This is a genomic window from Nocardia sp. NPDC052112 (assembly GCF_040680135.1).
GTDB lineage: Bacteria > Actinomycetota > Actinomycetes > Mycobacteriales > Mycobacteriaceae > Nocardia.
This window is the reverse complement of record NZ_JBFAWD010000030.1, coordinates 56214-100494: the sequence shown is the minus strand read 5'-3', so window position 1 is coordinate 100494 and position 44281 is coordinate 56214. Positions and strand designations below refer to the sequence as shown.

Below are 44281 nucleotides of genomic sequence, written 5' to 3'. Positions count from 1 at the left end.
CCAGTACCGCCATCGGAGAAAGCTCGATATCATGCCGCAACACACCACTATCCGGCACCGTCAATGTGGTTGCGGTGGGACGCATATGCTCGGCGGCGGCCACCAGGGTGTAGGTGCCCGAACCCAGGCCCTGGTACACATAGGTGCCGTCGTCGGCGGCCATGGCCGCCCCGACGACTTCGCCGCGCAAATCGGTCAACGTGATGGTCGCACCCGGCAACGGCGCACCATGGCCGGCCGTGCGGACCACACCCGACAGCTCGCCGCCGCCCGTCAGCGTCAGGTCCAGTGGCTGCGGTCGTTGACCGATGGCCACATTGACGGCTGCGGGCAGGTGTCCTGTCGCCGACACGATCAATACGTAGTTGCCTGTCTCGGGTGCACTGATCGTATAGCCGCCGTCGGCGGCTCCGGTTGCTCGCGCGACCTGATGGCCATGATGGTCGATCAGGGTCAGCGCCGCATCGGGCACCGGACGGCCGTCTTCGCGGTGAACGCGGCCACCGAGCGACCCACCGCCGGTGAACACGGCGGCCGGCGGCGTGGTCTGCGACAAGGCCGGGACTTCGTACGGACCGTGACCGTTCTGTTGGATCGACGTGTGCTCGGCGACCGGCGTAGCCAGGGCTGGTTCGGGCTCAGACTCGGATGAGGTCTGGATTGCCGCCTTGCGCATGGGAATACAGAGGGACAGCGCGAGTGCTACCAGGGCGGCTGCCATGGCGATCAGGAAGGTGGAGTGGAACCCGTCGCGTGAGGGCAGCAGATGCGGACCGAACTGCATGGTCATGTGCGCGAGCACGACACTCATCACGGCCGCTGAGGTCGAGGTTCCGATCGAGCGCATCAGCGAGTTGAGGCCGTTGGCCGCGGCGGTCTCGGTGATCGGCACCGCGCCCATGATCAGCGCGGGCATCGCCGCGTACGCCAGTCCGACGCCGGCGGCCACGATCACCGATGCGAGCAGGATCTCCCAGACGCTGTTCATCAGAACCACCGCGCACAGGTAGCCGAGGGCGATCACCGCCGCGCCGAGCGCGAGGGTGACCTTCGGACCCCGGCTGGCCGACAGCCGCGCTGACACCGGCGAGAGCAGCATCATCACGAAACCTGTTGGCGCTAGTACCAATCCGGCGCTGACCATCGATAACCCGAGGCCATACCCGGTCCGCTCCGGCGCCATCAGCAATTGGGGGAAGGTCAGCGACATGCCGTAGAGCGAGAACCCCACGGCGATGGAGGTCACGTTGGTGAGCAGCACTCGCGGCCGCGCCGAGACGCGCAGGTCCACCAGCGGTGAGCGCTGCCGCAGTTCGTAAGCGCACCAGCCGAGGAACACCACCACCGACACCGCGAAGAGGATCAGGATCCGAGTGCTGGCCCAACCCCAGTCGGCGCCCTTGGTGATGGCGATCAGCAGTGCGAGCAACGCGACCGACAGCCCGACCGCGCCGCCCAGGTCGAACCGCGCGGGCGTGCGCACCGGCGATTCCGGCACGAACACGAAAACCGCTGCGGCACAGAGAACACCGAGCCCCGCCGAGGTCCAGAACAGTGCGTGCCAGTCCGCATTCTGCGCGATCAGCGCCGCGGCCGGCAGACCGATCGCGCCGCCGACGCCGAGCGTGGCGCTCATGATCGCCATCGCGGAACCCACACGCTCGGTGGGCAATTCGTCGCGCATGATGCTGATCCCCAGCGGAATGGCACCGACCGCGACGCCCTGCAGCGAGCGACCGATGATCTCGGGTACCAGCGTGGAGAAGGACCCGCAGACCGCCGAACCTGCAACCAGCAGAAGCAGATTGGCGAACAGAATCCGGCGCTTGCCGAACATGTCGCCGAGGCGGCCGCTGATCGGAGTCGATACCGCACCGGCGAGCAGGCTGGCCGTCACGACCCAGGAGGCATCGGATGCCGAGGTGCTCAGCAGCGCTGGTAGCGATGGAATGATCGGAATGACCAGGGTCTGCATGAGCGAGACCACGATACCGACCATGCCGAGTGTGGAGATAAGCAAAGCCGGCGTGGGGTGGTGCGGGTCATCGGAATTCGGGATGGTCGAGGGCGCCGTGGTGGCAGCAGTCACGCGTGTACGATACATTCCATATGTATCATGCACAAGATCGAGTCGAACATCTTCGAGCCATCGACGCCACCACCGCCATGCAGGCTCGCCGCACGTATCGGCCGATCGACTCCCATGGTCGCCAGATCGAGCTGTTGGCAACGCTTCCCGGCGTAGGGTCGACCTGATCGTGCCGAGATCGACGCGGACACAGCACAGTTCGACGCTCGCATGTCCCCAGAGTGTGATGCATCGCACAGGAACGTCTCCTATTTCGGTACGCAGCCATCCTCGGGTCGAGCCGACCGCGCGCCACATTGCCGCCGGATCGGGCACAGCCTGCAAGCGGCCACCGCGACAAAGCCGACCGCTGCCCATCCTTCCCGGTTCGATCCCACCGCTCGGCGTCGAATCGAACCGCTGGGACCGCGCTGCGTAGTGCTGCTCAGGTCGCGGGCGCGTTGGGTGGCGGCTATGCTCAGTCCCCGACATTCGAAACCGGTTATCGGTCTGTGTGTTTGGATGCGGCTGATCGCGGGGGCGGGGGTGTCAGGGGAATAGCTGTTTCCCCCGTCGGTGAGCGCGCGAGGGTGGTAGCACGGACTTGTCACAGTCACTGAGTCAGCCCGATAGTCAACTCCCTGTGCCCACCGATCGTCGTCCCCGGCTACCGCTTCGCACGTGGTGGGGATGCCTGATGGTCACCGCCGCCATCGTCGCCGTGGCGGTCTGCTACGCCCCCAACGACTTCCGTATTCCATTGGCTATCGGCGCCGGTGTCAACGCGGTCGTTTTGTCGACCGCGGTGGCAGCCGCTGTCTACTACCGGCGCGCCAGCCTTGACGCCCGTCATGCCGCGATCGCGGTGCGTGCCGCCGCCGGAGCGCAGCTCACCTCGGTGACAGCGGAATCGCACGCCCAACTGCGGGCAGCGCAAGACGCCGCGACCACGCACGCCGCCGATGCCAGAACCAGCGAGAATCGCCGCGCCGCCGCCACATCCGCATTCGCGGCCGCCGCCGGGCGCATGCAGGCGATGTCGACGAGCATGCTGGCCGAACTGCGCGAAATGGAGGACCGCCACGCTGATCCCACCGTCCTCGCGGACCTGTTCACCTTGGATCATCGCACGGGACAGCTGAGCCGTCTGGCCGACAGCATCGCGGTGCTCAGCGGCGGCCGGACCGGCCGCCGATGGGCCAAACCCATTGCCATGCAATCGATCCTGCGCGGTGCCCAAGGTCGAGTCGCGGGCTATCAGCGGGTGCGCCAACGCGCGGTCGCCAACGTCGCGGTTGTCGGTTACGCCGCCGAGGGCATCATGCATGCCTTGGCCGAACTGATCGACAATGCCTGCAACTTCTCCCCACCCACCACCGAGGTGCACCTCTACGCCGCCGAAGTCCCGGCCGGGGTGGTGATCACCATCGAGGACAGCGGACTGGTGATGAGCCAGTCGGCGCTGGCGCGCGCGGAAGTGGCCGTGTCCGGCACGGCGGGCGATATCCGCGGTGCGGGGGCGCCGGATCTGTCGTCGCTGTCGGGCACCCGGCTGGGGCTCGCCGTCGTGGGCCTGCTGGCACGCAAACACGGACTGACAGTCTCCTACCGCCCCTCCGCGATCGGCGGCACCGCCGTGGTGGTGGTTGTTCCCCGCGAGCTGATCACCCGGGTGGACCAGACCGCACACACCCCGCTCACCACCCCCACATCGCGACCGATCGCTGCACCAGGCCCCTCCGAGCCGTTGACGGTCGGCGGCAGTGAACTGCCCAAACGACGCCGCGGCAGCACCTTGGCCGCCGTCCACCCTGATGGCGTGACCACCCCGAAACAGGACGCACCAGTTACGCCGAAGGTGAATCCCGCACAGCTGAGCGCGTTCCAGCGTGTGTTCACCGGCCGCGACCAGGCCGTGCCCCCCGCCCCTTCTGTAGCCGTGGAGAACGAATGACCTCGTCTGTATCAGAGCTGCGTTTCCTTCTGGAAGGACTCGTTTCTCGCACGCCCGGCGCGATCCATGCGTTGCTGCTGTCCAGCGACGGACTGAAGATGGACAACACCAGCGGCCTGACCGTCGACAGCGCCGATCAACTCGCCGCCATCGCCGCGGGAATGCAGAGCCTGTCGATCGGCGCGTCCGCCGAATTCGGTGACGGCAGTGGCGGCGGGGTGCTCCAGTCGATGACCCAGTTTCCCGGTGGGATCTTGTTCATCGTCGCCGCCGGGATGGGCGCGCACCTCGCGGTCATCGCACAAGAGAACGCCGACGCGGGCCTGATCGGGCACAACATGCAGGAACTGGTGGAACAGATGAGCCACCACCTCATGGCCGCGCCGCGCTTCGGGGGAGCGAGCGTGTCGTGACCAGACCCGGCCGCGACGAAGACCCCGACCGGCTGTACACAGTCACCGGCGGCCGCAGCAAACCCGCCACCGACGACTTCGACCTGGTCACCCTGGTGGTCAGCGAGTGCGATCCGGCCCAGGGTATGCAACCCGAGCACACGAAGATCCTGCTCATGTGCCGCGCCCCCACCGCGGTTGTCGAAATCGCCGCCGAACTGCGGGTCCCTGTCGGCGTCGCCACGATCCTGCTGTCGGACCTGCTGCTCACCGGCAAGATCACCGTGCGCCACCCCCAGTTCGGCACCACATCTCATGGTGCGTCGTGGAATACGCGGCCCACCCTTTCCACCCTCGAGAAGGTACTAGGTGGACTTCGCAGCCTCTGATCAGCGACCCGTTCGGGCAGACGCACCCCTGCACGCCAGCACGAGTCAAGGCCTGAAAATCGTCATCATCGGCGGCTTCGGCGTCGGCAAAACGACCTTCGTGCGCTCGGTCAGCGAGATCCGGCCCCTCGACACCGAAGCGACCATGACCCAGCAGGGAAGAACTGTCGACGACCTCACCGGTGTGGGCGGCAAGTCGACCACGACGGTTGCCTTCGACTTCGGGCGCATCACCATCGACACCGAGCATGTGCTGTACCTGTTCGGCGCACCGGGACAGGAGCGGTTCTGGTTCTTGTGGGACCGGCTGTTCACCGGCGCGCTCGGTGCGATCGTCCTGGTCGACCAATGTCGAATCGCCGACTCCTGGTACGCCATCGACCGGCTCGAACACCAGGGCGTGCCATTCATCGTGGCGTGCAATAACTTCGGTGGAAACCACCATTCCGACCAGATTCGCGACGCCCTGGATCTCGATCTTCACGTGCCGCTGCTGGACTGCGACGCCCGCTCCCGCGAATCCGCCAAAGCCGTGCTGATCACGTTGGTCGAATACCTGGTCTCCATTGCCCCGTACGCAAACCAGCGCCACGTCGCGCTCAGCACATCGGAAGGGGCTTCATGACCACTCCCAGCGCCACCCCTGGCGCCCGCAGCGCAGAGTGCCCTGTGCACACCGGGCCCGCGGCAGTGCCGCTGAGCGGACCGCGTTTCCACACCGACCCGCAACGGCTCTACAACGACATGCGTCGAGAACACGGCTCCGTCGCCACTGTCGAACTGCCCGGCGGATTTCCCGCGTGGCTGGTCATCGGCTACAGCGAAATGCATCAGGTCACCAGCGATCCGGAGCTGTTTCCCCGGGATGTGAGCCTGTGGAACCAGTGGCCCAACATCCCCGAGGACTGGCCGCTGCTGCCGATGGTCGGAACGCCGGTCCCGTCGATCTACTTCACCGCGGGCGCCGAACACCGCAGGCATGTGGCGATGGTCGAGCCCGCGCTGGACGCGGTCGATCCGTTCGAATTGCGACGCACCTGTGAGGATTTGGCCGACCGGCTCATCGACGGGTTCTGCGGCAAAGGTGAAGCAGACCTCGTCGCCGACTTCGCGGTGCCGATGCCGGTGCTCGCGCTCGCCGCGATCCTCGGTTTCCCCGACGAGGACGCATCGGACCTGGCGTGGGTGATGAAGGTCCTTGCCGACGGCGGTGCCGACGCGCAAGCCGGGCATCAGCGGTTCACCGAACACATGCAGCGGCTGCTTGCGATGAAGCAGGCGTGGCGCGGAAACGACGTTGTCTCGCGCATGCTGGACGATCCAGCACCGTTCACCGATGAAGAGTATGTGCTGGACCTGATGGCCGTCCTCGCCGCGGGGTATCTGCCCACCTCGGACTGGATCGGCAACTCGGTGCGGTTGATGCTGACCGACGACCGCTTCGCCGCCGCCTTCGGCGGTGGCCGCCACAGCGTCGCGCAGGCGATGAACGAAGTGCTGTGGGAAGACACCCCGACCCAGATCCTCGCCGGCCGATGGGCGGCCCGCGATACCCGCCTGGGCGACAAAGCGATCCGAGCCGGGGACATGCTGCTACTCGGGCTGGCCGCCGCCAACACCGACCCGCATGTGCGCCAGCACGCCGCCGACGGCGTCGAACCCGCCTACAGCGGCAACAGCGCGCACTTCGCGTTCTCCCACGGCGAATACCGCTGCCCGTTCCCCGCGCAGCAGATCGCCGAGATCATCGCCCGCACCAGCATCGAAGTACTGCTGGATCGGCTACCCGACATCGACCTCGCTGTCCCCATCGAAACGCTGGTACGGCGCCCGTCACCGTTTCTGCGCGGCATGATCGCGCTGCCGGTTCGGTTCACCCCGGTTCGTGCCGTCGGAGGTACCCCATGACCCAGGTCTGCCCACACGCCCAGCCCCTTGTCATCGACCCGATGGTCGCCGACCTAGCGGGGGAGACCGCCACCCTGGTCGCTGGCGACTCGATCACCCGCATCGAGCTGCTCGGGGTACCTGCCTGGACCATCACCCGCCACGCCCTGGCCCGGCAGCTGCTCACCGACTCGCGGCTGGTGAAAGACATCAACGCCTGGTCGCTGTGGCAAACCGGTGTCGTCACCAGGCAGTGGCCACTGATCGGCATGATCGACGCAGGCCGGTCCATGTTCACCGTCGACGGCCCCGAGCATCGGCGGCTGCGAATCAAAACCACCCAGGCACTGACCAAGCGGCGGTTGGACGCACTGCGCCCGGTGATCGAACGCCTCACCGCCGAGCTGCTCGACGATCTCGCCGCCGCCGGCCGCGACGGGGCGGTGGTGGACCTGAAATCGGTGTTCGCCTACCCGCTGCCGATGCGTGTCGTCAGTGAGCTGATGGGGGTGGATCGGGCCGACCACCCGATGCTGCTCACCTGGTATAAGGCGTTCTTCTCGCTGCTGACCCCGCAGGACGAACGCCTGCAGGTGATCGACGAGCTGGATGCCTACTTCACCGAGATGGTGCGTCGCAAGACCGCCCACCCGGGTGACGATCTCACCACCGCGCTCATCCAGGCCAGCGACGGCGGTGCACCGCTGACCGAGGAAGAGGTCGTCGGCAACCTCAAAGCGCTAGTCGCCGCGGGCCACGAAACCACCATCGGACTCATCCTCAACAGCGTGCGTGCGCTGCTGGCCAACCCGGACCAGCTGGCCGCCATCCGGTGCGGGGATGTCGAATGGGACGCGGCGGTGGAAGAAACACTGCGTTGGGACAGTCCCGTCACGCACCTGTTGATGCGCTTCGCTACCGAACCCATCATCCTCGACGGGGTCACGATCGAAAAAGGGGACGGTGTTGTGATGTCTTACCGGGCGATCGGCCGCGACCGTGCCCAACACGGTCCCAGCGCAGACGACTTCGACATCACACGTCCCACCGCCAACCGCCACCTGGCCTTCGGGTACGGCCCGCATGTCTGCCCGGGTGCTGCCCTGGCCCGCCTCGAGGGTGGCATCGCTTTGCCCGCTTTGTTCACCCGCTTCCCCGGTCTGCGCCTGGCCGCGCCGAACGAGGTCATCCGGAACCTGCCTGTGCTGACCCAAAACGATCTCGAGGCGTTCCCCGTCCTGCTCGGCCGCTGACACCGTCGAAGTCACCGCCAGGAAACGGCGTGGGCCTGTTCACGCCTGATCGAATGGCCGTCAACTACGAATGATGTAGCGACGGGGCCATCGACGAAATCGGCTGTCAACCGACCGGTACAGCTCAACGGCTGTTTACCGTGTGGCGCGGTTGCCTCGACAACGTCGACGTCGAGTCCGTTTCGTGAACGCCCGGGATCAGGGGACCGCCCAAGCAGCGTGTGCCACCAGAGGTTTCGTGGGCTCCTGCGAAGTGCAGGCAGCGTTATGGCTATGGCGTTCGGCGCACCGGAAGCGTGATCGCTGAGGGGTGGGCCCGGTCGTGGTGGACGGCTTGGTCGGCAGCGCGGAGGGTGGTCGCGGTGGCGTGCGGTTCGCCGGTGCCGGGGTTGCGGGCGAATCGTGGAAAGGCGCCGCTGGACACTTGGACCCGGATGCGGTGGGTGCTTTTGAAACGATGCGCGGTCGGCCACAGCGTAACGCTGGCGGCGCAGATCTCGTCCGCGCCGGCCAGGCTTGTCAGTCCATCGCAGACGTTGTGCGATCGGCCATGCGGGTCGACGTCGCAGAGCCGGACGAAGACATCGGCGTAGGGCAGGCTGGAGCGGAACCAGATCTCGGCACTGATCTCGCCGATGACTTCCACGTCCTGCTCGAGCGGCGGTGTGGTGTAGATGAGTACGTCCGGTCGCGCCTCCAGCTCGGTGTTGTCGACTCGACCACTGTCGCGGACCATCCGGACGCCACCGGCTGCCGGCGTCGGGTCCGCCGGGTCGTAACGGTATGTATCTGGCGCGGACTCATCAGGAACCTGGTTCGACAGCACTCCGCCGGCATGTAGGTGGAAGCGTTCGGGCACATAATCGCGCGGTGGCCAGCAGTCGAAGTCGCGCCAGGCTTCCTGCCCCATGACGTATAACCGCACCGGCCCGCGCTGTGGTAGTTGCTCGCCGCGCGCGTGGGCGAGCCCGAACTCGAGGGTCTCTCGTATCGGCATGCTGTCGCGCGCGATGTGTGTCCACGGCCCGACCGTCAGCCGGGCCGAGCGTCCGGCCTCTTGCAGGATCTTGAAATCCCGGAGCTGGCCGGGCAGGAAGATGTCGTACCAGCCGCCGATCGAGCTGACCGGCACCGTTACTTCAGCTACTCGGTGCCGGTGGTCGACACCGGCCCAGCGTTGGGCGTCGCTGGTATGGACGAGGATGTCTTGGATGTAGTCGTCGCGATGCCCGATCGCGGCAACGTCGGCGCGATCGAGCGGAAGTGTCGTCAACGCCCGCCGGGCTTTGCGGCCCTGGACGACCCTCCGCAGGATGGGGAAGGAAAGTTCCTGCTCCGCGACCATGACTCCCCACCCGAACGGCGTCTCCAGCGACAAGCCGTCCGTGCGCAGGAATTCGAGCGTCAGTGCCGACTCGGCCACATGCGGGATCATCGCCTTGACCTCGGGCGGCAGGCGATCGGCCACTGCCCATTGCGCGTACCCGAGATAGCTGGCGCCGACCAGCACGATCGAGTCGCCGAACCACGGTTGCCGCACCACCCAGTCCAGGGTCGCCAGGCCGTCCTCGCGCTCATGGCGGAGGGGATCGAACACCCCACCCGAGCCGAATGTGCCGCGGGTGCTCTGCATCAGCACCTGGAACCCGCGTTCGGCCAGCGGTCGTGCCATGCTGATTCCGATCAAACCCGCTCGACCGTAGGGGAGCCGCAGCAACGCTGTCGGCAACGATTCACCCCCGACCCGCGGCGCCCACCGGTCCGCCAGCAGTTCGACGCCGTCGGGCATGGGGACCCGGAGATCACGCTGGACGAGCACGTCCCGGGTTGCCGGGGCATCCAGTCCGATCGCGCGTTGCAAGAGATGACTGACCAGGTTCACCGACGGTGCTCCTTAAGCTGAGTGACGATCATTCGCCCGTGGCACAACGCATTTGGTGCCTAGACGCACGCCGGTCGGTATGACGTCCAGGCCAGCCGCCATTGCGCCTCCTCTCGTCTAGTGAGAATATCGTTCTCATGTTGAAAAATGCAATTCTGAATCTGGCTCCAACGTGCCAGGGGCGATGTCGTGCCGACCGAAGGCCAGTTCCTTTGCGGTATCGCCACTGCGGATTTCGGAGGTGACCATGGCCGCGCACTCCGCGCTGGTCAGGTATGAACCGGACCGGTTTCCGAGCAGCCCCAACGGCTTTCGGATCGACCCTGCCCGCCGAACCGTGCCGCCAGGTCTGCAGCGCTGCTGGATCGCATCCCCATGGAGGAATGTATGACGACTGTCGGAATAGCGACCGGTGCCGGTCGCGGGATGGGCCTGGCATGTGCGCAGCGGCTGGCCGACGTGGTGGATGTACTGCTGCTCGTCGACCGCGACGGCGTGACCGCGGCTGCCGAGGCCGCCCGCATTTCCGGCGAAAAGCACAGGGCCACAGCAGAATCGATGGTCCTCGACATCACCGATGTCGACGGTTTGGCGCGGCTCACCGACCGGGTCGGCGAGCTCGGCACACTGCGCGCTGTCGCGCACGCCGCGGGCATCTCGCCGACGATGGCCGATTGGCGTCGGATCCTCACCGTCGACCTCGTGGGCACCGCATTGCTGGTGCGGGCCCTGCGTCCCTTGGCGACCGCTGGCACCGCCACGGTGTGTTTCGCCTCGATGGCCCCGTTATTCGATTCCGCCGCCCCCGATCCGGCCGCGCTGGCAGTGCTGGACGACCCGCTGGATGAGAACTTCCTCGAACACCTGCATGACGTGCTCGGCTCGGCGGTCGAAAACGCCGGGGTTGCCTATTCCTGGGCCAAACGGGGCGTCCACCGCTTCGTCCAGCGAGAGGCGGTGCGGCTCGGTGGGGTAGGTGCGCGCATCTGTTCGGTCTCGCCCGGCATCATCGATACACCGCAGGGCAGGCAGGAGGCGGAAAAACATCCTTCGATGGAACGTCTGGTGCAGGGTACTCCTTTGGGACGCAAGGGGGAGTCGAAGGATGTGGCCGCTGCTGTCGCCTTCCTCCTTTCGGATGAGGCCGCGTTCGTCAACGGTATCGATTTACTGGTCGACGGTGGTGTGGTGGCAGCTGTGCGTTCAGCGTCGTCGAGCGCTGTCTAGGTGCTCTTTCGCGCGGCGCCGTACCCGATCCTGGGGCCATGTGTGCACCAGCCGGTGGTCGGCGCGGATCGCGAGCAGGTCTGCTGCGCATGTTTCGGTGGCTGGGGTGGGGTACTCGCGTCGCAGGAGGTGATGGACATGCCGAGGGCATGGTCGGACAAGCGGGAGCGGCAGTTCGAGCACATCAAGGAATCGGCGAAAGAGCAGGGTGCGTCCAGCCGGCGGGCGGAGGAGATCGCGGCGCGCACGGTGAACAAGAACCGTGCCCGGTCCGGGGAAGCCGAGACCGCCAGTCGGTCCTCGGTGCGGGACGTGTCGCCGCAGCGGCGTGGTGGTCTGCGGTCGGGAACCAATCGGCCGAAGGGACCAACCCGCGATCAGCTGTACAACGAGGCGAAAAGGCGCAAGATCGAGGGTCGCTCGAAGATGACCAAGGGTCAACTGGCGCGAGTGCTCGGCCGCGACTGATCGGATATCGGCACGCTGCCGAAGTTGCCTCGGGGTCCACCAGCGATGGACATAGCGGCGGAACTCGGGAACCGGCGCGGGCGAATGGTTACGCGCTGATACCGGCGGTGAGGATGGCAGCCAGTTCGCGATACGCGGCCGCGTCGTCGAGACCGGTGTGTTCGCGGACTCCGCCCTGCTGGATGCGGACCATCATGGTGGCCGCGAGGTCACCGGCGAAGGCCGCGTGCACATCCCGGAATTCGCCGGTCGTGACACCGGCGTCGATCAGTTCCCGGACTCGGCGGGCCGCGATGCGAGTGTTGCGCTCATAGATCTCGCGTGCGGGGGCGAAAGCGTGCAGGTCGGCCATGAACTGGGGTGAGGCGGCCGATAGGGCGGCTCCGACGGCGGAGAGATAGTCGGTGATGCGTTGGCGGGCCTCGGTGACAGCGGTGATGTGGGACTCCACGTCGTCGGTGGCGCGTCGGAAGAAATACACCGTCGCCGCCCGGACCAGCTGCTCCTTACTTCCGGCGAGGGTGTACAGCGTCGACTTGGAGCAGCGCAGGCGGGCAGCGATCTCATCGAGGGTCAGATGTGCGAACCCCTCGGTCAGGAACAGCTCGACCAGCGCGTCGAAGAGTTCGGTGCGTCGACGGGTGGCGAATCCACCCCGGGTGAGCTGGTCCATGTGACCAGATAGTACTGCGGTGAGGCTTGCAGTACTCTGTGATGTAACAGTACTGTACGTCGCAATTCAGTACTGCTACCCATAGCCGAGGAGTCTCGTGGCCGTCGAACGCCTGCTGCCCACCGATGAGGCCCGTGATCTGATCCAGCTCACCCGGGAGATCGCCGACAAGGTGCTCACCCCGATCGTCGACGAGCACGAGCGAGCCGAGACCTATCCCGAAGGCGTCTTCGCCACGTTGGGTGCGGCCGGATTGTTGAGCCTGCCGTACCCGGTCGAATGGGGCGGCGGCGGGCAGCCGTACGAGGTGTATCTGCAGGTGCTCGAGGAGATCGCCGCTCGATGGGCCGCGGTGGCGGTCGCGGTGAGCGTGCACAGCCTGGCCTGCCATCCACTGCTGGCATTCGGCACCGCGGAACAGAAGCAGCGCTGGCTACCGGATATGTTGGGCGGCAACCTGATCGGCGCCTACAGCCTGTCCGAACCACAGGCCGGTTCCGACGCCGCCGCCGTCGCATGCAAGGCGACCCCGGCCGACGGCGGCTATCGGATCAACGGCACCAAGGCATGGATCACCCACGGCGGTATCGCCGACTTCTACAACCTCTTCGCCCGCACCGGCCACGGATCGCGCGGCATTTCCTGTTTCCTCGTACCGCGCGACACCGCCGGGCTCACCTTCGGCAAACCCGAAGCGAAGATGGGCCTGCATGCCGTACCGACCACGACCGCCCACTACGACGACGCATTCCTCGCGCAGGAGCGTCGGATCGGCACCGAGGGGCAAGGACTGCAAATCGCCTTGAGCGCACTGGATTCCGGTCGCCTCGGTATCGCAGCCGTCGCGACCGGCCTGGCCCAGGCCGCGCTCGATGACGCCGTCACATACGCGAAGGAACGCACCACCTTCGGTAAGCCCATCATCGACCACCAGGGCCTGGGTTTCCTGCTCGCGGACATGGCCGCCGCCGTCGACTCCGCCCGCGCCACCTACCTCGATGCCGCGCGACGGCGCGATGCCGGGCTGGCCTATTCTCGGCAGGCAAGCGTGGCGAAGCTGATCGCCACCGATGCCGCCATGAAGGTCACGACCGACGCCGTACAGGTCTATGGCGGCTACGGTTACACCCGCGATTTCCGCGTTGAACGCTATATGCGCGAAGCCAAGATCACCCAGATCTTCGAGGGCACCAACCAAATCCAGCGCCTGGTCATCAGCCGCGCGCTCGCACAGTGAACTCTGCTCCGAGCCAGGCACGGAGGCGTCGATGCGGCGGACCCGTCCTTCACACCTCACGGGAGCGTCGCGCCAATTCGACTGTCGCGGAGCGCAACTCGGCCGCGGAACCGATCGGCGCCACATAACCCACCCGGGTCCGCGCCACACCCCGCGGCGTCACGACCCGCAAATCCAGCCCGTACCGGTCGGCGCGTTCGCAACTCGCCTCGGTCGCATCCGGATACCCGCCCAAGACCTGCGCCATCGACAGCAGCGCGTCCGCGTGATCGTCATTGAGATGCGAGATCGCCCCTCCCGCCACCGGAACAACCGGATCCGGCGCGGCCACTAGATACTGTTCGGCGGTCGCGGAATCCATCCGCCCGTACCCACCGACCCATCGAACTCGCCGCACTCGCAACACCCACAGCGAGAAGTCGCTGTAATCCACGTAATACTTCGCCGCGGGCACCGCAGCCAGATGCGCCTCGCGCGCCGCCGCGGCCTCATCCCCGACCGGACGCTCCACCACACCGGCCAGCGTGATCCGGGCACCGGCCAGCGGATCCGCGGGCACCTCGGGCGACACCACCGACAGGCTGGCCCGCGGATCCGCCGCCAGATTGCGCCCGTGCTCGGCCATCCGCGATACACACAGCACCGGCTGACCGTCCAACAGCCCGTAGGTGACAAAAGACGCCCACGGGCCGCCGTCCTCGCTCAAACTCGCCAAGGTCGCGATACTCGTCGCCGCCGCAACGGTTCTGGCCTCCTCGGCCGCCGAGGGGCGAGCGGAATTCACCACCGGCGCGGTCGGCTGTGGAATCGAAGGCGCATCGCCGGGATCACCGTGATCGAGAGTCATACCGTCCATCCTCGCAGGTATCCACCGCCGTTCAGCGCGGCATCCGGCCCGGGGCGCGGACGAGGGCGGGGATGCGGAGCAGCCGACATCGGACACTCGAAACGCCGACGACCGGATATCGAACCGATCGATCGCGCGCACAACGGCCGCGGATCGGCAAGACTGGCGTGCGTGACCAGATACGCATTCGATGCCGACCGCAACGCCCTCGTCGCCATCTGGGCGACCGGACGCGGCGATCTCGCTACCACGGTGGCCGAGCTGCCGCCGATAAACCATGACCAAGCAACGAGTTTGGCGTCGAATCTGACCACCCTGTCCCGGTTCCAATGGCGCACCTATACCCATCCGGCCAGTGCCGCAGGCGATCCCGACATCCCCAATAGCGAGGCCTGGCGGCGCGCGGAGGAGCGCCGCAACTTCAAGGAGGTCGAGGCCGGAATCCGCACCCCGAACCTGCCGACCGACCACGGACTCGTCGTTTCCTACAGCGGCGTGGTCGAATCCGCGCACCGCGTCGGGCGCACCCTGCATGCCATCGACGACGCCACCCTGCGCGACACCATCGCCGCCGAGGTCCGCACCGAACAGGCCGCCATCGAATCCGCCGAACTCGGCGATCTGTCCGGCCGCGCCCGCCAAGCCGTCGAACTGTCCCGCCCGGATGTCTCACCAGCCCAGGTGCAGGCCGCCGACGAACTGCTGCGCGCCGACCCCCTCGGCACCGTAGAGCTGTTCACCGAACTCGATCCCGCCTCCGCATCCGTGGCGGCCGCGCATTGGCTCTACGCCGCCGCCGAGATCGCGGGCGAACTCGCCGGCGTGCCGACCGCCGATGTGGTTGTCGAAGCCGACGATATCGAGGCACTGCAGGTAGAAACCCCGACCCTGGTGCTGGAGCGTCTGACCGGCGGCGAAACCCCGACCGAAATCGTCGTCGACCTCATTGCCGAGGCCATGTCCGTCTCGGAGGGGCACGTGCCCGCACCCTGGGGGGTGGTGGCCCGCGTCGCCGAAATCGAAGAGCAGGCCCGCAAATTCGATCTCGACAGCGCCTCGCGCGCCGCCCTCCTCGACGAGTTCCGAATCAGCCGCCTCGACCCCACCCGCCCGGCCCTCGACCTGCTGGAAGACCTCCTCGACGGCATCCGCGGCTGCTTACTGCTCTACTCGGCCCACACCGCGGGCACCGACGCCGAAGTAGAAGCCCAGTTCGCCGCCGACGTCAGAGGGGAAGCCGACACCCACTCCGACCAACTGTTCTGACCTGGGCGCTGCGGTTCCCGAAACCGGTCAACCGCAGCGCACCGACTCCTGCTGGTCCTCAGCGGCGAGCCAATCGAGCAGCGCCCGGTAAACGGCGTCGTCGTTGAGCAGGGTGAAGTGGTTGGCGCCGGAGATATGCAAGCCGTTGGCATCGTCGAAGCCGATGCGGCGGGCCCGATTTCGACCGGAGCCGCTGGCGGGCAGGACCAAGCCATCGCCGATGATCCGGCCGAGCGGATGGTGGGGGCTGCGGGTGACCGAGGCGGTCACGAAGTAGTGATCGGCACAGTCGAGCAGCGGCACCTCCCGAATGACTCTGCGACGCAAGGCATCCGCATCCAGGCCGTGCCAATCCTCATCGACGAGCGAACCCTGGCGCAGGTCGCGAATGCCCGCGCTGCGACGGCGCAGCAGCCGGCCGAACGGCCGGGTCTCGGGCATCTTCACCAACGCCGCGGCCGCGTAATGGATGAGCTGCTCCAGCGGCGCGCCCGCATGCGGTGAACCGAGACAGACGATATGCCGCACTCGGCGCACCCACGGCAGGTCCGCCCGATCGGCGTCGTAGCAGGCACCCCGCGCGATCAGCCCGCCCATGGAATGTCCGACGAGGGTGATCTGCTCGACCCGCACCGGCCAGTTCTCGACCAGCCGCCGCAGCATGTCGTTCAGCAGACGGGCGTTCTGCGAGATGTGCAGCCCACTGTTGTATCGAACCATCAGGGTCGTGCAGTCGAGATCAGCCTCGAGCCGGTCGGCATAGCTGGGACGCCCGCCGAGTCGCCAAGCGTGTTCGGTCTCCACCAGACCGTGCAGGAAAACCACGATGCGCGGGCGCGGATTCGACACCACATCGCCGACCCAACCCGGCGCGATCGGTTCGCCATCGATTCGAAACGTCATCGGTCCGGCCAGAATCGGCCGATCGTCCTCGAGACTGTCCCCGATCAAGCCCTGCACCGCGGCGAGCAATCCTGATCCTGAGACAGTACGTGACGGTACCGGAGCGCCGGGTGCATCGACGGTGCGCTCTGCCAGTGCGCCGGCGGCGATCGCGGTGCCGCTCACCAGCCGATACACCCCATCTGTCATCGCATCGTGCACCAGTTTCACCGGCTGCGCGGCCGGTCCGACACCGAGTCGCACCGCCGCGAACACCCGGTCCGAGACGGCTCGGTGAACCGCGGCGATACCGTCGATCGCACCACCCAGTTCATCGCCCGCCAACCGCGCGAGCGCCTGGATCTCCGCCTGTCGTTGCCACTCGGGCTCACCCATGCGCTCAGTGTACAACTGTTCACTGACACGTGGGTGTCGGAGCGGTGGCCGAATGGAATGGGCTAGGACGGTATGTGGCTTACGCCCACTGCGGTTTCGGTGAGACTGCCGAGATAGAGGGCGCCGTCGTATTCGACGACGCCGGTGACCATCGCATAGTCGGTGCCCTCGGTCTGCAGGTCGTGCACGATCTCGCCGTCGAAGTCGACCGCCATCACCCAGACCGTGCGCGGTGGTTTGGGCTGCACCCATTGCGGTAGCGCCCAGACGATCCGGCGCAGCAGGCCGGGCAGGGGAAGTAGTCGGTCCAACAATGGATTTCGCGGTGACGGCAGCGTGATCCATATCAGACCGTCGCTGCCGAGAGCCATATTGTCCGGGAAACCGGGCAGATTCTCGATCAGCCGGTCCTGGGTACCCGCCTTCGGTCCGGTGAGCCAATAGCGGGTCACGCGGTAGGCGCCGGTCTCCGCTACCAGCACGCAGGAGCCGTCGGGAGAGAGGACCACGCCGTTGGCGAATTGCAGTCCATCGATGAGGGTTTCGAGCTCGCCGGACGGATCGAGGCGGAACAGGCGGCCGGTGCCGGAATGTTCCAGCAGATCACCCATCCACTGATCCAGCGGATAGCGGCGCGACGACGAGGAGAAATAGATCGTGCCGTCCTCGGTGCGAACCACATTGCTGGCGAAGGGGAGTGGTTCCCCGTCGACCTCGTCCACAAGCACCTCTATGCCGCCAGCGGTATCCAGTCGCAGCAGGCCGCGATGGAAATCGCAGACCAGAACCGACCTATCGGCGTCGGCGTGCATACCGAGCGGCCGGCCGCCGGTATTGGCCAGCAGGCGCACCGCACCGTCCGCGGGATCGACGCTGTAGATCGAACCGTCATCGACGCCGGCGATGATCTGCCCTTCGGCGGTGCGCACCACATCCTCGGGCGCCGCACCGGGCAGTTCCAATCGTGCGATCCGGGGAAGTGGTGTGGCACTGCGCGTTTCGTGAGCCCGGGGTGGGGTAGGTGGTGGCGTCCAGCGTTGCGGCTGCATTCTCGATCCGGCGACCATGGCTCACCTTATCCCGGTGCGGATAATCACATCTCGGAACCCGAGTCGGCATATACATGAGATTACGTAGATATGCGCATCTACTCATGTTTTGCGCACAATCGAACAAACGCGTCCGGCTTCGCCGAACGCCGCATAGACAGAGGGGAGTGGCGGGACTGGTTGCGGAAGTGCGTGCTCAGTTCGGAACGGCACCCCGGCCCACACCGGCGGTCGATTGCCTCGAATGTTGTTGGCAGGAGGTGTTTCAACGATGCAGTGCGGTCTCGTGCTGCAAACGCGACAGCTTCTCGGGATTGCGCACGGAGTAGATCGCGGTGATGAGGCCGTCGTCCATGTGCGCCGCCACGACGGCGTCGATCTCGCCGTGGAGTCGCAGGATCAGCGCCGGGTAGCCGTTGACGAGGGCTGGTTGTGTCGACCTCGCGGTGAGGTTACCGAGCGCGGCGGAGAGCAAGTCGGCCACGGCATCGGCGCCGATGATGGGCACCAGCGCCGCCTGTACGACGCCGCCACCGTCGCCGAGGAAGACGACGTCCGGGGCGAGTATGTCGAGGAGGTTTTGCAGTTCGCCGGTTTCAACCGCTTGTTGGAACGCCGCGAGCGCGTTTCGGGTTTCGTCCGCGGAAACCACCCCGCGTGGCCGGCGCGCGGTGACATGTGACCGTGCGCGGTACGCGAGCTGCCGGACCGCGGCCGGGCTCTTGTCGACTGCCTCGGCGATCTCGTCATATTCCAGATCGAATACCTCGCGCAGTACGAACACCGCCCGCTCGATGGGGAGGAGGGTTTCCAGGACCAGCAGCATTGCCATCGAGACGCTGTCGGCCAGCTCGATGTCCTCGGCGACGTCGGGCGTGGTGAGTAGTGGTTCGGGGAGCCACGGGCCGACATAGGACTCTTTGCGGCGTCCGAGGGTACGAAGCCGGTCGAGTGATTGGCGGGTGGTGATGCGGACGAGGTAGGCCCGCTGGTCTGCCACGGTGTCGAGGTCGACGCGTGCCCATCGCAGCCAGGTTTCCTGGAGGACGTCTTCGGCGTCGGCGGCGGAGCCGAGCATCTCGTAGGCGACGGTGAAGAGCAGGTTGCGGTGCGCGACGAATGCTTTTGTAGCGGAGTCCGGACATTCATCGCGGCTGCTGCTCTCGCCGCGGTTTGCGGGCGTGGTCTGCGACCTGCCGGGCATCGGTGGCTCCTGTTCACTCTCGACGATGTCACTCATCAGACGTCCGGTCCTGTCGTTTTGTAACAGCGAAGCGGTGGTGGTGTGCGTCACATGAGCGCGCTGTTACGCGGATCGGACCATCGCCGTCTCATGATCGTTCAATTCAGCACGACTAGTGAGGATCGAAGTCATGGAACCCCGTTTCAATCTGAACGAGAACGAACTCGGCGCCAAGATCGGGAAGCGGTTCGCCAATACGAGCATGGCGATCATGCAATCGTCGCTGCCGAAGTCCACGGTGGAGCTGGTGGAGCTGCGTGCCAGTCAGATCAACGGCTGCGGTTATTGCGTCGACGCTCATACGAAGGAGTTGGCGGCGGCCGGTGAACCTGCGGTGCGGATCAATCTGGTCGCCGCCTGGCGCGAATCCACCGTGTTCAGTGACTCCGAGCAGGCCGCGCTGGCGTTCGCGGAGGAGGGCACTCGCCTCGCCGACGCGAATCTTGGCGTGTCCGACGAGACCTGGGCTCTGGTGCGCAAGCACTACGACGACGACCAGATCGCCGCGCTGGTCTACCTGGTCGCGATGATCAACGCCGCCAACCGGCTCCTGGTGATCACCCGGACAAAGGGTGGCTCCTATGTGCCCGGCGCGTTCGAGAGCGTGGCGAGCTGATCGACAGCCGGATCCCGGACCGGAATCATTCGGTCCGGGATCCGCCGGGGAGGGGAGCGGTTCGACCTGCAACGGGCTCGCCGGGCGATGTCGCGAGGGGACTCGCAATAGTTCACGGGGAATGCGTCCGCTGAGGTACAGCAAGGCTCGACTCAGTTGGTTAATAATCGCATTATGTAGATATGCGTATTAAACCATCTGAAGCCAACCGCCTAGAAACTCACCAGATCCTCGACAACCGAAAACCCGCAAAGACCCCGGGAGCCCCGGCCGCTGCGGCTGTCATTGGCCGCAGCGGGCGAGACCTAGGGATTGACGGTGAAGACGTGCCAGAGCACGGCAAGCGTGGCCACCGTGAAAAGCGGTGACAGGATCCAGGTTTCGACCTTGTTCCCGGTTCGTTCGATCACCGGCACGCAGGTACGCAGCGGGAATGGCCAGAACAGTCGGCACCCCTTATCGGTGAGGCAATCACCGGCGAGGTGGGCGAGCGCCCCGAGTCCGACGGAGAACGGCAACCAGGCCGGTCTGTCGGTGATCCAGTGATCCATCGCGAATGTCCCTGCCGCCGCGAGGATTATGACCGTGCCATATGCCTCGATGCCCTCGCCCGAGGGGCACAGATGCAACGCCCGCACCGCCAGTGCCAGCAGGAAGAACACCAATCCGAGCGTGAAGTACCTGCCGAGCCAGTGCTCACCGGCCCACGTCCCGCAGGCGACGGCGATCACGAAGGCGAAGGAGTGCGTGGCGTGCCGATGTCCACCGGAGATCCAGGAGATCAAACGGCACAGGTGGTAGGAGATCGGACCGAGCACATGCGCGATTGTGCCGTTCGGATGGTCCGCGTCGGGCAAAAGTGCGGCCCCTGCTGTGAGAAAGGTGCCGAGCAATACCTCGACGGCACCGAGATGCGCGTCGCCAGTCGGCAATACCGGATAGACCAACGCCGAGATGGGCAGCGTGGCCGCTGCCACCGACCAGGCGAAAGCGCCACTGGTCGCATGTGAATGTCCTAGCACCGCATGAAGGTTAGTTGACCACAACCCATTTCAAACAAACGCGACTAACCAGCCGGTGAAAATGCGTCGGGGGGAGGGGAATTGACCGAGAGCGGCCAGATGCGGTCGGTGTGCCCGTTGTGCATGGAGCAGCCGGCGAACGGGCCGTTGGGATCGAACAGCACGTCCATATGACTGTCGGCGTGGTCGAGAAACCATAGCGACAGGCCTAATTCGCCGTTGCGACGATAGAGTTCCCAGGATTGCCAGAGCGCCTCCAGCCGCGCCACGGCCTCGGTGTGCCGCCACCATTCCGGGCACCAGGCCAGGCCGTTATCGGCGACTTTGCGCCGATAGACCTGGGCGAGGTAGTTCTCGACGAACTCCACGACCGATCCGTAGACCTGTGTCCGCTGCTCTTTCATGGTGCCCCCGAAGCCAGTGGCATGCCAACAGCTTCGAGAGTAGTCACGAAATCTACGGAGGTCCTTGGGGAAACCTTTGAAATAGCTATGCGGAGGGCCGGGAACGCGGATTTACAATGCGGTCGAGGGCATGCAGATCGGATTCCAATGCGTAGAACACGCGCAATGCACCGACGAATGCGAAAAGACCGACCACGCACAGGATCACGATGGGGCCGATTACCGTCTGCTGCTGTGCCGCATCGAGATAGACTAGTCCACCCACCACACCGATGAGCGGCACCGATGCCGCGATGCCGAGATAGATGCGGCTGCGGCGGGCGAGCCGCCGCAATCGGTGGGTGTCGTCGGGGGAGGTCTGCCCGATACCGAGCAAACCCGGGTAGTACCAGCGCAGCACGAAGAAGGTGATCGGAAAGTACGCGTACACCACCGCGACAGCGGCCGCGACCAGATGTGATGCGATGAGGTTGATGGTGAATCCGGTGGACAGGTCAGCGGTGTAATGCAGCTGTACCAGGAAGATCACCAGGGACAATGCCCACCCGGCGAATCCGACCACGGCGATGCGGTCGCCACAGGCGAGTGTATCGGCGCGCGCCCGCGCCAGGGTCTGCTCGTCGTAGTGCTTACCGCGCCGCAGTCCGTCGGGAACCAGGAACACCAGACGGCACCAATACAGCAGCGCGACAATGCCGACCGGGTAGCCGATCGCACCGACCACGTTCGCAAGGCGCTGCAGTTGGACACTCGCTTCGCCGGTGAGTTGCGCATCCAGCAAACGCGTGTTGTGCGCGGCGAGATAGAGCGCGCCGAGGAGTTGCCCGAGCATGCTGGACAGCGTGACCACTGGCATCGGCCGCATGCGTAGTTTGGCGCGGATGCTGCGTGCAGGCGGGTCGACGAGATCGCGGGCGGTGCGGTCGAGGGTGAGATCCAGTTGAGTGGCGAGTTCGGCGCCGGTGGCGAAGCGATCGGCGGGATCGGGGGACAGACAGGCGAGCAGCGCGTGCTCGAGCACCGGTGGGCAGTCCGGCGGGATATCGGCGGCGAAGCGCTCGGCGACCGGCTGGCGACGCAGTTCGATCATCCGCTCCAATGAGGTATCCGATTCGCCCGCACTGCGTTCGTCGTCGAAGGGCAGTCTGCCGGTGAGCAATTCCCACAGCACCACCGCGAGTGCATAGAGGTCGCTGCGGGTATCGAGGTCGGCGGCGGTGGTCGCCATGGTCGGATGGCAGGCCTCGAGCTGTTCGGGGGACATGTAGGCCAGTGAGCCACCGAAGTAGGCGGCTGGGCTGGCGCCCGGGATGTGGCGGCTGAAGCTGATATTGAAGTCGGCGAGTTTGGGTTGCCCGTCGACGGTCAGCAGTACATTCGCGGGTTTGATATCGCGATGCAGTACACCGGCGTGGTTGGCGTAGTCCAATGCGGAGGCGAGTCGACTGCCCAGCCACGCAACGGTTTCCGGCCAGCTGAGCCGTGCGACCTCGGTACGGGTCGGGGATGGTTGTGGTTCCAGCACTCCGCCGCTGGCGGCCGCTTCGTCGACGGCGTCGAGCAGTAGTCGACCGGTCTTGCCTTGGACGCCGGTGCGGCGCAGGAGCCGCAGCACGCCGAGCAGGGTGCCGCCCGGAACGTACTGCATGTACATCAATTTCAAGTGCTGATCGGCGATCTGGCGTTGATCGAAGATGCGCACGATGTTCTCATGATCGAGCTGGGCCAGCGTCTGTCCCTCGCTGCCGCGATCATGGGAGATCTTGACCGCGACGAGCCGCTGCATCGAGCGTTGCCGCGCCAGGAAGACTCGGCCGAACGCGCCCTGGCCGAGCAGGATCAGCATATCGAAATCGTCAACGGTTGCACCGGGATTGATGGAGTCGAGCCTCGCGAGTGCGGCCGGGTCGGTCAGGACTGTGGTCCGGAAGTGATCGCCATCGAGACGGTCGGCGATCCGCGCCATCTGCTGGGAATACCGATGCTCGTATTCGGTGAGATCCAGATCCTGATCGAACTGGCGACGTGCGGTGATCTCCTCGTAGATCAGGTCGGGCGGCAGTGGGGCAGTGTCGAGTTCGGGAAATTCGGCCAGGTATTCGTCGAGGCGCTTTTCTGCCTTCTTACGAATCGACCGATGGTGCAGATCCACCTTGATCAACTCGATCAGCGCCGACCGCCGCAGTGCGGCCTCGGTGGGCAGATGCGGGGTCAGCTCGGGTGGTTCGCCCGCGGCTTCCCATTCACCCGCGAAATCGGCGACCGCCCTGGCCAATACGGCTCGAGCGGCCATCGCGCGATCCCCACCGTGCTCCGGTGGTACCGCGCCGAGCTGGGTATTCATCGTCGGCTCACTTGATGAAGGTTGGTATCCCGGGCAGCACCGAGAATATTCGATTATCGTCGTCCGTTGCTGATCTTCGCTACCGGTGGGCGTCGGCTGGCCGCGTAAGGTCGATTCGTAGTTGAGTAATCGCGGGCCCGGCGCCTTTCGACAACAGGAGAAGATCGTCATGAGCACGCTGTCAGATCGGCCGAACACGGCGTTGCTGGTGATCGACGTGCAGAACGGTGTCGTGGGCGAGGCATATGAGCGGGATGCGGTCGTCGCGAATATCGCCACACTCGTCGATCGAGCGCGCGAGCAGGGTGCTCGGGTCGTCTGGATCCAGCACTCCGATGCGGAACTGGTGCCGGGCAGTGCGCTGTGGGAGTACGTCCCGGAGCTGGTGCGCAGAGACTCGGAGCCGTTGGTGCACAAGAGGTTCGGCGACTCGTTCGAGGATACCAAGCTGGCGCAGGTGCTGGCGGAGGCCGGTGTCGGACGGCTGGTGGTGACCGGCGCGGAGACCGATGCCTGCATCCGGTCCACGATTCACGGTGCCTTCGTACGGGGATACGACGTGACACTCGTCAGCGATGGGCATACGACCTTCGACAAGAGCCGGTGGGGTGCCCCGGCGCCGGCGCAGGTCATCGCGCATACGAACCTGTACTGGCGCTATCAGACCGCGCCGGGACGCACGGCCGCGGTCGCGGAGACCGAGGAAGTCACCTTTCTGGCGTGAATGCACCGCGCCCCGCGAACTGTGGCAGTTCGCGGGGCGCGGCGCATCTCGATCAGATCAGACCAGGTCGAACCGGTCCAGGTTCGACACCTTGACCCACGCGGCGATGAAGTCGTTGACGAACTTCTCCTTCGCGTCGTCGGTCGCGTAGACCTCCGCGAGCGCGCGCAGCTGCGAGTTCGACCCGAAAACCAGGTCGGTGCGGCTGCCGGTCCATGTGACCGCACCGGTGGCGCGGTCCTTGCCCTCGTAGGTTCCGTCATCGGCGGCCGACGGCTCCCACTTCGTGCCCAAATCGAGCAGGTTCACGAAGAAGTCGTTGGTCAACGATCCCGGGTTCTCGGTGAATACACCCAGCGGCGACTGCTTGTGGTTCGCGCCGAGCACGCGCAGACCACCGATGAGCACGGTGAGCTCGGGAGCGCTGAGGGTCAGGAGATTCGCCCGGTCGATCAGCAGGTACTCGGCCGGAATACGGTTACCCTTTCCGAGGTAGTTGCGGAAACCGTCCGCGCTGGGTTCGAGCGCGGAGAAGGATTCCGCATCGGTCTGCTCCTGGGTGGCGTCCGTGCGTCCCGGGGTGAACGGCACCTCGACGTCGTAGCCGGCGTTCTTGGCAGCCTGTTCGACGGCCGCCGCGCCGCCGAGTACGACGAGGTCGGCGAAGGACACCCGGGTGTTCCCGGTCTGGGCGGAATTGAAGGACTCCTGGATGCCCTCCAGGACGCGTACCACTTGGGCGAGTTCGTCTGGCTCGTTGACCTCCCAGCCGGCCTGCGGCTGCAGGCGGATCCGTCCGCCGTTGGCGCCACCGCGCTTGTCGCTGCCGCGGAACGATGCCGCGGCCGCCCAGGTGGTCGAAACGAGCTGTGCCACAGTCAGATCCGAGGCCAGGATCTGGCTCTTCAGTGTGGCGATATCGGCTGCTCCGATGAGATCGTAGTCAGCGGCGGGGACGGGATCCTGCCACAGCAGCGTCTCCTGCGGTACCTCCGGCCCGAGGTAAAGGACCTTCGGTCCCATATCGCGGTGGGTCAGCTTGTACCAGGCCTTGGCGAACTCCGCGGTGAGCTCCTCGGGGTGCTCGAGCCAGCGACGGGTGATCTGCTCGTAGATCGGGTCGATCCGGAGCGAGAGGTCCGTTGTCAGCATGACCGGGGTGTGGGTCTTCGATGGGTCGTGCGCATCGACTACGGTCCCTGCACCCGCGCCGTCCTTGGGGATCCACTGGTTCGCACCGGCGGGGCTCTTGGTCAGCTCCCACTCGTAGCCGTACAGGGTTTCGAGGAAGCTGTTGTCCCACTTGGTCGGGGTGGGCGTCCAGGTGCCCTCCAGGCCACTGGTGATCGCGTCCTTGCCGACACCGGTGCCGAAGGCGCTCTTCCAGCCGAGGCCCTGCTCCTCGAGCGGGGCGGCCTCGGGCTCGGGACCCACGAGCTCGGCGTCGCCGGCGCCGTGGGTCTTGCCGAAGGTGTGGCCGCCGACGATCAGCGCCGCCGTCTCGATATCGTTCATGGCCATGCGGCGGAACGTCTCACGGATGTCGACGGCCGCGGCGAGCGGATCCGGATTGCCGTTGGGGCCTTCGGGGTTGACGTAGATCAGACCCATTTGGACTGCGGCCAAGGGGTTTTCGAGATCGCGGGTGCCGGTGTAGCGTTCGTCGCCGAGCCAGGTCTGCTCCGGACCCCAGTACACGTCCTCCTCGGGCTCCCACTGGTCGACGCGGCCACCGCCGAAACCGAAGGTCGGGAAGCCCATATCCTCGAGCGCGACATTGCCCGCATAGACCATGAGGTCGGCCCAGGAGAGCTTCTTGCCGTACTTCTTCTTGACCGGCCACAGCAGGCGTCGGGCCTTGTCGAGGTTGCCGTTGTCGGGCCAGCTGTTGAGCGGGGCGAAGCGCTGCATACCGGCGCCGGCTCCGCCGCGGCCGTCGCTGATCCGGTAGGTGCCCGCGGCATGCCAGGCCATCCGGATGAAGAACGGTCCGTAGTGACCGAAGTCGGCGGGCCACCATTCTTGCGAGGTGGTCATGACCTCGACGATGTCGGCCTTCACGGCAGCCAGATCGAGGGTTTTGAATTCCGCGGCGTAGTCGAAGTCCGCGTCCATGGGGTTGGCTACGGTCGGATTCTTCTGCAGGATCTTGAGATTGAGCTGGTTCGGCCACCAGTCACGGTTGCTTCCGCCCTCGGCGGGGGACTTGAGGCGAGCGGACGTCACGGGGCAACCACCGGCGGCGGGTTCCGTATTGGCCTCTCCGATGGGCGGATGTTCCTCAGGCACGGCAATTCCTTTCGGGGGAGTGAGTGAATCGGGCTGTGATCACGGGTGTGATCCGGACATTTGTGCTGCCGAGCAATCGGGGCACAGACCCCAATAGATGACCTCGGCCTCATCGAGTACGAAACCGTTGTCGTGTGATGCGGTCAGGCAGGGCGCCTCGCCGACGGCGCAGTCGACATCGGCGATGACGCCGCATGACCGGCACACGACGTGGTGGTGGTTATCGCCGACCCGCGTCTCGTAGCGCGCCACCGATCCCATCGGCTGGATGCGCCGCAGCAGACCGGCGGCCGTCAGTGCGCGCAACACGTCGTATACCGCCTGATGGGATACCGCACCGAGCGTCTCGCGCACATGACCGAGGATCGAGTCCGTATCGGAGTGCGGATGCTCGTGCACGGCAGTCAGCACGGCAACCCGCGGCGCCGTAACGCGCAGCGACACCCCGCGCAGCATGCGCTCGAATTCCGATTTCGTGGACACATTCAAGAGTATGACTCATTCAAGTCTCCACGGGAAGGTTTTGCGAAACCTCGAGACGATTCCACAACCGACGATGCGCACCGGACCTGTCACACCCCGATGAGTCCACAATTCGTTGCCGGCCCGAGCTCGTGGTTAGTCGGAGGGGAGCGGCGGATGAACTGTGGGCGACCATCACCACCAGGCTGACTTAACATAATGTCGATTATCGGCGTTACATACGGAGGCGCTGGAAGTCCGCGGCTGTTGTTGTATGACGTTGGCGGGTATGGGTTTCGGGACTTTGGCCGCCGAGTGGCTGGCCGGGCTCCCCGGCGTTTGTGTGCGGGACCGTGTGCGGCGGTTGCGCGCCATCCCCTCGGCGCATTTCGATTGATGTAAATATTCCGATAGATCCCGTATTTTGATGGATAAATGCCGGATGAGCTCCGAGCTTCGGGTTCGCACCGTTCGGGGTCCCCTCTCGTGTCGGGGTCGGTAATCCCTCGAATCGTCACAGTGACGGTTTGAGGGGTTGTCGAGGGGTCGGGCGAATCGGATTGGTTTCTGGTTATGAGGCCAGTGATTGACGATTGGATCTGTTTTGGGGGTCCAGTTGACGGCAGGCTGGGGTGATGTTGGTTCGGCGGCTGGTGGCGCTTTATATCGGGTTGTGGTTGTACGGGTTTTCGATGGCGGTGATGATTCGGGCCGGGCTCGGGTTGGATCCGTGGGATGTGTTTCATCAAGGGGTGGCCGCGCATGTGCCGATCAGTTTCGGCGCGGTGACGGCGCTGACCGGAGTCGCGGTGCTGTTGGCGTGGATTCCGTTGCGGCAGTGGCCAGGTCTCGGCACGGTGAGCAATGTCGTGGTGATCGGTGTCTCGGTCGATGTCGGGTTGTGGCTGTTGCCGGACTGGGATGTGCTGGCGGTGCGGGTCGGCGCGATGGGTGCCGCGGTGGTTTTGAATGCGCTGGCCACGGTGCTGTATATCGGCGCGGGCATGGGTCCGGGCCCGCGGGATGGACTGATGACTGGACTGGTTCGCCGGACGGGATGGTCGGTGCGGTTGGTCCGGACCGGGATCGAACTGTCGGTATTGACAACCGGCTGGCTCTTGGGCGGCAGCGTTGGTGTCGGCACGGTGGTGTACGCGTTCGGAATCGGTCCGTTGATTCAGGTGATGATTCCTGTCGCGAATCGATATCTGCCGGGATTCCATGCGGATCGACAGGCCGAACCCGACGTTGTTCCGGTGACGCCTTGACCGTGGCCGGTCGAGCCGCCGCGGCGTGCCACAGGCCGATACGGCCTAGGCTTCCCGAAATCTATCCAGGTCGGCGAGTTTGCCGTTGAGCAGGTTGCGCTCCCGGTCGTTGCCGCACAACCCGATAGCGAGTTCGAATTCGGTACGGGCTTCGTTCGTGCGTCCCATTCTCGCGAGCAGTTCGCCGCGGACACTCGACAGGAGATGGGAATTCGGCAGTGCCGCAGATGTTTTGAGTTCGTCGACAACCTCGAGCGCGGCTGCCGGGCCCTGGACCATGGAGACCGCGACCGCGCGGTTGAGGTCGACGATCGGTGATGGGGACAGCCGGCCGAGTGCTTCGTAGAGCAGCACGATCCGGTCCCAGTCGGTGGTGTCGACGGATTCGGCGACGGCGTGGCATTCGGCGATCGCCGCCTGCAAACCGTATGCGCCGAGCCCGCGCCCAACTCCTGCCGCATGTTCGAGCGCGGCCCGTCCACGGCGAATGGCGGCTCGGTCCCAGCGCATTCGATTCTGATCTGCCAATAGCACCGGCTGCCCGCTCGCGTCGGTGCGGGCAGGAAACCGCGCTGCGGTCAATTCCAGGAGTGCCAGCAGGCCGTATATCTCGGGTTCACCCGGTATCAGCCGCGCCAGCACCCGAGCGAGCCGCTGTGCCTCGGCGGCGAGGTCCAGACGGATCAGATTCGCTCCGGAAGTGGCCGAGGAGCCTTCGGTGAAGATCACGTAGATGACGTTCAGCACCGCGCCGAGTCGTGCTCCGCGCTCCTCGGCAGGGGGTAGTGCGAACGGGACCTTCGCCGCCGCAAGGGTTTTCTTGGCGCGGGTGATCCGCGCCTGCACGGTCGCCGTGGGCACCAGGAATGCCTTGGCGATCTCGTCGCTGGTCAAGCCGCCGACCACCCGCAGCGTCAGGGCGACCTGTGCCGCACGGGACAACACCGGGTGGCAGGAGACGAACATGAGCGCGAGCACGTCGTCGTCGATCTGATCCGGATCCCAGAGTGGCTCCGCGCCGGGCAGTTCCGAGGGTGGCGCGCCGGTGGCCGTCCCGCCCTCGCCCAATTCGTGGGCGAGGGCGCGATACCGGTCGTCGCGGGTGGCCCGGCGGCGGAAGGTGTCGATGGCCCGCCGCCGGCCGACGGTGAGCAGCCAACCGGCGCGATTGTCCGGCACGCCGTCGCGTGGCCAGGTCACCAGCGCTTCGGCCAATGCCTCCTGGGCCAGGTCCTCGGCCAGCGCGAAATCGCCGGTGTAGCGGGCCAGCGCACCGATGATGCGCGCGGATTCGATTCGCCACACCGCGGCCACCGCATCACGGCCGGTGGAGTCGACCATGTTTCAGCGGCTCACAGCTGCCCGGTGGCCTCGCGCCAGGCGCGTTCCTTCTGGATCCACTCGTTGTCCTGTGGGAATTCGTCGATGGTGGTGACGCGCCGGATCTCTGTCTTGAATCCGGGGCCGAAGGACGGTGCCCGCTTGGCCCATTCGATGGCCTCTTCCTTGGAGGTGACGTTCAGGATATAGAAACCGCCGAACAGCTCTTTGGTCTCGCCGTAGGGTCCATCGGTGATCAGCGGCGGGTCGGACGCGAAGTCCACCACCACGCCCTGCTCAGCCTCGGCCAGTCCCTCGGCAGCGAGCAGCACCCCGGCGCGGATCATTTCTTCGTTGAATCGCCCGACGGATTCGAGCAGCTTCTCGAAGTCGGTCCCGGCCATGGCCGCATTTCCCTCGTCGCTGGCGCGCCAGATCAGCATGTACTTCACGGTCGTCCTCCTTGTCGCGGGTCCTGTCCGACCCTCTCACGCGGAGGTCGAACGACGACTACGACAGATCGACATGGCTGCGAAAAAGATCACGGAATCTGGACCTCGCCTGATGGCCGAAAATGTTGATTTCCTGGCCGCGGCGCTCTCTCGGCAACCGTGTCGCCGTTCCTACAGTTATCGACATGACCAGCACTCCGTCCGTGCTCATCGTCGGCGCCGGATTCGGCGGCCTCGCGGCCGCGCTCGAGCTGAAGCGCCGCGGCCACGACGCCTTCACCATCATCGATAAGGCCGACGGGCTCGGCGGGGTCTGGCGGGACAATACCTATCCCGGTGCCGCCTGCGACGCGCCGTCGGATCTGTACTCGTTCTCCTTCGCGCCGAATGCGCACTGGCCGAAGCGATTCGCCGAACAGCCCGACATCCTCGCCTATATGCACGATGTCGCGCGCCGCTACGACCTCGGCAGGCACATGCGATTCGGGGTCGAGGTCGACTCGGCGGATTTCGATGCCGACCGTGGCGTCTGGCAGGTGCGCACGAGCGCGGGTGCGGTGCTCGAGGCGGATGTCTTCGTGCCGGCGGTGGGTCAGCTGTCGCGTCCGGTGTGGCCGAATATTCCGGGCATGGATTCGTTCACCGGGGACGCGTTCCATTCGGCGCGGTGGGATCACGATGTCGAGCTGTCCGGTAAGCGGGTCGCGATCATCGGCACCGGTGCCAGCGCGATTCAGATCATTCCGGCGATTCAGCCGAAGGTCGAACAGTTGACGGTCTTTCAGCGGTCGGCGCCGTGGATCATTCCGAAGATCGAAAGCTATTACGCACCACCGAAACTCAATGCGCTGGACAAGCTGTCGATCGCGGCGAGGTTTCCGCTGATCCAGCGCGCGGAGCGGTTCGGCTGGTACTCGTTCTACGAGTTGGTGACTTCCGGCCTGGAAGGCAACGGCCGCATCGCCGATGTGATCTCCGGGTGGGCGGACCGGCATCGGGCCACGCAGATCTCCGATCCCGAACTGCTGGCGAAGATGACCCCGGATTACGCGGCGGGCTGTAAGCGCGGGCTGATGGCGAGCAATTACTACCCGGCGGTGTCGCAGCCGAATGTGCACGTGGAGACCTCGCCGATCGCCGAGATCACACCGACTGGTGTGCGCACCGAGGACGGTAGGCGCTACGAGGTCGATGTGATCGTGTACTGCACCGGATTCAAGGCGACAGAGTTCCTGGCGCCCATGACGATTCGCGGTATCGGCGGCAAGGAGCTGCGCGAGGTGTGGTCGGGCGGCGCGCGGGCGTATCAGGGCCTGACCGTGCCGCATTTCCCGAATATGTTCATCATGTATGGGCCGAATACCAACCTCGGCGCGGGCTCGATCATCTACATGCATGAGCGGCAGGCGCGTTATCTGCGTCAAGCGGTCGAGCATTTGCGCGGGACCGGTGGTTATCTGTCGGTGAAGCCGGAGGTGGAGGCGCGGTTCGACGAGGAGATCCAGGGCCGGCTCGAACATACGGTGTGGACCAAATGCACCAGTTGGTACCGGGAGACCAGCGGTCGGGTGACGACGAACTGGCCTGGCCGGATGAGCGAATACGACAAGCGGACGCATTTCGATGTCCGCGACTACGAGCTGGTTCGCGCGGAAGGTAAGGCATGACGCACTATGACGTGCTGGTGATCGGTTCGGGTTTCGGTGGCAGTGTCAGCGCGTTGCGGTTGACCGAGAAGGGATATCGGGTCGGTGTCCTGGAGACCGGGCGGCGCTTCGCTGATGACGAATTCGCCGAGAACTCCTGGCATCTGCGCGAGTATCTGTGGGCGCCGAAGTTGGGCTGCTTCGGTATTCAGCGGATGACGCTGCTGAACGACACCTTCATCATGAGCGGCTCCGGTGTCGGTGGTGGGTCGCTGGTGTATGCGAATACGCTGTACGAGGCACCGGATACCTTCTACGGCGATAAGCAGTGGGCGCATATCACCGATTGGAAGTCCGAGCTGGCACCGCATTACGACCAGGCCAAGCGCATGCTGGGGGTGACGACCAATCCGGCGACCACGCCGTCGGATCGGGTGTTGCGGGAGGTCGCCGAGGAGATGGGTATCGGCGATACGTATCGTCGGACGCCGGTCGGAGTGTTGTTCGCCGATGCGGAGACTCGGCCCGGCGCCGCGGTCGCGGACCCGTTCTTCGGTGGTGTCGGGCCCGAGCGGCGCTCGTGTACGCATTGCGGCGAGTGCATGACCGGGTGTCGCCACGGTGCGAAGAACACCCTGGTGAAGAACTATCTGTATTTGGCGGAGCGGGCGGGTGCGACCGTGCATCCGTTGACGACGGCGGTGTCGGTGCGACCGCTGGCCGATGGTGGGTACGCGGTCGATACCGTGCGCACCGGACGCTGGGTTCGCAAGGCGAAGCAGACCTTCACCGCCGACCAGGTGGTGTTCTCCGCGGCCGCTCTCGGCACCCAGCAGTTGCTGCACGATCTGCGGGATCGCGGTGTGCTGCCGAATATTTCGCCGCGCCTGGGGTATCTGGCGCGCACGAATTCCGAGGCGGTGTTGGCGGCGCGGTCGCGCGACAAGAGTTCGGACTTCACCAAGGGGGTCGCCATCACCTCCTCGATCCATCCGAACTCCTACACCCATGTGGAGCCGGTGCGTTACGGCAAGGGCAGCAATTTCATGGGTCTGCTGACGACGGTGCTGGTCGACGGGCAGGAGGGGAAGCGACGCTGGGTGCTGGGTCTGCGGCAGCTGGTGCGGTATCGGCGGGATCTGTTGCGCATGCACAATCCGGCGCACTGGTCCGAGCGGATGATCGGGCTGCTGGTCATGCAGAATGTCGACAACTCGATCATCACCTATAACAAGCGCGGTCTGTTCGGTCTGCGGATGACCACCAAACCCGGTGCCGGACAGGCGCCTCCGACGTGGATTCCGGAAGGTAACGAGGTCACCCGGCGGGTCGCCGAGAAGATCAACGGTATTCCGCAGGGCTCCTGGACCGAGCTGGCGAATATCCCGATCACCGGCCATTTCATCGGTGGTTGCGCGATCGGCGACTCCCCCGCCACCGGTGTGGTAGACCCGTATCAGCGGCTGTACGGTTACGAGGGCTTGCACATCGTCGACGGTTCGACGATTTCGGCGAATCTCGGGGTGAATCCGTCGTTGACCATTACCGCACAGGCCGAGCGCGCGATGTCGTTGTGGCCGAACAAGGGTGAACAGGATCAGCGTCCGTCGCTGGGTGCGCCGTATCGGCGCATCGATGCGATCGTGCCGAAGAATCCGGTGGTGCCGGAGTCGGCGCCTGCGGCGTTGCGGTTGCCGATCACTCCGGTCTAGCGGCGACGCCTTTGGGTTCGCGTTGGCTCATGAAGCCGAAGAGGTAGCCGGCGATGCGGCGCATCTGGATTTCTTCGGTGCCCTCGGTGATGCGGTAGCGGCGGTGGTGGCGGTAGATGTGTTCGAACGGGGTGTGGCGGGAGTAGCCGAGGCCGCCGTGGATCTGCATGGCGCGGTCGGCGGCTTCGCAGCACAGGCGGTTGGCCCAGTAGTTGCACATCGATACCTGTTCGGAGACGGCGAAGGTGCGGTCGGTGCACCGGGCAGTTCGGATGGGGCGAGTCGGGGGTCGATGGTGTGCAGGGTGGCCATGGCCGCACCGACCTGTTCGGCCACTCGGTCGCCGGTCCCCTCGGCGTGTACCAGGCGTAAGACCTTGCGCGGCACGGTCTCGCCGTCGATGTGTTCCGACACCAGAAACGGTGCGCCGGTGTAGGCGGTGTCGGTGCAGACGGCGACGACGGGGTGGTACCGGCACACCGTGCGCACGGGCCAGTTCGCGCACAGCGGCTTCGACGGTGACCGGAGTCAGTTCGATGGCGTTCGGTACGAGGGTGGCGACCAGCCGCAGGGTGCGGGTGTTCGGTTCGGCGTCGAATGCGATATTGGTGCGGCGGGCACCGGTGGACAGTCCGCTGATATTCGAGATCTGCACCGGTTGGCCGAATTCTGTGCGTAGAAAGCGGGCGAGTCCCGCCGCTTGCGCTGTCACACGCCCTCCCATGTGTCGTATCCGGGTTCGGCGATCCGCAGATCCGCGCGCACGACGTCGACCAGGGCCTGCCAGAGCGTGTCATCGTCGCCGTCGGGTACCGCTGCGAGCAGATCCTGTTCCTGTTGCGCGGCTTCGGCGCCGAGTTCGATTTCCCGTTGCACGATCCGCGCGATATTGGCACCGACTCGCGCCTGGTGCCGCAATGCCGGATCGAGGGCGCGGGCAGCAGTGTGTCCTCGAGCAGTTCGGCGAGTGCCGCCATAAGTTCGGCGGCGGAGGGACGATATTGCATGGTTACGAAATCCGTTCGCGCATAACGACTTCCGAAGTCTCTGCCGATGCCGGTCGGCATCGCGGACCGTGCGGGCGTGATCGACGGTACGGCAACCCATCCCGTGCCGACGGGGGAATCCGCGGGGACGGGCTCGATCGGAACGGTATACCCGACACCCAGCCGCCGCTACGATGAGACGGTAACTCTCTCAATGGTGTGGAGGAACACGGAATGGGCGCTACCACCGTCGCTCGGCAATGCACATTGTGTGAGGCGCACTGCGGGATTCTGGTGACCGTCGAGGATGATCAGGTCACACGGATCGAGGGCAATCCGGACGATGTGCTGTCGCAGGGGTACATCTGCCCGAAGGCGACCGCGATGGGTGGGCTGCACCACGATCCGGATCGGTTGCGCACACCGATGCGGCGAGTCGGTGACCGGTTCGAGCCGATCGGATGGGACGAGGCGTTCGCCGAGATCGGGCAGCGGCTGCGGCAGGTGCGCCGCGAACACGGGGCCAGCGCGATCGGGATGTACCTGGGAAATCCGGCCGCGCACAGTTCATCGGTGATCTACGGCGCGCTGCTGCGTGCGGTGCTGTCCACGCGGAACTTCTTCTCGGCATCCTCGATCGACCAGTTTCCGCAGGAGTTCGCGGCGTGGCGGATGTTCGGGTCGAATGTGTTGATGCCGGTGGCCGATATCGATCGCACCGATCGACTGGTGGTCATGGGCGCCAATCCGGCGGTGTCGAACGGTTCGGTGACCACCATGCCCAATGCGAAGCAGCGCATTCGAGATGTGCGCAAACGCGGCAAGGTGGTCGTGATCGATCCGCGGCGCACCGAGACCGCGCGGCTGGCCGACGAGCACGTGGCGATCGCACCCGGTGGTGACGTGTACCTGCTGCTGGCGATGTTGCAGGTGCTCGTCGATGAAAAGCTGTGTGATGACAGCGGGATTCGCGCGCAGTGCACCGGTTGGGACGAGTTGCAGGCCCTGGTCGCCGAGGTGACACCAGAGTTCGCCGCCGCGCTCACCGGTGTCGATGCCGAAACGATTCGGCGGCTGGCGCGCGAGCATGCGGCAGCGGATTCGGCCTTGCTGTATGCCCGGATCGGGGTGTGCCACCAGGTGACCGGCACGCTGACACATTGGCTGGTCAACACCATCAACGCGGTGACCGGGAATCTGGATCGGCCGGGCGGGCAGATGTTCGCGACGCCGCCGATCGATGCGCCGCGATTCGGGAAATATCTGCCGGTGGGACACGGGTCGTGGACGGACCGCTCCGGCACCTACAAGTCGTTCCGTTCGGAGTTGCCGGTCGCGGTGCTCGCCGATGAGATCCTGACCGAGGGTGCCGGGCAGATCCGCGCGATGATCACCTACGCCGGTAATCCGGTGCTGTCGACGCCGCAGCGCGGCAAACTCGACGCCGCGCTGGACTCGCTGGATTTCTATGTGGCCGTGGATATGTATGTCACCGAGACGACCCGGCACGCGGACATTATCCTGCCGCCGATCTCCCCGCTGGAGCGCGCGGATGTGAATATTCTGTTCCCGGTGTTCAGTGTGCGGAACAATCTGCGCTACGACGCCCGCGTTTTCGAACCTCCGGCCGATGGACTCGAGGACTGGCAGATTCTCGCGCGGTTGATCACCGAGGTGCTGGCGTTGCCCGCGCGCCGGTTCACCGCACGGGCGGTCAATGCGCTGTTGGCGCAGCTCAGTCCGATGCGGTTGACGACCGTCGGGGTGGCCGCGGGTCCCTATGGGGTGCTGCGGCGCGGTCGCAACGGGTTGTCCGTGGCGAAGGTGCGCGCCGCGGCCGGGGGTATCGATCTCGGTCCGTTGCAGCCGCGATTGCGTACGTTGATCGCGACCGAGGACCGCAAGGTACACCTCGCGCCCGACGATTTCGTCACGGCCGCACGGGAATTGCTCGACGACGCACGCCGCGGCAATGCGCTGACCGCGCCCGCCGAGGGCTACGACCTCAAACTCATCGGGCGCCGCCATCTGCGTAGCAACAACTCCTGGCTGCACAATGTGCCGTCGATGGTGAAGGGCCGCGACCGCTGCACCGCGCTCATGCATCCCGCCGACGCGGCCGAGCGCGCCCTCACCGACGGCACGCCCGTCGCGGTCACTTCCCGCACCGGCTCGATTGTGGTCACCCTCGAGGTCAGCGACGATATCCGCCCCGGCACCATCGCCATCCCGCACGGCTGGGGGCACCGCGAACCCGGCGTCGGCTGGCAAGTGGCCGCGTCCCTGCCCGGTGCCAATGTCAACCTGCTGCACGACCCGTCGCTCACCGACACCTTCTCCGGGAACGCTGCGGTCAACAACACGTGGGTGACGGTCGGCCCGGCGTCCACTGTGCCGACGGCATCGGATATCGATCGGGAGCCTGCGCCGACTTCGTGATGGGGCAGCATCTCGATGCGCGCGTCTGCACGCCGATCATGGTGTTTGGACGGTGACGCGGTAGCCGAGGCGGAGTTCTCTGGCAGGGTGGGCGGCGGCGGTGAGATGGAGCCAGCGATGCAGCCCGGCGCGCGGGTCGGGGACGTAGGCCGCGTGGGTGTGGGTGATGCCGAACGGGAAGTTTCCGGATGCGGCGGTGGCGGTGGCGGTCATCAGATGCATCTCCGACCACAGACATGGTTCGGCAGCGTCCTCGGGCAGGGGGCGGGTGTTCGGAAGGAAGAAGCCGAACTGTTCGGCGGGAGCTCCGGCGGAATGGACGAGCGTGCCGGTCACGAACAGGCGTACGGTTCCGGTGTGCACCACGCAGTGGGGTGTCAAGTGCAGGGGTGGGGCAGGTTGCAGCTCGAGCCGGAAAACCATGCGCCGACTCTACGGTGTGGTCATGTGCGCCAAAAGCACTGGAGCGTGACAAAGTTCGGTTGCTCACAGTCCCCGGTCGGTGCCTATGCCGAATTGTCCGATCTGGGCGAATCTGTCGGATCACACAGAATCGGCGCGGACAGTGATGCCTGGTTCAACCGGCCGGGCAGCTCGTGCGACGGGAAACTCGAGCTCGGTGACACAGCCGTGAACCACGAGCGGATCTGTCAGCGACGGTATCGCTGACAGACCCTGAGTCTGCGGCCGACAGCTACGCGTCGCGAAGCGGTTCGATGCGGGCGGGAACATGTTTGTGCCACGGTGTTCCGGCAATCGCGTCGCGCCAACCGGCGTCGGTGAGTTCGTTCGCTGCCACACCGGTGCGGGTGCCGTCGGGTAGGTCCAGCCCCAACCCGTTGGGCAGTGAGGCGTGTCCGGGCCGCATGCGGTCGTTGACTTCGACCGTTGCGACGGCGCTGCCGCGCCGGGTGGTGATGCGGGCGTGGTCACCGGTGGACAGGCCGAGGGCGGTGGCATCGTCGGGGTTGAGGCGCAACGCGCCCTCCGGATCGCGCCGCCGCCAGCTGTTGTCGCGGAAAATGGTGTTGGCGGTGAAGGAACGTCGTTCCCCGGCCGCCAGGACGAAAGGATATTCGGGGCTGGTATGCGTGGTGGGTGTGGTGGGGAGTTCGCGCAGCGCGTGCAGCAATTCCGGGATCGCCAACGGAATTCGCGTGTGTGGTAGATAGTCCCAGGCGTCGGGATAGTCGTCGACGGTGAAGGTGACCCCGGAGCGGCCCGCGAGGATGGCGTCGAAGAGCTTATCGGCATTCGGATGCCCCGCACGGCGCATAGCGGCCGGATGTAGCTTCGCGACGCGCTGCGCCAGCGCCCACAGCACGGCGGCCGAGCGCGCACCATCGGGCAGGGTCGGGCCGAGGGTTTCGTAGAGCAGGTAGGGGGCCAGGCCCCCGATCTTCTTGTTCGTGGCCAACAGTGCGGCGAAGGCCATGGCGTAGGGGCGGCGGCCGAGTTTCGCGGCAGTGCGTAGTACCGCCAGCTCGGTGCGCCCGACGATACCGAGTTCGCGGATCAGGCGCGCGTAGATCTCGGGTTCGGGCAGTGTGCCCGGTAGCGGGTCGAGTACCGGTGCGCGCAGATGGAACGTGTTGTGGGGGAACTCCAGATTGAAGAAGGTGGCCTCCCACTTCTCGAACTGGCTGGCCGCGGGGAGCACATAGTCGGCGTGACGTGCGGTTTCGGTGAGGGCGACATCGATGACCACCACCAGCTCCAGCGCGTCCAGTGCGGCGCGGAAGGCGGCCGAATCGGCGAGTGAATGCGCGGGATTCGCGGATTCGACGATCATCGCCCGGAACCGGTCCGGGTGGTCGGTGCGGATTTCCTCGGCGATCGAGTTGCACGGCACCATGCCGCCGAGAATCGGTGCGGCGGTCACCGGGCTGCGTTTGATGTCGCGGCTGTAGCCCGCCAACGGCGCCATCCACGAATGTGGTTGCATGGCACCGGGTTTGGCGAAATTGCCGGTGAGCAGCCACAGCAGTTTATTCAAGTAGGAGATCAGGGTGCTGTTGGGGCTCTGCTGGACGCCCAGGTCCTCATAGGTGGCGACGCTGCTCGCGGTGCCGATCCGGTGGGCGGCGGTGCGCAGCAGGGCCTCCGGCACACCGCAGATTTGGGCGTACGCCGCGACATCGATATCGCGCAGTACCGCGGTGACGGTGGCGAGCTGGTCGGTGTGTTCGGTGAGGAATGCGTGATCGAGCAGATCGTCGCGCACCAGCACGGCGAGCATCGCGGCCAGACACCAGGCGTCGGTGCCGGGGCGCACCTGCAGATGGATATCGGCGAGATCGGCGGTTTCGGTGCGCACCGGATCGAGCACGATCATGGTGCGGGCCGGATCCTTGGCGATCTGCTGCAGAACGGTGCGGGCGCGCGGCACACCATGCGACTGCCAGGGATTCTTGCCGAGGAATACCGAAACCTCGGCGTGTTCGAAGTCGCCGGTGGTGTGGCCGCCGGTCAGATGCGCGTCGACCCAGCCCTCACCGGTTTTCTCCTGGGCGAGCGCGGTGGAGCGGTAGCGACTGCCCAGTGCGCGGCGTAGCGCGCCGCTGTAGGCGCCGCCGAGGTGGTTGCCCTGTCCCCCGCCGCCGTAGAAGAAGATCTTGTCGCCGCCATAGCTGTTCTTGACCTCGGTGAGCCGTGCGGCGACCTCCGAAATCGCGGTATCCCAGTCGATTTCGGTGAAACTGCCGTCGGGTTCGCGGCGCAGCGGGGTGGTCAGGCGGGTGCCGCCGTTCTGGTAGTGGTCCAGGCGCAGCGCCTTGTTGCAGGTGTATCCGGCCGAGGCGACGTGGTCCTTGTCGCCGCGGATCTTGGCGAAGCTGCGTCCGTCGAGTTGGATCAGCAGCCCGCAGTTGTTCTCACACAGGATGCAGGCGCTCTTGTGCCATTGCTGTTGCGCCACAGCAGTATCGCGCTCGGGTCGCACACTGTTCTCGGCTCGGCTGCCGTGCTGTGTGGCGGTACTCATCGATGCTCCTGTGGGTTGTCCTCGAGCGGGATAGGCGGCATTGTGCTCATCGACTGGTCTGGTCGACGCGGGTACCGTCGACCCACGCCTTCGGTTCGGCGAGGAACGGTGTGTCGCCGAGCCGGGCCAGATCGTCGAAGAAGGCGTCCTGGGTGCGGGTGGCCGCCGTACTGCTGCCGGTGGACAGGAATGCGGCGAGTTCGTGATCAAGACCGCGTGACAGCGACTTGTCGGCGCCGAAGTAGATGGCGCGTTTGAGCTCCGCGATCACGACCGGATTGCGTGCGGCCAGACGTGCCGCGGTGGCCTCGGTTTCTGCGAGCAACTCGGGTTCGGCGGTCAGCCGGTGCACCAGGCCCAAGCGCAGGCCTTCCTGCGCGCTGAGCGGTCCACCTTCCAAGGTCAGTTCGATCGCCTTGGCCGCGCCGATCAGCCGCGGCAGGCGCTGGGTTGCGCCACCTCCGGGAATGAGGTTCGCGATGGATTCGATCTGACCGAGTTTGACGTGCTCGGCGTCGGCGGCATACCGGATATCGCAGGCCAGGGCGATCTCGTGGCCACCGCCGAGTGCGGGACCATTGATCGCGGCGAGGTAGACCACGCGCGACCGGTTCATCCGCATGGTCGTTCGCTTCCAGCGGTAACCCCATACCATGCCGATGCCGAGACCACCGCCGAAACGCTCCAGCAGCTGCGCCGCACCTGGTACCCGCAGACTGGTATTGAGCACCGGGATCAGCGGCGCCACCGCGCGGGCCGGGAGGAACGGATGCGGCATCGCGAGCATGCCGGTGAGTGCGCTCGGATCGGCGTGGGTCAGGAACCTCCCGGGCAGACCGCCCGTCAGCACGATCGCACCGACCGTGTCATCGGTGTCGGCCGCGCTGGTGAGTAGATCCAGATCCCGTACGACCGCGGGGGTGACGAAGTTCAGCGGCGGCGCGACGACGGTCGCGGTGAGCACTCTCCCGTTGCGGGCCAGCTCGATCGTCTCCAGGTCGAGTTCGGCTGCTCGCGACATCGGCGTCTCCTCGGGTCCACGACGGGGCACGGTGATTACCCGCACCCGACGCTGATTATGGTCCTCACCATAATCGGGGTGTCAAGAGCCTACCCGGTGGAAACGGTCCGTCGCGTAGCCAGAAAACGGGTCTGAGCGTGCAGTTTCCGCACCATTTATCGCGCCGGATCCAGCTGTCGGGCCGGCTACTGCTCCGACGCGCCGACAGCGCTCGCGAGGTGGGCTTGCAATTCGCGGACGGTGTCCTCGAGTGGTGCGGTGGCACGCTCGACGCGACACAGCGCGATCGCCCCCTCGACGGCGGCGACGGTGAGAGTGGCCAATCGGCGCGAACGCACCGGATCGAGGCCGTGCCGGATGAGCAGATCGGTGAGTGCGGTATTCCAGCGGGCGAAGATCTCCGCGGCGGATGCGGCGAATTCCGGTGCGTCGTCGTTGGTTTCGACGGCGACGGCGAAAATCGGGCAGCCCGCACGGTAATCGCTGTCGAGTAGGGTTCGGCGCCAGAACGCGACGAACATATCCAGCGCGGTCGTCGGATCGTACTCGCGGGTGATCGTTTCGATGAACTCCGACATCGAACCACCGGCCGCGCTGAGCGCGTCGGTGATCAACTGGGCGCGACCTCCGGGAAAGTGGTGATAGACCGACCCACGGGGCGCTCCGGTATGTGCCAGCACCCGGTCCACGCTGGTGGCGCTCGCACCGTGGATGCGCAGGGATTCGATCGTGCCCTCGATCATCCGCCGCCGTGCGTCACGCAGCCGTGGGCGCGCCGGAGCCTCCTTATTCGATCGGCGTGTCGCTGCCATGTAGTCATAGTATGGGACCCGCCATAACGGCGAGGTGTTCGTCTATTGCACGCGGCTGGTGTGGAAATCCAGTACCGCGGCCAAGGTCTCCCCGGGTGCCTCGAGCTGTGGGTAGTGGCCGACCTCGGGCAACTCGACCACATCCGGATCCGCCATCAGCTCGCGGTAGCGGCGCACCATGTGCGCACCCGACGCCGGGTCGAGCAGACCGTCGATCAGCCGGACCGGAACAGTCGTGTCGACCAGCGCGCCCACCCAGCGCGCCCGGTTCGCCCTGCGCTCACCCATATAGCGGATCAGCTTGTGCCCGTTGCTCTTCCCGTGCTTGCTGCACCACAGGATCCAGAACTGGTCGAGTTCGTGGGTACTGGGTCGGGTGTGGGGACCGAAGACCCCGGCGAGGCTGCGGCGGAAGACCCGCTCGGTGCCCAGCACTCCGACCAGTGGTCCCAGCGGACTCGCCAGCAGTTTCTGCGCCGGGCGCGCATGGTGGGTCTCCGGAAACAGTCCGCCGTTGAGCAGGCACACCGATTCGATCACCAGCGAGTCGTCGCCGTCGGCGCGGCGCTGTGCGTCGCGTGCCAGCAACTCCTGGGCGACGGTATCGCCGTAATCGTGGGCCAGGATGTGCGTGCGGGTGATCCCCTGTTCACGCAGCAGATTCTCGTGGATATCGGCCTGGTCGGCGATCCGGTAGTCGTAGTTGCGGGGCTTGGCCGACCAGCCGAAGCCGATCATATCCGGGGCGATGACCCGCGCGAACCGCTCGCGCAGACCCGGCCAGATCGCATGCCAGTCCCAGGATGCGGTGGGGAAACCGTGGATACAGAGCAGATTTCCGGCGCCGTCACCGGCGCTGTCCTGCCAGAAGATCTGATGGCCGCGGTGGGTGTGCCGCCGACCGTTCGCCCGCCAGGACGCAAACTCTTCCATGTCTACCTCCTTCGTGCCGACAACTATTGCGCGCGAAGGCTACCGCCACAGGCTTTCCGGGGAACCGATCACGCTGTTCGTGTCACATACCGCACGGTCTTTTCGAGCCGGGTGTTTGCTCTGCGAGAATGCCACAGTGCATGTCGCGATCGGCTTCGTTGTTCTAGTCGCGTCGGCGGCGTCGCTCGCGGCGCTCGCGCGACGGTTCGGGATATCCGAACCGCTGGTGTTGACGCTGGCCGGGGTGGTCGCGTCGTATGTGCCGCATGTTCCGGAGGTCCACCCGGACCCCGAGGTCATCCTGTTGGGTTTCCTGCCGCCGCTGCTCTACACCTCGGCGATCCGCACATCACTGGTCGACTTCCGGGCCAATGCGCGCACCATCGCGCTGCTGTCGGTGGGTTTGGTGCTGTTCAGCACGTTCGCGGTCGCGGGGGTGGTGTGGTGGCTGCTGCCGGTGCCCTTCGCGGTGGCGGTGGCCCTGGGCGCGGTGGTCGCGCCGACCGATGCGGTGGCCGCCACCGGGATCGCGCGGCGCATCGGCATGCCGCGCCGGATCGTCACCATCCTCGAAGACGAGTCGATGTTCAACGACGCCACCGCCCTGGTGACGGTGCGCACCGCGGTGGCGGCGGCCGCGGGCACGGTGTCGGTGTGGAAGGCCGGTGGCGATTTCCTGCTCGCCGCGGGCGGCGGTGCGGCGGTGGGCATCGTGGTCGCCTACCTGCTGGCGATGCTGCGGCGGCGGATCACCGATCCGGTGCTGGACACCACGCTGTCGTTCCTGGCGCCGTTCCTGGCGTATCTACCCGCCGAGGGGATCAATGCCTCCGGTGTGATCGCGGTGGTGACCTGTGGCATGGTGCTGGGCCACGGTGCGCCGGTGTGGCAGAGCGCCGCCTCCCGGATCGCCGAACGCACCAATTGGCGCACCATCCAATTCATTCTGGAAAGCGTCGTGTTCCTGATCATCGGGCTGCAGATGCGCGCGATCATCGAGGGCGCGTGGAACAGCGGCCTCGACCACGGCACTCTGATCGTGGCGGCGGTGGCGGTCATGTCGGCGGCGATGCTGTCGCGGCCGCTGTGGGTGTTCCCGGTTACGGCGCTCTCCCGCAAACTCGGATTGTCGAATGCCGATGTGCCGCTGAGTCATCCGGTGGTGGTGTCGTGGGCGGGTATGCGCGGAGTGGTCACCCTGGCGGCGGTGCTGCTGCTGCCCGCCGACACCCCACAGCTGCCGGTGCTCAAACTGCTCGCGCTCGTCGTGGTCGCGGGAACGCTACTGCTGCAAGGGACCTCGCTGCCGTGGGTGGTGCGGCGGCTGCATGTGCGCGGTCCCAGTCGCGCGGAAAACGCACTGCAGAAGGCGAACCTGCTACAGCAGGCGAGCGCGGCCGGACTGGCCGAACTGGATAAGCACATCACCCCCGATACGCCGCAGAGTGTCATCGACTCACTGCGCGACCGGGTCACCTGGAAGACCAACGCCGCGTGGGAGCGCTTGGGCCGCTCGGAATCGGAGCTGGCGACACCGACCGCCGAATACCGTCGGCTGCGTCTGGAAATGTTGCGCGCGGAACGGGAAACGGTACTGCGCGTACGGGATTCGGGGGGCGCGGACTACGAGATCCTGCAGTATGTGCTGTCCCGGCTCGATCTCGAGGAATCGATGATCGACCGCTTCGACGAAACCGAAGAGGAGCGCATCGAACCGCTGGCCGCGCCCGCGGCG

General features: G+C 65.8%; 38 protein-coding genes and 2 pseudogenes (1 of these 40 running past the window's edge). 18 read left to right on the top strand and 22 right to left on the bottom strand.

Annotated features, from left to right (window positions below; all coding sequences use genetic code 11):
- Both AB0L58_RS37305 and AB0L58_RS37300 read right to left on the bottom strand, forming a co-directional pair.
- A partial coding sequence (locus tag AB0L58_RS37305; RefSeq protein WP_364394894.1) for a carboxypeptidase-like regulatory domain-containing protein occupies positions 1-676 on the bottom strand: 676 nt, incomplete at its 3' end.
- Positions 662-1999: pseudogene (locus AB0L58_RS37300) on the bottom strand (MFS transporter); the annotation flags it as partial. The gene AB0L58_RS37305 and the pseudogene AB0L58_RS37300, both read right to left, overlap by 15 nt.
- Before the next feature lie 766 nt (positions 2000-2765).
- Between AB0L58_RS37300 and AB0L58_RS37295 the strand changes: the two are divergent.
- Genes AB0L58_RS37295 through AB0L58_RS37270 form a run of 6 tightly spaced genes read left to right on the top strand, consistent with a single transcriptional unit; the run spans position 2766 to position 7943 of the window.
- Positions 2766-4022 carry an ATP-binding protein gene (locus AB0L58_RS37295; protein WP_364394874.1) on the top strand — a complete coding sequence of 419 codons (1257 nt, stop codon included), beginning with the start codon at positions 2766-2768 and terminating at the stop codon, positions 4020-4022.
- Positions 4019-4435 carry a roadblock/LC7 domain-containing protein gene (locus AB0L58_RS37290; protein WP_364394872.1) on the top strand — a complete coding sequence of 139 codons (417 nt, stop codon included), beginning with the start codon at positions 4019-4021 and terminating at the stop codon, positions 4433-4435. Before AB0L58_RS37295 ends, AB0L58_RS37290 begins: the two co-directional genes overlap by 4 nt.
- Positions 4432-4803, top strand: coding sequence for a DUF742 domain-containing protein (locus tag AB0L58_RS37285; protein WP_364394870.1), 372 nt, complete (start codon positions 4432-4434; stop codon positions 4801-4803). The genes AB0L58_RS37290 and AB0L58_RS37285 overlap by 4 nt, the downstream gene beginning before the upstream one ends.
- Entirely contained in the window at positions 4784-5428 is a 645-nt protein-coding gene (locus AB0L58_RS37280; protein ID WP_364394868.1) for an ATP/GTP-binding protein, read from the top strand. Before AB0L58_RS37285 ends, AB0L58_RS37280 begins: the two co-directional genes overlap by 20 nt.
- Positions 5425-6711 carry a cytochrome P450 gene (locus AB0L58_RS37275; protein WP_364394866.1) on the top strand — a complete coding sequence of 429 codons (1287 nt, stop codon included), beginning with the start codon at positions 5425-5427 and terminating at the stop codon, positions 6709-6711. The genes AB0L58_RS37280 and AB0L58_RS37275 overlap by 4 nt, the downstream gene beginning before the upstream one ends.
- The gene (locus AB0L58_RS37270) at positions 6708-7943 is read left to right on the top strand and encodes a cytochrome P450 (RefSeq protein WP_364394864.1); all 1236 of its coding nucleotides are present in this window, start codon (positions 6708-6710) and stop codon (positions 7941-7943) included. The genes AB0L58_RS37275 and AB0L58_RS37270 overlap by 4 nt, the downstream gene beginning before the upstream one ends.
- Positions 7944-8214: 271 nt before the next feature.
- On the opposite strand, the gene AB0L58_RS37265 is transcribed toward AB0L58_RS37270, so the two are convergent.
- Positions 8215-9825: a CocE/NonD family hydrolase gene (locus AB0L58_RS37265; protein ID WP_364394862.1), complete on the bottom strand. Its 1611-nt coding sequence runs from the start codon at positions 9823-9825 to the stop codon at positions 8215-8217.
- A 387-nt stretch (positions 9826-10212) separates the two neighbouring features.
- Between AB0L58_RS37265 and AB0L58_RS37260 the strand changes: the two genes are divergently transcribed.
- Both AB0L58_RS37260 and AB0L58_RS37255 read left to right on the top strand, forming a co-directional pair.
- Complete coding sequence (locus AB0L58_RS37260; protein WP_364394860.1) at positions 10213-11052, top strand: SDR family oxidoreductase; 840 nt, start codon at positions 10213-10215, stop codon at positions 11050-11052.
- Between the two features lie 138 nt (positions 11053-11190).
- A complete protein-coding gene (locus AB0L58_RS37255; protein WP_364394858.1) occupies positions 11191-11520 on the top strand; it encodes a plasmid stabilization protein in 330 nt (109 codons plus the stop codon).
- 88 nt (positions 11521-11608) lie between these two features.
- Here the strand turns inward: AB0L58_RS37255 and AB0L58_RS37250 are convergent, their stop codons facing one another.
- On the bottom strand, positions 11609-12193 hold the full coding sequence (locus AB0L58_RS37250) for a TetR/AcrR family transcriptional regulator (protein WP_364394856.1): 585 nt from the start codon (positions 12191-12193) through the stop codon (positions 11609-11611).
- A gap of 97 nt (positions 12194-12290) precedes the next feature.
- Between AB0L58_RS37250 and AB0L58_RS37245 the strand changes: the two genes are divergently transcribed.
- Positions 12291-13430: an acyl-CoA dehydrogenase family protein gene (locus AB0L58_RS37245; protein WP_364394854.1), complete on the top strand. Its 1140-nt coding sequence runs from the start codon at positions 12291-12293 to the stop codon at positions 13428-13430.
- 49 nt (positions 13431-13479) lie between these two features.
- On the opposite strand, the gene AB0L58_RS37240 is transcribed toward AB0L58_RS37245, so the two are convergent.
- Positions 13480-14277 (bottom strand): DUF2470 domain-containing protein, encoded by a 798-nt coding sequence (locus AB0L58_RS37240; RefSeq protein ID WP_364394852.1) that lies wholly within the window; start codon positions 14275-14277, stop codon positions 13480-13482.
- Positions 14278-14448: 171 nt separating this feature from the next.
- Between AB0L58_RS37240 and AB0L58_RS37235 the strand changes: the two genes are divergently transcribed.
- Positions 14449-15543 carry a hypothetical protein gene (locus tag AB0L58_RS37235; protein WP_364394850.1) on the top strand — a complete coding sequence of 365 codons (1095 nt, stop codon included), beginning with the start codon at positions 14449-14451 and terminating at the stop codon, positions 15541-15543.
- Between the two features lie 27 nt (positions 15544-15570).
- Here AB0L58_RS37235 and AB0L58_RS37230 read toward each other — a convergent pair whose 3' ends face one another.
- The 3 genes from AB0L58_RS37230 to AB0L58_RS37220 form a co-directional block, all read right to left on the bottom strand.
- The gene (locus tag AB0L58_RS37230; RefSeq protein ID WP_364394848.1) at positions 15571-16821 is read right to left on the bottom strand and encodes an alpha/beta hydrolase; all 1251 of its coding nucleotides are present in this window, start codon (positions 16819-16821) and stop codon (positions 15571-15573) included.
- Between the two features lie 62 nt (positions 16822-16883).
- Complete coding sequence (locus tag AB0L58_RS37225; RefSeq protein ID WP_364394846.1) at positions 16884-17783, bottom strand: SMP-30/gluconolactonase/LRE family protein; 900 nt, start codon at positions 17781-17783, stop codon at positions 16884-16886.
- Between the two features lie 352 nt (positions 17784-18135).
- A complete protein-coding gene (locus tag AB0L58_RS37220; protein ID WP_364394892.1) occupies positions 18136-19074 on the bottom strand; it encodes an RNA polymerase sigma-70 factor in 939 nt (312 codons plus the stop codon).
- A gap of 169 nt (positions 19075-19243) precedes the next feature.
- On the opposite strand from AB0L58_RS37220, the gene AB0L58_RS37215 reads away from it, so the two are divergent.
- The gene (locus tag AB0L58_RS37215; RefSeq protein WP_364394844.1) at positions 19244-19729 is read left to right on the top strand and encodes a carboxymuconolactone decarboxylase family protein; all 486 of its coding nucleotides are present in this window, start codon (positions 19244-19246) and stop codon (positions 19727-19729) included.
- 305 nt (positions 19730-20034) lie between these two features.
- Here AB0L58_RS37215 and AB0L58_RS37210 read toward each other — a convergent pair whose 3' ends face one another.
- The 3 genes from AB0L58_RS37210 to AB0L58_RS37200 form a co-directional block, all read right to left on the bottom strand.
- Positions 20035-20751, bottom strand: coding sequence for a metal-dependent hydrolase (locus AB0L58_RS37210; protein ID WP_364394842.1), 717 nt, complete (start codon positions 20749-20751; stop codon positions 20035-20037).
- 44 nt (positions 20752-20795) lie between these two features.
- Positions 20796-21119: a DUF4913 domain-containing protein gene (locus tag AB0L58_RS37205; RefSeq protein ID WP_364394840.1), complete on the bottom strand. Its 324-nt coding sequence runs from the start codon at positions 21117-21119 to the stop codon at positions 20796-20798.
- Between the two features lie 121 nt (positions 21120-21240).
- Positions 21241-23499, bottom strand: a complete 2259-nt coding sequence (locus tag AB0L58_RS37200) for a serine/threonine-protein kinase (protein ID WP_364394838.1) — start codon at positions 23497-23499, stop codon at positions 21241-21243.
- A gap of 169 nt (positions 23500-23668) precedes the next feature.
- Between AB0L58_RS37200 and AB0L58_RS37195 the strand changes: the two genes are divergently transcribed.
- Positions 23669-24223 carry a cysteine hydrolase family protein gene (locus tag AB0L58_RS37195; RefSeq protein WP_364394836.1) on the top strand — a complete coding sequence of 185 codons (555 nt, stop codon included), beginning with the start codon at positions 23669-23671 and terminating at the stop codon, positions 24221-24223.
- A gap of 57 nt (positions 24224-24280) precedes the next feature.
- Here the strand turns inward: AB0L58_RS37195 and katG are convergent, their stop codons facing one another.
- Both katG and AB0L58_RS37185 read right to left on the bottom strand, forming a co-directional pair.
- Entirely contained in the window at positions 24281-26512 is a 2232-nt protein-coding gene (katG, locus tag AB0L58_RS37190; protein WP_364394834.1) for a catalase/peroxidase HPI, read from the bottom strand.
- A 39-nt stretch (positions 26513-26551) separates the two neighbouring features.
- Positions 26552-26968, bottom strand: coding sequence for a Fur family transcriptional regulator (locus tag AB0L58_RS37185; protein ID WP_364394890.1), 417 nt, complete (start codon positions 26966-26968; stop codon positions 26552-26554).
- Between the two features lie 641 nt (positions 26969-27609).
- Between AB0L58_RS37185 and AB0L58_RS37180 the strand changes: the two genes are divergently transcribed.
- On the top strand, positions 27610-28242 hold the full coding sequence (locus AB0L58_RS37180; RefSeq protein ID WP_364394832.1) for a hypothetical protein: 633 nt from the start codon (positions 27610-27612) through the stop codon (positions 28240-28242).
- A 45-nt stretch (positions 28243-28287) separates the two neighbouring features.
- Here AB0L58_RS37180 and AB0L58_RS37175 read toward each other — a convergent pair whose 3' ends face one another.
- Both AB0L58_RS37175 and AB0L58_RS37170 read right to left on the bottom strand, forming a co-directional pair.
- Entirely contained in the window at positions 28288-29583 is a 1296-nt protein-coding gene (locus AB0L58_RS37175) for a DUF6596 domain-containing protein (protein ID WP_364394830.1), read from the bottom strand.
- An 11-nt stretch (positions 29584-29594) separates the two neighbouring features.
- Positions 29595-30014, bottom strand: coding sequence for a YciI family protein (locus tag AB0L58_RS37170; RefSeq protein ID WP_364394828.1), 420 nt, complete (start codon positions 30012-30014; stop codon positions 29595-29597).
- A 185-nt stretch (positions 30015-30199) separates the two neighbouring features.
- Between AB0L58_RS37170 and AB0L58_RS37165 the strand changes: the two genes are divergently transcribed.
- Together AB0L58_RS37165 and AB0L58_RS37160 are read left to right on the top strand one after the other, a co-directional pair.
- A complete protein-coding gene (locus AB0L58_RS37165; RefSeq protein WP_364394826.1) occupies positions 30200-31681 on the top strand; it encodes an NAD(P)/FAD-dependent oxidoreductase in 1482 nt (493 codons plus the stop codon).
- Positions 31678-33372 carry a GMC family oxidoreductase gene (locus AB0L58_RS37160; protein ID WP_364394824.1) on the top strand — a complete coding sequence of 565 codons (1695 nt, stop codon included), beginning with the start codon at positions 31678-31680 and terminating at the stop codon, positions 33370-33372. Before AB0L58_RS37165 ends, AB0L58_RS37160 begins: the two co-directional genes overlap by 4 nt.
- Here the strand turns inward: AB0L58_RS37160 and AB0L58_RS37155 are convergent.
- Positions 33359-33616: pseudogene (locus AB0L58_RS37155) on the bottom strand (acyl-CoA dehydrogenase family protein); the annotation flags it as partial. The gene AB0L58_RS37160 and the pseudogene AB0L58_RS37155 sit on opposite strands and share 14 nt — an antisense overlap.
- A 195-nt stretch (positions 33617-33811) precedes the next feature.
- Between AB0L58_RS37155 and AB0L58_RS37150 the strand changes: the two are divergent.
- Positions 33812-34051, top strand: a complete 240-nt coding sequence (locus AB0L58_RS37150) for a hypothetical protein (RefSeq protein ID WP_364394898.1) — start codon at positions 33812-33814, stop codon at positions 34049-34051.
- Positions 34052-34080: 29 nt separating this feature from the next.
- Here AB0L58_RS37150 and AB0L58_RS37145 read toward each other — a convergent pair whose 3' ends face one another.
- Positions 34081-34248: a hypothetical protein gene (locus AB0L58_RS37145; RefSeq protein ID WP_364394822.1), complete on the bottom strand. Its 168-nt coding sequence runs from the start codon at positions 34246-34248 to the stop codon at positions 34081-34083.
- 344 nt (positions 34249-34592) lie between these two features.
- Here AB0L58_RS37145 and AB0L58_RS37140 point away from each other — a divergent pair, with 344 nt between their 5' ends.
- Positions 34593-36797 carry a molybdopterin oxidoreductase family protein gene (locus AB0L58_RS37140; protein ID WP_364394820.1) on the top strand — a complete coding sequence of 735 codons (2205 nt, stop codon included), beginning with the start codon at positions 34593-34595 and terminating at the stop codon, positions 36795-36797.
- 36 nt (positions 36798-36833) lie between these two features.
- Here the strand turns inward: AB0L58_RS37140 and AB0L58_RS37135 are convergent, their stop codons facing one another.
- From AB0L58_RS37135 to AB0L58_RS37115, 5 genes are all read right to left on the bottom strand, one after another.
- Positions 36834-37220: a hypothetical protein gene (locus AB0L58_RS37135; protein WP_364394818.1), complete on the bottom strand. Its 387-nt coding sequence runs from the start codon at positions 37218-37220 to the stop codon at positions 36834-36836.
- A 271-nt stretch (positions 37221-37491) separates the two neighbouring features.
- Positions 37492-39780, bottom strand: a complete 2289-nt coding sequence (locus AB0L58_RS37130; protein ID WP_364394816.1) for a molybdopterin-dependent oxidoreductase — start codon at positions 39778-39780, stop codon at positions 37492-37494.
- A 46-nt stretch (positions 39781-39826) separates the two neighbouring features.
- A complete protein-coding gene (locus AB0L58_RS37125; protein ID WP_364394814.1) occupies positions 39827-40801 on the bottom strand; it encodes an enoyl-CoA hydratase-related protein in 975 nt (324 codons plus the stop codon).
- 185 nt (positions 40802-40986) lie between these two features.
- The gene (locus AB0L58_RS37120) at positions 40987-41613 is read right to left on the bottom strand and encodes a TetR/AcrR family transcriptional regulator (protein WP_364394812.1); all 627 of its coding nucleotides are present in this window, start codon (positions 41611-41613) and stop codon (positions 40987-40989) included.
- A 42-nt stretch (positions 41614-41655) separates the two neighbouring features.
- Positions 41656-42546 (bottom strand): alpha/beta hydrolase, encoded by an 891-nt coding sequence (locus AB0L58_RS37115; RefSeq protein ID WP_364394810.1) that lies wholly within the window; start codon positions 42544-42546, stop codon positions 41656-41658.
- A gap of 136 nt (positions 42547-42682) precedes the next feature.
- Here AB0L58_RS37115 and AB0L58_RS37110 point away from each other — a divergent pair, with 136 nt between their 5' ends.
- Positions 42683-44281: the 5' portion of a Na+/H+ antiporter gene (locus AB0L58_RS37110; protein WP_364394808.1), read on the top strand. It continues 261 nt past the right edge of the window; 1599 of the gene's 1860 nt are visible here — the first part of the coding sequence; its start codon is at positions 42683-42685; its stop codon lies beyond the right edge, outside the window.

Excerpts from the sequence above, each read along its gene's own strand:
- AB0L58_RS37295 (WP_364394874.1), top strand. The coding sequence starts at position 2,766 with ATGGTCACCGCCGCCATCGTCGCCGTGGCGGTCTGCTACGCCCCCAAC.
- AB0L58_RS37290 (WP_364394872.1), top strand. The coding sequence starts at position 4,019 with ATGACCTCGTCTGTATCAGAGCTGCGTTTCCTTCTGGAAGGACTCGTT.
- AB0L58_RS37275 (WP_364394866.1), top strand. The coding sequence starts at position 5,425 with ATGACCACTCCCAGCGCCACCCCTGGCGCCCGCAGCGCAGAGTGCCCT.
- AB0L58_RS37270 (WP_364394864.1), top strand. The coding sequence starts at position 6,708 with ATGACCCAGGTCTGCCCACACGCCCAGCCCCTTGTCATCGACCCGATG.
- AB0L58_RS37260 (WP_364394860.1), top strand. The coding sequence starts at position 10,213 with ATGACGACTGTCGGAATAGCGACCGGTGCCGGTCGCGGGATGGGCCTG.
- AB0L58_RS37255 (WP_364394858.1), top strand. The coding sequence starts at position 11,191 with ATGCCGAGGGCATGGTCGGACAAGCGGGAGCGGCAGTTCGAGCACATC.
- AB0L58_RS37250 (WP_364394856.1), bottom strand. The coding sequence starts at position 12,193 with ATGGACCAGCTCACCCGGGGTGGATTCGCCACCCGTCGACGCACCGAA.
- AB0L58_RS37240 (WP_364394852.1), bottom strand. The coding sequence starts at position 14,277 with ATGACTCTCGATCACGGTGATCCCGGCGATGCGCCTTCGATTCCACAG.
- AB0L58_RS37230 (WP_364394848.1), bottom strand. The coding sequence starts at position 16,821 with ATGGGTGAGCCCGAGTGGCAACGACAGGCGGAGATCCAGGCGCTCGCG.
- AB0L58_RS37220 (WP_364394892.1), bottom strand. The coding sequence starts at position 19,074 with ATGCCCGGCAGGTCGCAGACCACGCCCGCAAACCGCGGCGAGAGCAGC.
- AB0L58_RS37215 (WP_364394844.1), top strand. The coding sequence starts at position 19,244 with ATGGAACCCCGTTTCAATCTGAACGAGAACGAACTCGGCGCCAAGATC.
- AB0L58_RS37200 (WP_364394838.1), bottom strand. The coding sequence starts at position 23,499 with ATGAATACCCAGCTCGGCGCGGTACCACCGGAGCACGGTGGGGATCGC.
- AB0L58_RS37195 (WP_364394836.1), top strand. The coding sequence starts at position 23,669 with ATGAGCACGCTGTCAGATCGGCCGAACACGGCGTTGCTGGTGATCGAC.
- AB0L58_RS37185 (WP_364394890.1), bottom strand. The coding sequence starts at position 26,968 with ATGCTGCGCGGGGTGTCGCTGCGCGTTACGGCGCCGCGGGTTGCCGTG.
- AB0L58_RS37180 (WP_364394832.1), top strand. The coding sequence starts at position 27,610 with ATGTTGGTTCGGCGGCTGGTGGCGCTTTATATCGGGTTGTGGTTGTAC.
- AB0L58_RS37175 (WP_364394830.1), bottom strand. The coding sequence starts at position 29,583 with ATGGTCGACTCCACCGGCCGTGATGCGGTGGCCGCGGTGTGGCGAATC.
- AB0L58_RS37165 (WP_364394826.1), top strand. The coding sequence starts at position 30,200 with ATGACCAGCACTCCGTCCGTGCTCATCGTCGGCGCCGGATTCGGCGGC.
- AB0L58_RS37160 (WP_364394824.1), top strand. The coding sequence starts at position 31,678 with ATGACGCACTATGACGTGCTGGTGATCGGTTCGGGTTTCGGTGGCAGT.
- AB0L58_RS37140 (WP_364394820.1), top strand. The coding sequence starts at position 34,593 with ATGGGCGCTACCACCGTCGCTCGGCAATGCACATTGTGTGAGGCGCAC.
- AB0L58_RS37135 (WP_364394818.1), bottom strand. The coding sequence starts at position 37,220 with ATGGTTTTCCGGCTCGAGCTGCAACCTGCCCCACCCCTGCACTTGACA.
- AB0L58_RS37130 (WP_364394816.1), bottom strand. The coding sequence starts at position 39,780 with ATGAGTACCGCCACACAGCACGGCAGCCGAGCCGAGAACAGTGTGCGA.
- AB0L58_RS37125 (WP_364394814.1), bottom strand. The coding sequence starts at position 40,801 with ATGTCGCGAGCAGCCGAACTCGACCTGGAGACGATCGAGCTGGCCCGC.
- AB0L58_RS37120 (WP_364394812.1), bottom strand. The coding sequence starts at position 41,613 with ATGGCAGCGACACGCCGATCGAATAAGGAGGCTCCGGCGCGCCCACGG.
- AB0L58_RS37115 (WP_364394810.1), bottom strand. The coding sequence starts at position 42,546 with ATGGAAGAGTTTGCGTCCTGGCGGGCGAACGGTCGGCGGCACACCCAC.